This window comes from Poseidonibacter lekithochrous, from assembly GCF_018861145.1.
Taxonomy (GTDB): domain Bacteria; phylum Campylobacterota; class Campylobacteria; order Campylobacterales; family Arcobacteraceae; genus Poseidonibacter; species Poseidonibacter lekithochrous_A.
Genome location: NZ_JAHKQT010000013.1, coordinates 1 through 57,671, shown reverse-complemented (window position 1 = coordinate 57,671; position 57,671 = coordinate 1). Strand labels below are relative to the sequence as shown.

50 protein-coding genes (1 of these 50 running past the window's edge) are annotated in these 57,671 nt (G+C 28.2%); 32 read left to right on the top strand and 18 right to left on the bottom strand.

What is annotated here, in order from left to right:
• On the bottom strand, positions 1-776 hold the 5' portion of the coding sequence (locus tag KO488_RS05160) for a glycosyl transferase (RefSeq protein ID WP_216057724.1). The gene continues 142 nt to the left of window position 1, outside the view; only the first 776 of its 918 coding nucleotides appear in the window; it begins with the start codon at positions 774-776; the stop codon falls past the left edge of the window.
• A gap of 83 nt (positions 777-859) precedes the next feature.
• Here KO488_RS05160 and KO488_RS05155 point away from each other — a divergent pair, with 83 nt between their 5' ends.
• From KO488_RS05155 to KO488_RS05125, 7 genes are all read left to right on the top strand, one after another.
• A complete protein-coding gene (locus KO488_RS05155; RefSeq protein WP_216057723.1) occupies positions 860-1,528 on the top strand; it encodes a Crp/Fnr family transcriptional regulator in 669 nt (222 codons plus the stop codon).
• Positions 1,525-2,541: a type IV pili methyl-accepting chemotaxis transducer N-terminal domain-containing protein gene (locus KO488_RS05150; protein WP_228319018.1), complete on the top strand. Its 1,017-nt coding sequence runs from the start codon at positions 1,525-1,527 to the stop codon at positions 2,539-2,541. The genes KO488_RS05155 and KO488_RS05150 overlap by 4 nt, the downstream gene beginning before the upstream one ends.
• A gap of 128 nt (positions 2,542-2,669) precedes the next feature.
• Complete coding sequence (locus KO488_RS05145; RefSeq protein WP_216057722.1) at positions 2,670-2,999, top strand: hypothetical protein; 330 nt, start codon at positions 2,670-2,672, stop codon at positions 2,997-2,999.
• A gap of 15 nt (positions 3,000-3,014) precedes the next feature.
• Positions 3,015-3,689, top strand: a complete 675-nt coding sequence (locus KO488_RS15375; RefSeq protein ID WP_216057721.1) for a c-type cytochrome — start codon at positions 3,015-3,017, stop codon at positions 3,687-3,689.
• Positions 3,679-5,100, top strand: a complete 1,422-nt coding sequence (locus KO488_RS05135; protein ID WP_216057720.1) for a cbb3-type cytochrome c oxidase subunit I — start codon at positions 3,679-3,681, stop codon at positions 5,098-5,100. The genes KO488_RS15375 and KO488_RS05135 overlap by 11 nt, the downstream gene beginning before the upstream one ends.
• Positions 5,101-5,110: 10 nt before the next feature.
• Positions 5,111-5,269, top strand: coding sequence for a hypothetical protein (locus KO488_RS05130; protein ID WP_216057719.1), 159 nt, complete (start codon positions 5,111-5,113; stop codon positions 5,267-5,269).
• A gap of 61 nt (positions 5,270-5,330) precedes the next feature.
• Positions 5,331-7,049 (top strand): nitrite reductase, encoded by a 1,719-nt coding sequence (locus tag KO488_RS05125; protein WP_216057718.1) that lies wholly within the window; start codon positions 5,331-5,333, stop codon positions 7,047-7,049.
• An 81-nt stretch (positions 7,050-7,130) separates the two neighbouring features.
• Here KO488_RS05125 and KO488_RS05120 read toward each other — a convergent pair whose 3' ends face one another.
• The gene (locus tag KO488_RS05120) at positions 7,131-7,316 is read right to left on the bottom strand and encodes a hypothetical protein (RefSeq protein ID WP_216057717.1); all 186 of its coding nucleotides are present in this window, start codon (positions 7,314-7,316) and stop codon (positions 7,131-7,133) included.
• A 132-nt stretch (positions 7,317-7,448) separates the two neighbouring features.
• Here KO488_RS05120 and KO488_RS05115 point away from each other — a divergent pair, with 132 nt between their 5' ends.
• From KO488_RS05115 to KO488_RS05095, 5 genes are all read left to right on the top strand, one after another.
• Positions 7,449-7,778, top strand: coding sequence for a c-type cytochrome (locus KO488_RS05115; protein ID WP_216057716.1), 330 nt, complete (start codon positions 7,449-7,451; stop codon positions 7,776-7,778).
• A gap of 1 nt (position 7,779) precedes the next feature.
• Positions 7,780-8,901 carry a radical SAM/SPASM domain-containing protein gene (locus KO488_RS05110; RefSeq protein WP_216057715.1) on the top strand — a complete coding sequence of 374 codons (1,122 nt, stop codon included), beginning with the start codon at positions 7,780-7,782 and terminating at the stop codon, positions 8,899-8,901.
• Between the two features lies 1 nt (position 8,902).
• The gene (locus KO488_RS05105) at positions 8,903-9,997 is read left to right on the top strand and encodes a cytochrome D1 domain-containing protein (protein WP_216057714.1); all 1,095 of its coding nucleotides are present in this window, start codon (positions 8,903-8,905) and stop codon (positions 9,995-9,997) included.
• A gap of 2 nt (positions 9,998-9,999) precedes the next feature.
• Positions 10,000-10,731, top strand: coding sequence for a uroporphyrinogen-III C-methyltransferase (gene cobA, locus KO488_RS05100; RefSeq protein WP_216057713.1), 732 nt, complete (start codon positions 10,000-10,002; stop codon positions 10,729-10,731).
• A gap of 137 nt (positions 10,732-10,868) precedes the next feature.
• Entirely contained in the window at positions 10,869-13,787 is a 2,919-nt protein-coding gene (locus KO488_RS05095) for a methyl-accepting chemotaxis protein (protein ID WP_216057712.1), read from the top strand.
• Here the strand turns inward: KO488_RS05095 and KO488_RS05090 are convergent.
• Complete coding sequence (locus KO488_RS05090; protein ID WP_216057711.1) at positions 13,770-14,399, bottom strand: Crp/Fnr family transcriptional regulator; 630 nt, start codon at positions 14,397-14,399, stop codon at positions 13,770-13,772. The genes KO488_RS05095 and KO488_RS05090 overlap by 18 nt on opposite strands.
• Before the next feature lie 87 nt (positions 14,400-14,486).
• The gene (locus KO488_RS05085) at positions 14,487-14,867 is read right to left on the bottom strand and encodes a hypothetical protein (RefSeq protein WP_216057710.1); all 381 of its coding nucleotides are present in this window, start codon (positions 14,865-14,867) and stop codon (positions 14,487-14,489) included.
• 123 nt (positions 14,868-14,990) lie between these two features.
• Here KO488_RS05085 and KO488_RS05080 point away from each other — a divergent pair, with 123 nt between their 5' ends.
• The 8 genes from KO488_RS05080 (at position 14,991) to KO488_RS05045 (ending at position 24,491) form a co-directional block, all read left to right on the top strand.
• Entirely contained in the window at positions 14,991-15,992 is a 1,002-nt protein-coding gene (locus KO488_RS05080; RefSeq protein WP_216057709.1) for an Lrp/AsnC family transcriptional regulator, read from the top strand.
• Positions 15,993-16,001: 9 nt separating this feature from the next.
• Positions 16,002-16,394: a hypothetical protein gene (locus KO488_RS05075; protein WP_216057708.1), complete on the top strand. Its 393-nt coding sequence runs from the start codon at positions 16,002-16,004 to the stop codon at positions 16,392-16,394.
• A gap of 228 nt (positions 16,395-16,622) precedes the next feature.
• Positions 16,623-17,639, top strand: coding sequence for an amino acid ABC transporter substrate-binding protein (locus KO488_RS05070; RefSeq protein WP_216057707.1), 1,017 nt, complete (start codon positions 16,623-16,625; stop codon positions 17,637-17,639).
• Positions 17,640-17,715: 76 nt separating this feature from the next.
• A complete protein-coding gene (locus tag KO488_RS05065) occupies positions 17,716-18,900 on the top strand; it encodes an amino acid ABC transporter permease (protein ID WP_216057706.1) in 1,185 nt (394 codons plus the stop codon).
• A 1-nt stretch (position 18,901) separates the two neighbouring features.
• Positions 18,902-19,981 (top strand): amino acid ABC transporter permease, encoded by a 1,080-nt coding sequence (locus KO488_RS05060; RefSeq protein ID WP_216057705.1) that lies wholly within the window; start codon positions 18,902-18,904, stop codon positions 19,979-19,981.
• Positions 19,982-20,021: 40 nt separating this feature from the next.
• Positions 20,022-20,750, top strand: coding sequence for an amino acid ABC transporter ATP-binding protein (locus KO488_RS05055; protein WP_216057803.1), 729 nt, complete (start codon positions 20,022-20,024; stop codon positions 20,748-20,750).
• A gap of 100 nt (positions 20,751-20,850) precedes the next feature.
• Positions 20,851-22,221, top strand: coding sequence for an L-serine ammonia-lyase (locus KO488_RS05050; RefSeq protein WP_216057704.1), 1,371 nt, complete (start codon positions 20,851-20,853; stop codon positions 22,219-22,221).
• Positions 22,222-22,244: 23 nt separating this feature from the next.
• Positions 22,245-24,491: a methyl-accepting chemotaxis protein gene (locus tag KO488_RS05045; RefSeq protein ID WP_216057703.1), complete on the top strand. Its 2,247-nt coding sequence runs from the start codon at positions 22,245-22,247 to the stop codon at positions 24,489-24,491.
• A 31-nt stretch (positions 24,492-24,522) separates the two neighbouring features.
• On the opposite strand, the gene KO488_RS05040 is transcribed toward KO488_RS05045, so the two are convergent.
• The gene (locus KO488_RS05040; protein ID WP_216057702.1) at positions 24,523-25,086 is read right to left on the bottom strand and encodes a GNAT family acetyltransferase; all 564 of its coding nucleotides are present in this window, start codon (positions 25,084-25,086) and stop codon (positions 24,523-24,525) included.
• A 49-nt stretch (positions 25,087-25,135) separates the two neighbouring features.
• Positions 25,136-25,762 (bottom strand): LysE family translocator, encoded by a 627-nt coding sequence (locus KO488_RS05035; RefSeq protein WP_228319017.1) that lies wholly within the window; start codon positions 25,760-25,762, stop codon positions 25,136-25,138.
• A gap of 115 nt (positions 25,763-25,877) precedes the next feature.
• Between KO488_RS05035 and KO488_RS05030 the strand changes: the two genes are divergently transcribed.
• Positions 25,878-26,450, top strand: coding sequence for a helix-turn-helix domain-containing protein (locus KO488_RS05030; protein ID WP_216057701.1), 573 nt, complete (start codon positions 25,878-25,880; stop codon positions 26,448-26,450).
• On the opposite strand, the gene KO488_RS05025 is transcribed toward KO488_RS05030, so the two are convergent.
• Positions 26,447-27,340 carry a glycosyl transferase gene (locus KO488_RS05025; protein WP_216057700.1) on the bottom strand — a complete coding sequence of 298 codons (894 nt, stop codon included), beginning with the start codon at positions 27,338-27,340 and terminating at the stop codon, positions 26,447-26,449. The two genes, KO488_RS05030 and KO488_RS05025, sit on opposite strands and share 4 nt — an antisense overlap.
• A 274-nt stretch (positions 27,341-27,614) precedes the next feature.
• Here KO488_RS05025 and napA point away from each other — a divergent pair, with 274 nt between their 5' ends.
• The 9 genes from napA to KO488_RS04980 all read left to right on the top strand — a co-directional run bounded on the left by napA (position 27,615) and on the right by KO488_RS04980 (position 35,437).
• A complete protein-coding gene (gene napA, locus KO488_RS05020) occupies positions 27,615-30,419 on the top strand; it encodes a nitrate reductase catalytic subunit NapA (RefSeq protein ID WP_216057699.1) in 2,805 nt (934 codons plus the stop codon).
• Positions 30,420-30,437: 18 nt separating this feature from the next.
• Positions 30,438-31,241 (top strand): ferredoxin-type protein NapG, encoded by an 804-nt coding sequence (gene napG / locus KO488_RS05015; protein ID WP_216057698.1) that lies wholly within the window; start codon positions 30,438-30,440, stop codon positions 31,239-31,241.
• Positions 31,241-32,071, top strand: coding sequence for a quinol dehydrogenase ferredoxin subunit NapH (napH, locus tag KO488_RS05010; protein ID WP_216057697.1), 831 nt, complete (start codon positions 31,241-31,243; stop codon positions 32,069-32,071). Before napG ends, napH begins: the two co-directional genes overlap by 1 nt.
• Positions 32,058-32,657: a nitrate reductase cytochrome c-type subunit gene (locus tag KO488_RS05005; protein WP_216057696.1), complete on the top strand. Its 600-nt coding sequence runs from the start codon at positions 32,058-32,060 to the stop codon at positions 32,655-32,657. The genes napH and KO488_RS05005 overlap by 14 nt, the downstream gene beginning before the upstream one ends.
• 6 nt (positions 32,658-32,663) lie before the next feature.
• Positions 32,664-33,140: a ferredoxin-type protein NapF gene (locus KO488_RS05000; RefSeq protein WP_216057695.1), complete on the top strand. Its 477-nt coding sequence runs from the start codon at positions 32,664-32,666 to the stop codon at positions 33,138-33,140.
• A 12-nt stretch (positions 33,141-33,152) separates the two neighbouring features.
• Entirely contained in the window at positions 33,153-34,109 is a 957-nt protein-coding gene (locus KO488_RS04995) for a WD40 repeat domain-containing protein (RefSeq protein ID WP_216057694.1), read from the top strand.
• 28 nt (positions 34,110-34,137) lie between these two features.
• Positions 34,138-34,524 (top strand): chaperone NapD, encoded by a 387-nt coding sequence (locus tag KO488_RS04990; RefSeq protein WP_216057693.1) that lies wholly within the window; start codon positions 34,138-34,140, stop codon positions 34,522-34,524.
• A gap of 2 nt (positions 34,525-34,526) precedes the next feature.
• On the top strand, positions 34,527-34,985 hold the full coding sequence (locus KO488_RS04985; protein ID WP_216057692.1) for a PAS domain-containing protein: 459 nt from the start codon (positions 34,527-34,529) through the stop codon (positions 34,983-34,985).
• Positions 34,986-35,047: 62 nt separating this feature from the next.
• Entirely contained in the window at positions 35,048-35,437 is a 390-nt protein-coding gene (locus KO488_RS04980) for a hypothetical protein (RefSeq protein ID WP_216057691.1), read from the top strand.
• Positions 35,438-35,911: 474 nt separating this feature from the next.
• Here KO488_RS04980 and KO488_RS04975 read toward each other — a convergent pair whose 3' ends face one another.
• The 3 genes from KO488_RS04975 to KO488_RS04965 form a co-directional block, all read right to left on the bottom strand.
• A complete protein-coding gene (locus tag KO488_RS04975; RefSeq protein ID WP_216057690.1) occupies positions 35,912-36,607 on the bottom strand; it encodes a J domain-containing protein in 696 nt (231 codons plus the stop codon).
• A 47-nt stretch (positions 36,608-36,654) separates the two neighbouring features.
• Positions 36,655-37,893 (bottom strand): serine--tRNA ligase, encoded by a 1,239-nt coding sequence (gene serS / locus KO488_RS04970; RefSeq protein ID WP_216057689.1) that lies wholly within the window; start codon positions 37,891-37,893, stop codon positions 36,655-36,657.
• 73 nt (positions 37,894-37,966) lie between these two features.
• On the bottom strand, positions 37,967-38,173 hold the full coding sequence (locus tag KO488_RS04965; protein WP_216057688.1) for a hypothetical protein: 207 nt from the start codon (positions 38,171-38,173) through the stop codon (positions 37,967-37,969).
• Positions 38,174-38,291: 118 nt separating this feature from the next.
• On the opposite strand from KO488_RS04965, the gene KO488_RS04960 reads away from it, so the two are divergent.
• Together KO488_RS04960 and trpS are read left to right on the top strand one after the other, a co-directional pair.
• On the top strand, positions 38,292-39,575 hold the full coding sequence (locus tag KO488_RS04960; protein ID WP_216057687.1) for a TAXI family TRAP transporter solute-binding subunit: 1,284 nt from the start codon (positions 38,292-38,294) through the stop codon (positions 39,573-39,575).
• 49 nt (positions 39,576-39,624) lie between these two features.
• Positions 39,625-40,590: a tryptophan--tRNA ligase gene (gene trpS / locus KO488_RS04955; RefSeq protein WP_216057686.1), complete on the top strand. Its 966-nt coding sequence runs from the start codon at positions 39,625-39,627 to the stop codon at positions 40,588-40,590.
• Between the two features lie 6 nt (positions 40,591-40,596).
• Here the strand turns inward: trpS and KO488_RS04950 are convergent, their stop codons facing one another.
• The 8 genes from KO488_RS04950 to KO488_RS04915 all read right to left on the bottom strand — a co-directional run.
• Positions 40,597-41,196 (bottom strand): response regulator transcription factor, encoded by a 600-nt coding sequence (locus KO488_RS04950; RefSeq protein ID WP_216057685.1) that lies wholly within the window; start codon positions 41,194-41,196, stop codon positions 40,597-40,599.
• A 1-nt stretch (position 41,197) separates the two neighbouring features.
• Positions 41,198-42,508 carry an HlyD family type I secretion periplasmic adaptor subunit gene (locus KO488_RS04945; protein WP_216057684.1) on the bottom strand — a complete coding sequence of 437 codons (1,311 nt, stop codon included), beginning with the start codon at positions 42,506-42,508 and terminating at the stop codon, positions 41,198-41,200.
• A complete protein-coding gene (locus KO488_RS04940) occupies positions 42,508-44,661 on the bottom strand; it encodes a type I secretion system permease/ATPase (protein ID WP_216057683.1) in 2,154 nt (717 codons plus the stop codon). The genes KO488_RS04945 and KO488_RS04940 overlap by 1 nt, the downstream gene beginning before the upstream one ends.
• Positions 44,661-46,577: a LapD/MoxY N-terminal periplasmic domain-containing protein gene (locus tag KO488_RS04935; protein WP_216057682.1), complete on the bottom strand. Its 1,917-nt coding sequence runs from the start codon at positions 46,575-46,577 to the stop codon at positions 44,661-44,663. Before KO488_RS04935 ends, KO488_RS04940 begins: the two co-directional genes overlap by 1 nt.
• Positions 46,574-47,197: a transglutaminase-like cysteine peptidase gene (locus tag KO488_RS04930; RefSeq protein WP_216057681.1), complete on the bottom strand. Its 624-nt coding sequence runs from the start codon at positions 47,195-47,197 to the stop codon at positions 46,574-46,576. Before KO488_RS04930 ends, KO488_RS04935 begins: the two co-directional genes overlap by 4 nt.
• Before the next feature lie 10 nt (positions 47,198-47,207).
• The gene (locus KO488_RS04925) at positions 47,208-49,112 is read right to left on the bottom strand and encodes a TolC family outer membrane protein (protein ID WP_216057680.1); all 1,905 of its coding nucleotides are present in this window, start codon (positions 49,110-49,112) and stop codon (positions 47,208-47,210) included.
• Positions 49,113-49,272: 160 nt separating this feature from the next.
• A complete protein-coding gene (locus KO488_RS04920) occupies positions 49,273-49,527 on the bottom strand; it encodes a hypothetical protein (protein WP_216057679.1) in 255 nt (84 codons plus the stop codon).
• Positions 49,528-49,537: 10 nt separating this feature from the next.
• The coding region (locus KO488_RS04915) for an Ig-like domain-containing protein (protein WP_216057678.1) at positions 49,538-57,671 on the bottom strand (8,134 nt) is incomplete at its 5' end.

Below are 57,671 nucleotides of genomic sequence, written 5' to 3'. Positions count from 1 at the left end.
TTTTCATAAGTTTTATCATATGAAATTCCAAAATCTTTAAGACAGAAAGCTACCTCTTCAATCTCTCCATTTACTTCTCTCCAATATTTTCCATCTTTAAATACTTCAGGACTTCCTTCACTAGCTTTCACTACAAGTACTTCTTTATAATATTCTTTAAACATTGCCAAGTATTTTTTTACATAAGGTTTATGGAAAGCCGTTGTAACTCCATATTCACTTAATCCTGGATTTAGTAATTTTTCAACTGTATTAAATACAGTTCTTAATCCTAATTCATGTCTTAAAAGAGTAAGATCACTTAATTCTTTAAGATATTCTACCCTATCAAAGAAATATATATGTTGTTTCAAGTCAAGCGAATTAAATATATCTTTTGAAGTTATTCCATTTTTTGCAGGTTGTAAGAAATCTCCCGAAATTACTAGGTTTAATTCTTTTATATCTTTATTTTTTTCAAAAAACTCTTTTAAAATATTTTCATATAATGGGAATAAAAATGGATTATTAGTTCTTCCATCAAATGAATACCCTAATTCTAATGAGTTTTCAACTTTTTTATGCCTTATGTACTTTTTTAAAGCTTTAACCGCTGCTGTTAATTCGTCATTTGTTTCAAGCTTCGTTCTCCATCCAATTAAAAAAGCTCCAATCTGGCTTTGTGTTACTGTATTGTCTAAAATAGAAGTAAGAGCATCTATTACTTCATTCCCTTCTAATTCTCTATTTCCTTTTGGACCTGTTCCTACTGCTTTAATATATTTTTTAAAATTCATTCTTAATTACCTTTTTCTATATTTAATATGCTTTTACGCAAGGATAATATAGAATTGCTTAAACAAAACAATGCCTAAGGATTATGTTGACTCCTCTAAATAAAATAAACAATATAAGTTTCTTTAATACATTAACAAAACAACAAAAACAACAAATAGCTTCAATCTCTATAGTAACAAAATACCAAAAAAACACTATTTTATACTATGAAAGTGATACAAGCAAAAACCTTCTTTTTTTGGTTTCTGGACTACTTAAAATTTTCAAGCTAGATAAGTTTGATAATGAAATTTTTCTTTATCACATACATAAAAATTCAATGATTTCTGAACTTTCATCAATTAAACAAAATGATATTTATTGTTTTTCAAATGCTGAGTTTGTGGAAGATTCTGTAGTTTTATCAATAAACTTTGAGAAATTCCAAGAGTTATTTTTATCTAAAAATATTCTAACTATTGAATTAATGGAAATATTACTTGATAAAACACATCAATTACAATGTATTGTAAATAGAGAATTAGTATTTGATGCAACTGCTAAAGTTGCCTTTATGCTAAGTAACGACCTAGAAATGTTTAATAAACTCAAACGTCAAGAAGTATCTTTTATGCTTCATATCCAGCCTGAAACCTTATCTAGAGTTTTAAAAAAGTTATCAAGAAATGAAAGCATAGAAATAGAGAATAGTGAAGTTAAAATTAAAGATAAGAATGCTTTAGAATATGCATTTAAAGGAGTAGGAATATGAGTATGGAAACAAATACTATAAGTAGAAAAATAAAACTAATAGGTATTTTATTTATTGTATTAATGACATGTATAATTCTAAGTACTATTTATTTAAATGAGAAAAATAAAAAAGATGCACTTGTGATAAATATTGTAGGAAAACAGAGAATGCTAACACAAAAAATCTCTAAAAATATCTTTTATTTATATCAAAACAATGACAATACACTTATAAATGAATTAGATTCTGCAACTATTGAGTTTATATATAATCTAAACTCTTTAAAAGATGGAAATAGTTTAATAGGTATTCAAAAAGCTCCTACTGACTTAATTGCAAAGCAAATATCAAAAGTTGATATTTTATGGAATAGTTTTCATACAAATATCAATAACTTTAGAAGCAATATTATTCATAAGAACTCTAAAGATGAAGCTGCTTTAAAAAATATTGTTAATAATATTCATATTGCAAATAATACATTATTAGAAGAAGTTGATAAATTAGTTTCTATGTATACAATTTATAGTGAACAAAAAGCTGATTATATTAGATATCTTCAATATATCTTTGGTCTAACAATCATCTCACTTATGTTTTATAGCTTTGTGCAATTAAAAGCAATGGAAGATAATGTAAGAAAATTCTTTGAATATACAAAAAAACTAGCCCAAAGTTCACATAATAATCATATAGAACCTATCAAAATAGAAGCAGAAAAAGAGATAGTTGAAGCAAGTGATACTATAAATTGTTTTATTAGTAAAATAAACTCAGCAATGGATTACTCTTCAAAAGCAATTGAGCAATCAAAAAATGCTTCAATAAAACTTGAAGAAATCACTTATGAGTTCGATAAAACAATAAATGATTTAAAATATTCAGAGCAAATCACAAATAAACTTGATAAAACAGAAAATATAATCATTCAATCAAATGAAGACCTAATAAAAACAACTAAAAAACTACAATTACTAAAAAATGAATTAGATAAACTTTTAAAAAGTTGCCATATAGAAGATAACAAATAGTTTTAACTATTAACTATTTGTTAATTTAACTCAAATTTCCTCCCATACTTGATATATATCATTTTTTTATACCCCTCTTTAGTCTAAAATTTTCCTAGTTCTTGCATTAGCAAAAGAGGAGTAGAAATATGCTTAGAGAGATTACGATACTTAGACCAGAAATTGCGCTAAATGATTTCTTACCAATATTTTTATCATCTTCATTTGTATTGATATTTGGACTATTTTATATAGCAATATATGTCTTAGTTAGAATAGAAAGAATAAAGAATATATATATGCCTTTTGCGTATATGTTTTGGGCTTTACAAACATATTGTATGTATTTTGTAGCTGATAAAATTCAAACCAACCCTTTTACATTTAAAGTGTTGATGGTAACAATGGTGTGTTATTTAATCCTTCCACACTTATATTACTACTTGAATATTAGAAGTGAAGAAAGATACGAAAAATAAAACAAGGAGGATAAAGTGTCAAAAAAAGTTGTTTCAGTTTGGACGAGCATACCTTTTTGGAGAAGATCTGCAGGATGGGTAACAGGTTTCGCTTCAATATTATTAATTTGGCTTACATTCGATTCTATGAACCAAATTACAATGGGTACAGATGCTGACTTAAAAGCTGGTGTTACAAAAAGAGTACCAGCACCGACAGTAATTAATTATAAGATTACTTATGAAATGGACACTAGAAGAGGTCATGAGGTGCCAGTTATTGGTGAGAAAGAGAAATTCTTTGGTAGGGATGATTGGAGCGAAGAAGAAGCTGCGGAACTACTTCATTTAGGAAAATTAGGATCTCAAGCTAAGAACTGTATGAATTGTCACACATTATTAGGAAATGGTGCATATTATGCTCCTGATTTAACTAAAGCTTGGTTAGATCCTGCATGGGGACCAAATGGACCTTATTTAGGAATGACAAATTCAAGTACTAAAGAAGAAGCGATGTCTAAGTTTTTACAAGATCCTTCACAGTATCCAACTCATGAGAGAATGATGCCAGATCTTAATATAACAGAAAAAGAAGCTATGGGTCTTGTAGCATTCTTAAAACACATGTCTTCAATTGACACAAATGGTTTCCCAAGAAACTTTGCTAGGATGTCAACTGATGGTGTAACAGGAGCGATTCATGGGAAATAATTTAAAATTTGAATCTCAAAAACTAGCAATTAACTATTTTGTTGTTGCTGCTATTTTATTTGGTGCTCAATTAGTAATGGGGCTTATTGCTGCTACTCAGTTCTTATATCCAAGTTTTCTTTTTGAAATCTTTGATTTCTCTGTAGCTAGAATGGTACATATTAATGCATTAGTAGTTTGGATGTTATACGCAATGATTGGTTCTGTTTACTACTTATTACCAGAAGAAACTGGTATTGAAACAGTTGGAATCAAATTAGCAAAACTAGGATTTTATGTTTTAACAGCTGCGGTTACTGTTGTTGTTTTAGTATACATCATCGTTCAAATTGGACCTGCAACTGAAGCTACTATTTGGTTTATTAATGAAGGTAGAGAATACATTGAAGCACCAAGATGGGCTGATATTGGTATTGTTATCGTTGTTTTAGTATTTGTTTTCAATCTTTTTGCAACTGCATTAAAAGGTAGACAAACAGGTATTGTTACAGTACTTATGGCAGATGTTTTAGCACTTGCTGGTCTTTATCTAGCTGGTATGTTCTGGACAGATAATATTTCTGTTGATCAATACTGGTGGTGGTGGGTAATTCACTTATGGGTTGAAGCAACTTGGGAAGTATTTGTTGGTTGTTTATTATCTTTTGGATTAATCAAAATCATTGGTGCTAGAAGAGAAGTAGTTGAAATGTGGTTATGGATTGAAGTATCTATGCTATTTGGTTCAGGTATTTTAGGTATGGGACATCACTATTTCTGGATAGGAACTCCTGAGTACTGGTGGGAAATTGGAGCTTTATTCTCTGCACTTGAACCTGTACCATTAGTAGCTATGTTTGTTCATGTTATTTATGACTGGGGAAAAGAAACTGGAATTAAAGAAGGTTCTCAATCTGGTGAAAAAGTAATGAATAACTCACCTGCGTTCTCTTGGTTTGTTGCTAATGCATTTGGTAACTTCTTAGGAGCTGGTGTTTGGGGATTCTTCCACACATTACCACAGGTAAATATTTATACACACGGTACGCAGTTTACGTCTGCACATGGTCACTTAGCATTCTTTGGAGCTTATGCAACTATTTTAATAGGTATGTTCTATATGGGTGTTCAAGGTAAAAATGGTATCAAAGTTATGAAATCAACTTTTGATAGTAAAATGGCACTTTTCCTTATTATACTTGGTGTAATGGGAATGACTGTTTCATTAACAGTTGCAGGATACGGTCAAGTACTTGTTGAACGTGCTCAAATGGGTGCAACTTGGGAAGGGTTCTTTGTTTCTCAAGATATGGTTTGGTTTGTTCAAGGTTTAGGTTGGAGATTAGCAACTGGAATTATGACATTCATTGGATTTATATATTTAGTTAAAGATTTATTAACTACTTCTAAAAATCCTATTCACGAAAGATAAGGAGTTTATTATGTGGGAACCTATGACAGATTTGGTACCTAGTTTTTTTGCAACATTAAACCAAGGACCTTTAACATTGACACTTTTTCTTCATACATTTATTGTACTTCCAATGTTTTGGATTTACAAATCTGAAAAGAAAAGATTAGAAGAAGAGTTAGAAGATTAGGAAATAAGGGGAAGTCGTGTTCCCCTCAAAATTATGTTTAATAATTAAAAAGGGAGAAGTTATGAAATTAGGTAAAGTTTTAAGTTTAGTAGCGTGTTCTGTTGTAACAGCAGGTTCTTTATTTGCAGGTACTTCAGAGATGAATTTTCCAGAAGTTTATGAAAAAGAGTGTCAAGGATGTCATGGACCAATTCACCAAGGTGGTGTTGGGTCAGATTTAAGACCAGGAGCTTTAAAAAAACAAGAAAGACATGTTTTAAGAGATGCAATTTTAAATGGTATTCCTAATACTGCAATGCCTAAATGGGATCATTCATTTTCTAAAGATGATGCTGATGGTATGGTTGATTGGTTAATGGATTGGAAAGATAATACTAATTATAAATTAGATTTTGATCAAATTCATTCAACTTGGACTAAATTAGCAGATAGAGAAGCATTAGCTAAGAAATATACAAAATCACATGATACTGAATCTGTTTTAGATATTACATTTGCAACTGAAAGAGATGCCTCTTTAGTTGACTTTATAGATTCAACAAATGGAAAAGTATTATCAAGACATAAAGCTGGATTTGCTGTTCACGTAACTGTAACTAATAAAACAAACCCTAGATATGCATACTCAATCTCAAGATCGGGAAGATTAACTATGTTTGATATTGCAGCACCTGGTCAACCAGCATTAGCAACTGTTCAAGTTGGTTTTGAATCAAGAGGATTGGCAGTATCACCTGATGGTAAATATATTATTGCAGGAAACTACACTCCAGGTGGAGCAGTACTTTGTGATGCAATGACTTTAGAACCATTAAAAGCATATGATACATCTGCTGTAATTAATATGAAAGGTCAAATTGAAGCGTCTAGAGTAGCTTCTTTAGCTGATACTCCTTATGGTCCTTATTTTGCAATGGCATTAAAAGATGCAGGTAGAGTATATATTATTGATTATTCAAAACCTGATTTCCCAATTGTTGGAGATGTTCCAAATATTGGTGAAGTACTTCATGATGCATTCTTAAATGAAGACGAAGGTGAAGATTTTGGTAGATATTACATGATTGCTTCTCAAGGAAGTGATGTTATGGGTATTGTTGATTATAAAGAGAAAAATTTAGCTGCGAAAGTTTATACAGGTAAAAAAACTAAGCCACATCCAGGTCAAGGATCTTCTTGGTTTAACAAAAAAATGGGTAAACAATTACATGCTACTGTTTCTATGAACCTTGGTCTTGTTGTAATTTGGGATTCAAACTGGGAAATTATTAAAAAAGTTGAAACTTCTGGTGGTGGATTATTTATAGGAACGGCACATGATACACCTTATCTTTGGGCAGATACTGTAATTGGAAGTCCTGAAACTTATAATGAAGTTTATTTAATTAATAAAGAGACTTTAGAAACTGATAGAATTGTTAAAGTTGGTAAAAAAGTTGGTCAATTAATTGATGCTAAAACTAAAAAAGTTTTACAAACTTGGGATGCAACGCAATATGAAACACTTTCATTCCCTGAGTCTAATCCTCAAATAGGTAAAGACAAAATTATTAAACATACAGAAAAATTAGGTGATGAGATTAAAAATCCTGTTCAACCAAGATTATTACATGCAGAACCTGCAAATCATGGTAAATGGACAATGATATCTGAGTGGACAACTGGAAGAATTGGTATTTATGAATCTAAGACTGGTAAATTTATTAAATATATTAATAACTTAACTACTCCTACATTTACTTATTCTGTTGAACACAGACAAAATATTCCTGGTGCATAATTAAGAAGAATAAATATTCATCTCTTAGGAGATGAATATTTTATTTATCATATACTTAAAATTCTACTACTTCTACTTATTTTATAAATAATATAATCCCATTCCAATAACAAGAGATAAAACAATAGTAAGAACTACTGTCAAAATATTATACATTTTATTATTAACTTCTGTTTTTGTTTCTATAAACTCTACTATTTTCATAGCTGGATAAATCATAAAAATCAACATTGCTGATGAAAAAACTAAAGTGATTATAACTTCCATATTATGCTCCTAAGTATTTAATCAAAATATATATGTAATTTTATCTAATTATATACATATAATATTGATAGCCGTCAAGTGTAAGATTTCTCATTTATGTTAACATTTAATATAAAAAATAAGGAGTACAGAATGAGAATACAAAGAAAGCTAACTCTGCTTCTATTATTTTTTTGTTCATTTAGTTTTGCTCAAAATATAAGTGGGGAAAAAGTATTTAGAACATATTGTTGGGGATGTCATCATCAAACTTCTGTAGCCTTTGGACCATCATTTCAAGAGATTGCAGATGCTAGAACAAAAGGAGAAATTCAAGGATATATAGTAGCCCCTAAATCTTTATATGAACAATTTGGACATAAAAGATCTGTAATGCCAAGTTTTGAAGGCAAACTTTCACAAGAAGAGATAAATGCAATAACTCATTTTATCTATACTTATAAATCAAAAAAGGATAATTAGAATGTTTAGACTTTCAAACCTTATTAAAACAACACTTGGAAATCAAAAATCAAGAACACTTAATGGTTCCATAATGATTTGGAATTTTACAAATCGTTGTAATTTATTTTGTCATCATTGTTATAGTAAAGCTGATGCAAATGAAAAAGATACACTAACTTTTGAAGAGATTGAAGAAACAATCAAAAGACTAAAAAAAGGTGGCGTAAATTTTGTGATTTTTTCAGGTGGAGAGCCACTTTTAAGAAAAGATATTTTTGATATTGCTCAAAGTATGAAAGATAATGGGATTATGACTTATCTTTCTACAAATGGTATATATATAAATGAAAAGAATGTTGATAAGATTATCGATACATTTAATTATATTGGTATTTCTATTGATGGTATTGAAGAAATTCATGACCAATTTCGTGGACAAAAAGGTGCTTATAAAAAATCTATTGAGGCAATTAAACTAGTTCAAAAACATGGTGGAAATGCTGGTATTAGATTTACTATCACAAAAGAAACTCAAGATAGTTTTTATAAAATGTTTGATTTATGTGAGGAACTTAATGTAGATAAATTATATATTTCACACTTAGTTTATTCAGGACGAGGTGAAGAAAACCTTGAAATTGATATTTCTAAAGAGCAAAGAAGAGAATATGTTGAATTTATAATCGACAAAGCCTTTGAATATTATAAGAATAACAGTAAAATCGACCTAGTTACTGGGAATATGGAAATGGATTCTATTTTATTATTGAATAGATTTAAAAAAGATTATCCTCAAAAAGTAGAAATATTAGAACAAAAACTAAAAGCTTGGGGTGGGAACTCTGCTGGAAATAGACTTGGAAATATGGATTGGGCTGGGAATGTTAAACCAGATCCATTTTTTCCATTTACTGTTGGAAACTATTTACAAACTCCTTTTGATGAGATTTGGACTTCTAAAAAGAATGATATTTTAAATCAATTAAGAAAAAGTCCAAGAGATATAAAAGGAAGATGTCATGATTGTAAATATATTGACATTTGTAATGGTGGTTCTAGATCAAGAGCTTATGCAATAAGTGGAGATTTATGGGAAGAAGATCCATCTTGTTATTTATCAAATGAAGAAATTAGGAATTAATATGAAACTTTTTAAAATAATATTTGTAGCACTTATAGCAATAAGTTCAGTTTATGCAAAAGAGAAATTCTTTGTAGTTGAAAGAGAAAACTCATCATTAGCAACTATCTATAAGGGCTTGAAAAGATCAAATATAGAAGGTATGCACAACATGAATCATGGTGTTGTAAAGTTTGAAGGAAAAGATGGTTATGTGATTTCAAGAGATGGCTATGTGATTAAATTTGATCCTGAAGCTGAGAAAATATTAGCAGAATATAAAACATCAAAATCAGCAATTGGTTTTGTAATTGGAAAGAATTATGTAGCAGTTGCAAACTATGATGATAAAAGTGTTGATATTTTAGATAGAGATTTAAATCCTATTAAAAAAATAAAAACAAACTCTAAAAATGTAGGAATTAAAATCTATAAAGATTATTTAATCTTTTCACAAATGGATAATGACATAATATCTGTGTATAAAGATATTAACCTAGGAGTTGGAACTGCAAATTTTGAAGTTTTTAAAGAGTTTAAAGACGTAGGACAGTTACCTTTTGACGCAATGATAAAAGATAATAACTATATTGTAGGTTTCTTTACATCACCACATTACGGAGTTGTAGATTTAGATACAATGTCATACAAAAAAATCAAAATATTTTTAAGTGATGAAAGAAAGACGGTACTTAAAGTTCCCCACTTTGGTTTTTGGAGTATTGGTGGAGATAAAGTATTTGTTCCAGCAGTTGGTGATAATAAAGTTTTAGTTTATGATAAAGATTTTAAGTTTATTAAAAATATTGAAACACAAGGTTTACCTGTATTTACAAGTTTAAGTCCTGATAAAAAATATTTAGCAGTTACTTATTCAGGAAAGGATTTTCCTACAATTCAGATAATTGATACAACAACATTAGAAATAATTCATACTTTTAATTTTGATGGAAAAGTTTTACACGTAAGATGGTCAAATGTATCTCCACAACTATATGTATCTGTAAATGATACAAATAAAGTAGCAGTAATACATACAAAAGAGTGGTTTTTAAATAGAGAAATATTTAATATCAAAAAACCTTCAGGAATATTTATATATGAGGATGGAAAATAAAAATGGGTAAAGTATACTTAACAGGCGCAGGCCCTGGCGCTATTGATTTGATGACTGTAAAAGCTGCTAGGATAGTAAGCGAAGCAGATATCATTATTTATGATAGATTAGCAAATCCAAAGATTTTAGAAACAGCAAAAGAAGGCTGTGAACTAATCTATGTAGGGAAACAAGATGGTAAGCATTCTGTTCCTCAAGATGAAATAAATGAAATCATTTATCAAGCAGCTTTAAAGCATGAAAAAGTTGTAAGATTAAAAGGTGGAGATCCTTTCGTATTTGGACGAGGTGGTGAAGAAGCTATTTATCTATTTGAAAGAGAGATAAAATTTGAAATCATTCCAGGTATTACATCAGCTATTTCAGTTCCAGCATATGCAGGAATTCCAGTAACTCATAGAGGAGTTACAACATCATTTAGAGTTGTAACGGGTCATGAATCACCAAATAAAAGAATTTCTCAAATAGAATGGGAAAGTTTTTTAAATGATGAAACTTTAATCTTCTTAATGGGATTCCATAATATTGGATTAATTACAAGAAAATTAATGAAATATGGAAAAGATAAAAACTACCCATGTGCTGTAATTTCTAAAGGTTCTACACCTGAACAAGAAGTTGTTGTTTCAACTTTAGAAAATATTGTAGAAGATTCTAAAAATATGCCAACACCTGCAATTATAGTTGTAGGAGAAGTTGTAAAATTAAGAGAAAAGATTAAATGGACTTATTAGTCCATTAATCTAAGTAAAAATAAAAAATAATTAATAAATAACTTCAAAATTACATTTTGGTTACATATTTTAGGTACCTAATCTTATATTCAATCTATTAATAATATATTACGAAAGAACTAACTTTCGAGGTAAAAATGAGTAACTTAAAATTAAAAAATAAAATAAAATTAATATTGACTTTACCAATTATGGCTATATTGATTTTATCTTCACTTTCAGTTTATGACAAGTTCGAAAAAGAACAAAGAATAAGTACAACATCAAGCTATATTGATTTTACAGTAAGAGTTTCAAAGCTTTTAACTAGTCTACAAAAAGAAAGAGCTTTAATAATTTCTTACCTAGATAGTTATGGAGAACTTGGTAAAACAGAAGTAACTGAACAAATAAACATAAGTAATAAAGTCCTAGCTAACCTAGATATCTTTTTAGATGAATTTGAACTTGCAAAAAGAGATAATAATCTACTTAAAAAGATAAATATCTTTAAAAATAATATTTCAAAGATAAAATTTATAAGAGAAAGATCAGAAAAATTAAGAATTGATTCAAGTTCAATAATTAACTATTATAATGATTTAAATAAAAGTCTAATCTCTTTTTTTGATGATTTATTAGTTTATTCAACTGAAAATGATTTATCAAAACTATCACAAGCATACTTATCTTTAGTCAATGTAATTGAAAATGCTTACGATGAAAAAAATATTGTTAAAAATATTTTTAATCGTAACTCAATATCAACTAATGATTACAATAATCTTTTATTTTCTGTTTCTTCACAAAACTCTTATTTAGATATTTTAGTTAAAAACTTATCAATAAAACAATATGATTTTTATAAAAAACAAATCACTTCAAAAGGTTTCTTAGAACTAGAAAGTTTTAGAAAATTAATATATATCAAAATGAAAAAAGACAAGCTTCTTTCTGATATAAAAGAAGCTATTGGATATGGTGGAATTATTCATTCTTACAAAAATTTTGTATTAGAAGGAAGTAATAAACAGTTAAATGAAATTCAAAAAAATCATACAAAAATGCTAAGAAATATAAAGAAGTATAAAAGATTAAAAAATATTACAAGTGAAGAGAGTTTATTATTAAATCAAATTCAAGAAACATTTGATTCTTATATGTCTAAAGCTTATGAAAATTCTAATTTAGAAGAGTCAAGTCTTAAAGATTCAAGAACAATAAAAGCTTTAATCAAATTATCAAAAAATATTTATGGTTCAAATATTGTAAAATGGGAAGAATCATCAAGTAAAAGAATAGCCTCTTTAGAAGAAATAAAAGATAACATAGTTGAAGATATTATTTTAAATATTAATACAAATATTTCTAACTTAAATACTCATATTTATTTATTTGTTTGTTTCATAATAGCTTTACTCTTCATAATTTTTCTAACAATTACAATTTTTACAAATAAAATAAACAAATCTATTTGTAAATTCCAAGATAACTTAGATGCTTTCTTCTCATATTCATTAAGAGAAACAGATTTTATTAAATTAAAAGAGATTAGAGGAAATGATGAATTTGCAAAAATGACAAAAAATATGAATATTCAAATTGCTAAAATTGAAAAGATTATTGAAAAAGATAAAAAAGTTGTTTTAGAAATTACCGATGTTATGGAAAAAGTAAATAATGGATTTTTAGCATATTCTATAAAAGAAGAAGCAGCTACAAAAGAGTTATCTTCTTTAGTTCATATTATAAATAAAATGATTAATAGAACAAAATTAAAAATAGATAATATAAATATTTTATTGAATAATTATGCTAAAGGTAATTATGATTTTAAGTTAGATGAAATACATATAAAAGGTATGTATGGAGATTTTGGAACTTTATATAGTTCTACTATTCTTTTAGGACAATCCTCATCAGAATTAATTGCTATGATTACAAATTCAGGAATGGCTCTTGAAAACAATACAAAAACATTAACACTCTCTTCTAATGAACTGACAATTTCATCAACAGAACAAGCAAGTTCTTTAGAGCAAAGTTCCGCTTCTTTAGAACAAATCACTGCAAATATAAAAAATAACAATACAAATATGTTTCAAATGATGGAAATTGCAGATGAACTAAACAATGCTTCAAGTATTGGGAGTAAAGGGGCTATTCAAACTTCTACTTCAATGGATGAGATAAATGATAAAGTTAAAGCTATTAATGAAGCAATTACAATAATAGACCAGATTTCATTTCAAACAAATATTTTATCACTAAATGCAGCAGTTGAAGCAGCAACTGCTGGAGAAGCAGGAAAAGGCTTTGCAGTTGTTGCACAAGAAGTTAGGAACTTGGCTTCAAAAAGTGCAAATGCAGCACGAGATATAAAAAAATTAGTTCAAAGTGCCAGTATTAAATCTAATGAAGGAAAAATAATAGCAAATGAGATGATAAAAGGTTATGATAACTTGAGTGAAAAAATCACTCAAACTAAAGATATTATTGAGAATGTTACAAAATATAGTAAGGAACAAGAAATAGAAATTATCCAAATAAACGAAACTATCTCAAGACTAGATTCAACAACTCAAAAAAATGCACTGACAGCTTCAAATATTGATATATTATCAAATGAAGTATCAATACTATCTAATAACTTAATCCAAATTACTGAGCAATCAAAGATTGATAAGAAGTATTATAAAATGGTTAGAAATATAGATTTAATTAAAGAAGTATCAAAATATAAAAATGACCATATTGATTTTAAGAAGAAATATTATTCAGAATTAAACAACTTTAAAAACCAACAAGTAAAAGACTGTAAATCTTGTAATATGGGGAAATGGATAAGTTCTAGTGAACAAAAAAATAAAAGTTTTACAAAAATAAAACAATGGGAAGATTTAAAAATAAATCATGAAAAAGTACATAAAAATGTACAAAAATACTTATTGGAAAATTCTTTAAGAACAGATAATAGTACTTTAAGACAAACAGCAGCTGCAATAGAAGATTCAACTATTGCAGTTTTTGATAATCTAAATGACTTATTAAATCAAGATTTAAAAGAAAAGTTTTAACTTTTCTTTATCAACTGTTTTTGCCTTACTATCTATTAAGCCATCATCTTTAAAAACTCTTAACATTCTAGATAGCGTTTCAGGAGAAATATTTAATATTTCAGCAACCATAATATTTTTTGTATTAAAAAAATCTTCTGTATGTTCACACAAATACTTTGCAATTCTTTCTTTTGAATCAAGAACAACATGTAAAGATACTAATTTTTCTAAATTCCTAATTTTTTTAATAAGCGATCTTTGTATTATAAATGATAGTTTTGGATCATCATATATAATCTCTTTTAGTTTTGCAAAATCTATTCTTAAAACTTCACATTCCATAAAACATTGTGCAGTTGCTGGATAAGGTATTTCTTCAAAATTAGCAACCTCAGCAATCAATTCATTGGAATGAAAATATTTCATAATAATTTCTTTATCATTAGAAGCTGTTTTATAAAGTTTTACGATACCTTTTGTAAGAATATATAAATACTCTGATTCGTCACCTTCATAAAAGAGAATATTGTCTTTTGATAATTTAAGTAAGGTTGTAAATTCTTCTATTTGAGATAAGGTATCATCACACAAATCTTTAAATAAAAAAACATCTTTTAACTGTACTTTCATTTACTCTCCTAATTTTTAAAATTATTTAATAGAAAGTATAGTTAAATTTTTGCTTTTTTGTCTTGACTTGTATTAAGTCAAAATATTTTATTTTAATTCAAAATACTCTTTAATCCAAGAAAGCTCAGCGTCATTTTGAAGAATTATTTTTGCTATTTCTTTTTTATCTTTATCAAATATAGATAAAGTCATACCATCAAGTTTTAAAGCCTCTTGTCCCCATTGTTTTTCTAATTGTTCTAATCTTAAAAAAACTTCTTTTGCAGGTGGTTTTTCTTTTATACCTGTAATTTTACTTTTAATAGTTAGTCCACCAGCTCTTTTTTCCAAAATATATGGCATGTGTTGTTGTAAAAGTGGATAAACTCTTTCATCTTTTTTACTAGGCATTCCCTCTTTTAAAGCCATCAATGCTAAAAACATAAATACAGCAAAAAATGCTACTATTAATAATCTACTTAATTTCATTTTTCATCCTTAAAGTTCATAGAAAAATTATAGTTAAATTTATAAATCAAATACTTAATATATATCAAGGCACAAAGAAAAAATAGTTGATATACTTTCTCAAAATTGATTATAGGAATACATATGAAAGATGAAATACTATATAGAGTACAAAAGAGCTTTCCTCTAGTGATTAGACCTTTTTTACAAATTGCAAAAGAGCTAAATACAAGTGAAGATAAAGTAATAAAAATCTTACAAGAAGAGAAAGAAAATAATATCATTAGACAGACATCTGCAATTTTTGATACGAAAAAATTAACTTATAAATCTTCTCTTGTAGCTTTTGAGATTGATGAAGATAAAATAGATGATGCAGTAATCATTTTAAACTCACATCCTGGTATTTCACATAATTATGAAAGAAATCATAAGTATAATATCTGGTTCACAATAGCAATCTCCCCTGAATCTAAATCCAATTTAGAAGATACAGTAAAGCTTTTATCAAAACTTACAAAAGCTAGTGATTATATTTTATTACCTACTTTAAAACTTTTTAAAATATCTGTGAAATTAGATACAACTAATAAACAAGATAAAAAAGAAACTCTTGAAAAAAAGAAATTTAAAGATATAGAATTAACACCTTATCATTATAATATTATCAAAGAAGCTCAAAATGATATTGAAATAGTTTCAGAACCATTTAAAGAAATAGTTGAAAAACTAGGTATTACTTATGATGAGTTTTTCCAAGCATTACAAGACTTTCAAGACTCAGGAGTTATGAGAAGATTTGCATGCATTTTAAATCATAGAAAAGCTGGTTTTGGTGCAAATGCAATGGTAGCTTGGGATATAGAAGAAGGTGAAGAAGGTGAAAGAATTGGTGAGATAGCAGCATCTTTTTCAGCAGTTTCACACTGTTATTTAAGACCTAAGTACCCTACTTGGAACTATAATCTATTTACTATGATTCATGGAAAAACAAAAGAAGATACACAAGCTGTGATTGAAAGTATTCAAAAAGAAATATCATACAAATCAAATATGCCACTTTATTCATCTAGAGAATTTAAAAAGATTAGAATTAAATACTTTAGTGATGAATTCAAACAGTGGGAAGATAAATATATAAAATAAGGAAAAAAGATGGAACTATTTTTTAAACTAGAAGCAGGATACTTAGGAATTGGTTTATTCGCATTAGTAATCACTTTAATTGTAACAAGTAGATCTTTTATGAGTAAAGGTTCAGTAAAAAGAGGATTGATTTTTATGGGTCCTGCTATTGCTATATTTATAGGAATGCACTTTTATGTTACAAGTGATAGGATGAATAATGTAGAAAATGCATTTAAACAGGGAGATAAAGTTATCTGTGAAAGTAGAATGATTAGAAAAGTTGCACAAAGTGTAACGATTGAAAAATCTAATGAATGGACGCTAGAAAACCATATGTTCAGCTCTCCTAACTATTCTAGAAAGTTCTTCTCTGCTAGATGTATAAAATATATCCCTATCGTTTTAGAAACTAAAAAATAATCAAAATTATTATAATTAGTTTAATTTAATTAAATTAATTGTAATAATATCTGCAATTAAATAGAAGAAAAGAAGACATTTTAAGTAATTTATTTAATATTGTTTAAAAAATATACAAATTATGCTATGCAATTGCTACTTAATAATTTTATACTACTTGTGTTAGTTTATTTATAGCTTAATATAAATAAGAAAATTAAAATCAATTAAAAAACATAAGGATAGAAAATGAAATTATTAAAAACTGCCTCATTATCAGTTGCTGCTTTAGCGTTAGCTTCAAGTTTTGCATCTGCAGATACACTAGAAAATGTTAAAAAGAACGGTACACTAAGTTGTGGTGTTTCAACTGGTATTGCTGGATTCTCAGCTACTGATTCTAGTGGAGCTTGGAAAGGTTTAGATGTTGATATGTGTAAAGCTGTTGCATCTGCTGTATTTGGTGACGCATCAAAAGTTAAATATGTTCCATTAACTGCTAAAGAAAGATTTACAGCACTTCAAAGTGGTGAAATTGATATGTTAGCTAGATCAACAACTTGGACAAATACTAGAGATACTTCTTTAGGTTTAAACTTTGCTGGTGTTAACTACTATGATGGTCAAGGTTTCTTAGTTTCTAAAAGTATCGGTGTTAAATCTGCTTTAGAATTAGATGGAGCAACTGTTTGTATTCAAGCAGGAACTACTACTGAGCTAAACTTAACTGATTATTTCAAAGCTAATAAAATGACTTATAAACCAATTACTTATGATACATCTGGTCAAACTATTGAAGGATTTAAATCAGGTCGTTGTGATGTTGTAACTTCTGATGCTTCTCAACTATATGGTTTAGTATTAAAAGTAAAAGATCCTTCATCTGTTGAAGTATTACCTCAAATTATCTCTAAAGAACCATTAGGTCCTGTTGTAAGACAAGGTGATGATAAATGGTTTAATATTGTTAAATGGTCTCATATTGCTATGTTAAATGCTGAAGAATTTGGTATTACACAAGCAAATGTTGATTCAATGTTAAAATCTAAAAACCCTGGAATTAAAAGAATCTTAGGTGAGTCTGGTGAGTCTGGTAAAAACTTAGGTTTAGATGCTAAATGGGCATACAATATTATTAAAAATGTTGGAAACTATGGTGAGTCATTTGAGAAGAACGTTGGAAAAGATTCACCACTTAAAATTTCAAGAGGTTTAAATAAACTTTGGAATGATGGTGGACTTCAATATGGTGCACCTATTAGATAATAGATCACAAAGATATTAATTATTTAGTAGCGAGGGGGAAATTTAATTCCCCCTTTTTTAATGACAAGGCAAAAAAATGAATAAACACAAAAGGGCCAAACAGCCACAGGTTGCTTTTTATAACAACCCTGATAATAGAGCTATTATCTATCAGATAGTAGCATTAGTACTAATATTTCTTTTAACATATTTTGTTATAAATAATATGTTTATAAATATTGAAAAGCGTGGGATTAATACAGGATTCGATTTTTTAGGTTCAGAAGCTGGATTCGGAATACTTCAATCATTAATCGAATATGATGAATCAGATACACATGGAAAAGTTTTCATTGTTGGATTATTAAATACTATACTAGTTTCGGTAATTGGTATTATATTTGCAACAATAATAGGACTTTTAGTTGGTATTGGTAGATTATCAAAAAACTTTATGGTTGCTAAATTATCTCTTATTTATGTAGAGACATTTAGAAATATTCCAATTTTATTACAAATTCTGTTCTGGTATAATGTTGTATTAGCCTCACTACCAAGTCCAAGACAAAGTATCTCTTTCTTTGATTCAATCTTCTTTAATAATCGTGGTTTATATATACCAAGACCAATTCTAGAAAGTGGGTTTACAGCTGTAATTATTGCATTTATTATTGCAATTGCTTCAGTTATTTACCTTTCAAAATGGGCAAATAAAAAACAAGAAGAAACAGGAAAAGTGTTTCCAACTTTTTGGGTTTCACTAGCTATATTAATTGCTGCTCCTCTTCTTGTATTCTTAGTAAGTGGAAGCCCAGCAACTTTAGAAGTAGCTGAACTTAAAGGTTTTAACTTTAAAGGTGGATGGACTTTAATTCCTGAATTACTTGCACTTGCATTTGCTCTTAGTATCTATACAGCTACTTATATAGCAGAAGCAGTTCGAGCAGGTATTGAAGCAGTTCCAAAAGGTCAAAAAGAAGCAGCTAGTGCATTAGGACTAAAAGATTCAGTAATTTTAAAGAAAGTAGTTTTACCACAAGCTTTAAGAGTTATTATTCCACCTGTGATTAATCAATATCTTAACTTAGTAAAAAACTCATCACTTGCAACTGCAATTGGTTATCCTGAGCTTGTAACAATATTCTCAGGAACATCTTTAAATCAGGTTGGACAAGCTATTGAAATTATTTTAATGACCATGGCCGTTTATTTAACATTGAGTATATTAATTTCTATTTTAATGAATTATATAAACTCTAGAATGCAAATAAAGGAGAGATAAGATGGCAACTTATGAAACACTAAAAGCAAGACCAGCTCCTTTAGGTACAAAAGGTATAATTCACTGGGTAAAAGAGAATTTATTCTCTTCAATACTTAGTTCTATATTAACAATAGTATCTTTTTATCTTTTATATGTAACGATTCCACCTTTATTAGATTGGATGATTTTTGATGCTACTTGGAGTGGTACAAAAGAAGAGATTACAAAAGAAGGTGCTAGATGGATTTTCATTTTTGAAAAATTCAATCAATTTATTTATGGTTTCTATCCAGAAGAACTTTATTGGAGACCAAACTTAGCATTATTTATTTTTGTTGCATACGTAATTGCATTTAAAAAAATTCATAGCATAAAAGTAAAAGCATTTATCATTATTTCTTTCCCTATTATCACTTATATTCTTGTAGCAGGTGGTTTTGGATTAGAAGTTGTTGAAACAGAAAAATGGGGAGGATTACTTCTTACTATTATTGTGGCTTCAGTTGGTATTATTGCATCTTTCCCAATTGGTATTTTATTCGCCCTTGGTCGACAATCTAATATGCCAATTATTAAAACACTTAGTGTAATTTATATTGAGTTTATTAGAGGAGTTCCACTAATTACTTTATTATTTATGTCTTCTGTAATTTTACCTTTATTCTTCCCTGAGGGAATGGATTTTGATAAATTACTTCGAGCATTAATTGGTATTACATTATTCCAAGCTGCTTATATTGCAGAAGTTGTGCGTGGTGGATTACAAGCTATTCCAAAAGGTCAATATGAAGCAGCAGATGCTTTAGGATTAACTTATTGGAAAGCTATGGGATTAATTATACTTCCACAAGCACTTAAAATTTCAATACCAAATATTGTTGGGTCATTTATTTCTTTATTTAAAGATACAACACTTATTTTAATTATTGGGTTATTTGATATTTTAGCAATGGTAACACTAACAAACAGTGATACTAACTGGCTTGGTTTTGAAACAGAAGGTTATGTATTTGTAACGATGATTTATTGGGTTATTTGTTTTAGTATGTCTAGATATGCTAAATCAATTGAAGATAAATTTAATACAGATCACAAATAGTAGATAAGAATAGGAAAAAATTATGAGTGAATTAGAACATATGATAGAAATGAACGAAGTTAACAAATGGTATGGAGATTTTCATGTACTTAAAAATGTTAACTTAAAAGTTAAAAAAGGTGAGAGAGTTGTAATTTGTGGACCTTCTGGTTCAGGAAAGTCTACTACTATTAGATGTATTAATAGACTTGAGCCTTTTCAAGAAGGACAAATTATTGTTAATGGATTAGAATTAACGGAAGATGTAAAAAGAATTAGAGAAGTGCGAACTCATGTTGGAATGGTATTTCAACACTTTAATCTTTTCCCTCATCTTTCAATTTTGGAAAATCTAATTTTAGCACCTACTTGGGTTGGTAAAAAACCAAGAAAAGAAGCTATTAAAACTGCAATGCATTATTTAGAAAGAGTTAAAATTGCAGACCAAGCAGATAAGTATCCTAACCAACTATCTGGGGGTCAACAACAACGTGTGGCTATTGCTAGATGTTTATGTTCAGATCCAGATATTATGCTATTTGATGAACCAACAGCAGCTTTAGACCCTGAAATGATTGGAGAAGTTCTAGATGTTATGACAGAACTTGCAGATGATGGGATTACTATGGTTTGTGTTACACATGAAATGGGATTTGCAAAAAAAGTTGCAGATAGAGTAATTTTTATGGATCAAGGTCAAATAGTTGAAGAAAATACTCCTCATGAATTCTTTGACAATCCTCAATCTGATAGATTAAAAATGTTCTTAGAACAAATTTTAGACCACTAAAAATAAAACAAACACAATATTAATATGAATACTCTAATAAGAGTATTCATATCTAACTTTTTATCTAAAACTTTTAAATACTTTATATTAAGGGTATCAAATGACTATACTTAATCTTTTTAAAATAGGAATTGGACCATCAAGTTCTCATACAGTAGGACCCATGATAATTACTAAAAACTTCACTACTTTAATAAAAGAGCAAAATTACTTTCCAAAAATCACGAGAATTAAAATAGAACTCTTTGGATCATTAGGTTCAACAGGAATTGGGCATCAAAGTGATATTGCTGTTTTATTAGGATTAATAGGAGAGCATCCTAAAACTATAGATACTAATAAAATAGAAGAATTGATTAATGATATAAAAAATACATCAACAATCAAACTATTAAATGAAAAAACTATTAAATTTTCAATAAAAAATGATTTAATATTACATCAAAGGAAATCACTTCCTTTTCATCCAAATGGAATAAAAATAGCTATTTATGACTCAAAAGAAGAGTTGTTTTCTAAAATATATTATTCTATTGGTGGTGGAGAAGTTGTAAGTGATGATGAAATTAATAAGAGCAATACCTTAGAAAATGATGAAATAGTTTTACCTTACAATTTTTCTAATGCAAAAGAATTATTAAACCTATGTCAAGAAAACAAACTTACGATTGCTCAATTAATTTTAGAAAATGAAAAAGCTTATAGAAGTGAAAAAGAAACTAAAGAGTCTCTTTTGGATATATGGAAAGTAATGCAAACTTGCGTAAATAATGGATTAAATAGTGATGGTATACTTCCAGGAGGACTTAATGTACCTAAAAGAGCTTATAAAATATATCAAAAATTAAAAGATAAAAGAACAATAGATCCATTAGCTTTTGTTGATTGGATTAATCTATATGCCTTAGCAGTAAATGAAGAAAATGCTTCAGGGAAAAGAGTAGTAACAGCTCCCACAAATGGAGCAGCAGGAATAATCCCTGCTGTATTACATTATATTATTGATTTTTTATTAAGTAAAGAAGATAAGGAAAAAGTAATTATAGATTTTTTACTAACAGCAGGTGCTATTGGTCTTTTATATCAAAGAAATGCATCTATTTCAGGTGCTGATGTAGGATGTCAAGGAGAAGTAGGAGTTGCTTGTTCAATGGCAGCAGGAGCAATGGCTGAGTTTTTAGGTGGAACAATTAAACAAATAGAAAATGCAGCGGAAATTGCAATGGAACATAATTTAGGACTTACTTGTGATCCAATAGGAGGTCTTGTACAGATACCTTGTATTGAAAGAAATGCAATGGCCTCCATGAAAGCTGTAAATGCAGCAAGAATGGCTCTAAATGGCAATGGCATACATTATGTTTCACTAGATTCAGTTATTAAAACTATGTATCAAACAGGGAAAGATATGCAAAATAAATATAAAGAAACATCAAAAGGTGGCTTAGCTGTTCATTATGTTGAATGTTAAGTTACAAATAAAAAGGATATTTTATGACAAAGAATACAATAAATAAGAAATTCTCTGTTTTAATAGGAATTACAATTCTAATTTTAATGACTATTTTTACAACTTTTATAATTTCAAATATAAATAAAAATCTAATAAAAGAACTAGAATCTAATCTACAATTACAAGTACAGAACTATTATCAAACTGCTGAAATATATAATGACTCTTTAGAAGTTAATTCATTAATTCTTATGAATGTTTTTGAAAAATCTTTTTTAAATTTAAGAAAAAAAGGTACGCAAACAACTAAAATTAATGGAGTAGAAACATTAACATTATATGATGGGTTTTCAAGATTAAATAAAAATTTTGATCCTGTTGATCATTTTACTGAATTAACGGGTGCAGTATCTGCAATATATGTAAAAGATAAAAATGAATATATAAGAATTACTTCATCTTTAAGAAATGAAAAAAAAGAAAGAATTCTTCTAGATAAAATAGATAAGAATACTCAAAATTATAAAAATATTGAGAAGAAAGAAAAATTTATAGGATTAGAAAGAATTGAAGGAAAAGACTATATGTCGGTTTATTCTCCTATTATTAAAAATGATGAAATTATTGGTGCTTTATATATTGGATATGATTTTACTAAAGGACTAGAAACTTTAAAAGACAAGTTAAAAGAAGTTGTTATTGGAGAAACTGGATATATTTATATTTTAGATGAAGAAGGTAAGTTATTACTGCATAAAACACTTGAAGGTAAAAATATATCAGATTTAAAAGATGAGAATAATAAATCTTTTATCAAAAATATTTTAAAAAAGAGAAATGGTGTTATTCATTATGAATATAAAGATAAAGATAAAAGTGCAACAAAAGTTGTTGCCTTTGCAAACTATGAAAAATGGAATTGGATTATTGTTGCAGGTTCATATCAAGATGAATTTCTAGAAATATCTACTCAAGTACAAAAAGTATTTATTATTGCTACTATTATTTTAACACTTATATTATTAAGTGTTATCTTTATTTTAATAAATAAAGTAATCTCAAATCCAATAGAAAAATTCCAAGATGGTCTTCTTGACTTTTTCTCATATTTAAATAAATCAAAAGATAATGTAGAAAAAATTAGAGTTACAAGCAATGATGAAATTGGTAGAATGGCCAATATTGTCAATGAAAATATTGAAGATATTAAAAAACATATAACAGAAGACAATAAGTTAATTTCAAATGTAAAAGATGTTGTTAGTGAGGTAAGTTCTGGTCATTTAGAAAAAAGAATTCAACTATCTTGTAGTACAGAGGCATTAAATGAGTTAAAAGATTTAATAAATAAAATGCTAGAAAATTTAGAAAGTTTTGTAGGAAAAGATATAAATATTTTAAGTGATGTCCTAGCTAGTTACGCAAAAAGAGATTTTACAAAAAAATTAGATTCAAATACTTGCGGTAAAATTGGAAATGAAATTTTAGTTATGAATAACATGATTACTCAAATGTTAATCGATAATCAAACTGATGGTATACAACTAGAAGAGAGTTCAACAAAACTATCACAAAATGTAAATACTTTAAACCAGAATGCAAATAACCAAGCTGCTTCTTTAGAAGAAATAGCTGCATCAATAACTGAAATATCAGATAATATAAACCAAACGAGTCAAAAAACACAAGAAATGTTTATAGTATCTTCAAATACAAAAAACTCTTCACAAGAAGGTAAAAACTTAGCAAACAAAACTGTTATATCAATGGATGAAATTAATGAAAAAGTACAAACAATTAATGAAGCTATTTCCGTAATTGACCAAATTGCATTTCAAACAAATATTTTATCATTAAATGCAGCAGTTGAAGCAGCAACAGCTGGAGAAGCTGGAAAAGGTTTTGCAGTTGTTGCACAAGAAGTAAGAAATCTTGCAGCAAGAAGTGCTGAAGCTGCACAAGAGATAAAAAATTTAGTTGAATCCGCAACAATGCAGACCAAAGAAGGTAAAGAAATCAGTTCTAAAATGATTTCTGGGTTTGAAGAATTAGAAGATAAAATAAATGAGACAAATAAACTTATAACTGATGTAACTAATGCAGCAAAAGAACAAACACAAGGTATGAACTTAATTAGTGATAATATTAATGGATTAGATAGATTTACTCAAGAAAATGCAGAAATTGCAAATAAAACAAACTCTATTTCAATGAATACAAATAAGATTGCTCAAGGTGTAGTTGAAAGTGTAAATAAAAATAACTTTGAAGGGAAGAGAAGTCTATAAGACTTTCTCTTCTATAAAATAACTAAAAAAACTAATACTGTACTCTTTTTGAAGTATCATATACCATTTCATAATAATTATTACTATTGAATTCAAACTCTTGAATTACATCAAGACCTAACTTTCTTTTATGAGCTTCATATGATCTTTCATTGATCTTATTTACAAATGTTACAAGAATTGGATATTTTTTTGACATAGATTCTAGTGCAAAATCAAAAAGTTTTTCAAGAAGTCCACTTCCTCTTACACTTTTATCAATACAAACAGGTCCATATTGGTATGAGTTATCTATACTTAAAGTCTGTCCTAAATAGTTTAACTTTGGTAAATCTTTTATCATATGAACAAACATTGGCCATTTAGACCAAAACTGCCAGGAAGCTGACATAACATATCCTAAAACAATATCATCTTCAACAGCTATGAATATCCCCCGCTCTTGCTCTATAATATCTTTTAATTCCTCATAAGAGAATCCAGTTGTAACAAATCCGTCTTTTTTATCTTCTTCTTTTATTGTTGCTAGTTGGTATTTTGCATGTAATTTTAATATATTGTCTATATCTTTTAATTGGGCTATTTTTAATTGCATATCTTTCTCCATAAAGTAATAAGAGAAGTATACATCTATATTCATTACATTAACTAGTTGCTAACCAAATTCCAATTACCATCATTAAAGTACCAGCTACTTTATTTACTAATCTAACATTTGAACTATTTTGTAATAATTTACGTAATGTTTTACCACCTGTTGCATAGATAACTAAACATGCAAACTCTAAGATTAAAATCATAAATATTAAAACTATTAGTTGTGAAGTCATTGGTAAACTATCATCTATAAAAGGAGGAAGAAGAGCTATAAAGAATGCCCAACCTTTTGGATTTGCAATTGCTGTTACAAAACCTTGAATGGCCAAACTTTTTTTAGAAACATTATAATCACACTTTTCTAAATTTAATGCCATTTTTCCACGTGATAACCACATTTGAATTCCAAGATACATTAAATAAGCTCCACCAGCATATTTTAAAACTAAAAATATTGTTGGGTATTGAAGCATTATAGTTGCAACTCCAATAACTGAAGATGTGGCAACTAATCCAACACCTATTAGCTCACCATACATCATATAAAATGTTTTCTTTAAGCCAATACTCATTCCCATACTAAGTGAAAGTGTCATACACATTCCAGGTGTAATTGAAACAACAAAAAAAGTAGGTATAAAAACAGCAAGCAGTGCAAAATTTACAAAATCCAAAATAATCCTTTAAAAGAAAAGATTATATACAAAAGAGGATAAAAGTATTAATATATTAAAATCAAAGAACACTTTTGATAATCTAAAATATAATATTAAGTAAAAAAGGTAAGCTATGACAACAGAATTAAGCCTTGGAAAAAAAATAAAAAATTTAAGAATTCAAAAAGATATGAACGCAAAAGAATTAGCTCATATGGCAAAAATTTCTGTTGGAATGTTATCTCAACTTGAAAATGATTTAACCCAAGGTTCAGTTGAAACCTTACGAAAAATTGCTAAAGTTTTAGATACAACATTAGCAGAATTATTTAAAGAGGATGAAGAAAATCTAATTGTACATAATGAAGCAGAATATATAGTAAGAAAAATGAATAGAAAAAAAATATCTTTTCCAGACTCATCATATAATTGCGAATTATTAGTACCAGATTTACAAGGAGATATAGAATTTACTTTAGTAAGATTATCACCAAATCGGAATTGTGAAGAAGCTGTATCAAATACAAAAGGTGAACATTGTATATATGTACTAGATGGAGAAATAATAATTACTTTAAATAAAAATGAGCATATACTTCAAAAAAGAGATTCTATTAGATTTTCTCTTCAAATTCCACATAAAATTGAAAATAGGAGCCCTAAAAAGGCTTCTTATATTTCTGCAATAACTCCTATAACTATTTAATCAATCATCTCATAAGCTTCTTTAATATCACTAGATTTTTTTGAAGCTATTAAAAACATTGCAGCATTTAACTTTGCAAGTTTTTCAAAATCAGAACTTGGATTTTTTGTCATATTTAAAGAATCTTTTTTACTTATAATAGAAGTAGATTTTTTATACTTTATTCCGAAATATTCAGGATCTATTAAATGTTCGCTAATTTCACCATTGTTATTTAGCCAATATTTACACTTTGAGAAGATTTCAGGTGTACCTTCATTCCCTTTTACAATCACCAAATGGTCATAATTTTCACCAAATAATTCATTATATTTTACAACATATGGTTTATGAAAAGCTGCATTCACTGCGTATTTTGAGTTTCCTGGATTTAATAGTTTTTCTATTGTATTAAAAGCTGTTCTAAGACCTAAAATATTTCTGATTTTTGTAAGATTACTTAATTCTTTAAAATAATCTGCTCTATCGAAATAATGAATATTATCTTCAAATTCAATATTTTCATGTAATTGTTTTAAAGTTAAACCATTTTTTGCAGGTTGTAATTCATCACCACTTACAACTATATTTAAATCAAACTTTTTTAAATATTTTGCAACTAAAGGTAATATATATGGATTATCAGCTTTTCCATCAAAGGGATAACCTAATTCAATTGAATTTTCTATAGTTTTTCTTTTTATATATTTTTCACATACTTCAAATGAAGTTTTTAATTCAGCATTTGTTTCAAGTCTAACTCTCCAACCTAATAAAAATGCAGCAATTTGTTCTGAATGAACACTTTGATTAAGAATGCATTCCATTGCATCTTCCATTTCATTTTTTGTTAACTCTCTATTTGATTTGGGTCCAGTTCCAACTGCCCTAATATATTCATGAAAAGCCATTTTATTTCCTTAGATTATTTATCATTAAATATTATCTTAAATATTTTTCCTCTTACATGATATAAATCAAGTTAAATAATTTATTTAATTAAAAAAATATATTTAATTTTATTTTCTAATAAACTATTATAACAACCAAAATATGGGACTTCTTTTAAATAGGATAATTTTTATCTTAATTAAAACTTAAATTACTTGACGTTAATCAACAGTAACTCTTTCTAAAATTGATATAATTTCAAGGTAAAACATTAACTTGATTAAAGGAGAAAATATGTCGCTATCAAGAAGAGATTTTCTAAAAAGCTCAGCAGCAGCATCAGCAGCAGCAGCAGTTGGTATGACTGTACCAGCAGAATTAGCTGCAAAAGCAAATGCAGCAGAAGGTGGATGGAGATGGGATAAGGCAGCTTGTCGTTTCTGTGGAACTGGATGTGGAATTATGCTTGCTACAAAAGCTGGTAAAATTGTTGCCGTAAAAGGTGATCCTGCAGCCCCTGTAAATAGAGGTCTTAACTGTATTAAGGGTTATTTTAATGCTAAAATTATGTATGGAGCTGATAGATTAAAGCAACCATTATTAAGAGTAGATTCAAAAGGTAACTTTGATAAAAAAGGTAACTTCGCACCTGTTTCTTGGGAAAGAGCTTTTGATGAGATGGAATTAAATATCAAAAAAGCACTTAAGCATTCAGGTCCAGAAGGTGTTGGTGTATTTGCATCAGGACAATATACTGTTATGGAAGGATACGCTGCTCAGAAAATGATGAAAGGTGGATTCAGATCAAATGCTTTTGATCCAAATGCTAGACACTGTATGGCATCTGCAGTTGTTGGTTTCTACCAAACTTTTGGAATTGATGAACCATCTGGATGTTATGATGATATCGAATTAACTGATACTATCGTAACTTGGGGTTCTAACATGGCAGAAATGCATCCTATTTTATGGTCAAGAGTTACTGATAGAAAATTATCAGATCCTAAAAATGTAAAAATTATCAACCTTTCTACATATAGACATAGAACTTCTGATATAGCTGATACTGAAATTATTTTCAAACCTAATTCAGATTTAGCATTATGGAATTATATTGCTAGAGAAATTGTTTATAATCATCCAGAATCAATTGATTGGGATTTTGTTAAAGAACATATCGTATTCGCAGCATCACCTGTTAATATGGGTTATGGAATGAGAAGATCTGATGAAAAATCAATTAAAGATGGTAAATATACTGATCTTGAAATGGAAACAATTTCAAAAGAAATGAAAAAAGTAGTTTCTAAAGATGAAGCCCCTGCACTTGCACCTTATGGTTATAAAGAAGGTGATGTAATGGTTAATAAAAATTCTGGTTTAAAACACTGGGAAATTTCATTTGAAGAGTATAAAAAATTCTTAGAGCCATATACAGCTGAATATACAACTCAAGTTTCAAAAGGTAATCCTGATGAATCAGATGCTGATTTTATGAAAAAAATCAAAGAAATGGCAAGTTTATATATTGAAAAAAATAGAAAAGTAGTATCTTTCTGGACTATGGGTATGAACCAACATACAAGAGGAACTTGGGTTAATACATTAGCATACAATGTTCACTTCTTATTGAATAAACAAGCTAAACCAGGTTCTGGTGCATTCTCATTAACAGGTCAACCATCTGCTTGTGGAACTGCAAGAGAAGTTGGAACATTCTGTCATAGATTACCAGCTGATATGATGGTAGCAAATCCTAAGCATAGAAAAATTACTGAAAATGCATGGAAAATTCCAAATGGAACACTAAATCCTATTGGAAATCAACACATCATGAAAATCCATAGAGATATTGAAGATGGTGTTATTAAATTTGCATGGGTAAATGTATGTAATCCTTACCAAGATACTGCATCAGCATCTCACTGGATTAAAGCAGCAAGAGAAATGGATAACTTTATTGTAACTTCTGATGGATACCCTGGTATTTCAGCAAAAGTTTCTGACCTTATCCTACCATCTGCAATGATTTATGAAAAATGGGGAGCTTATGGAAATGCAGAAAGAAGAACTCAACATTGGAGACAACAAGTATTGCCAGTAGGTGATGCAATGTCTGATACATGGCAATGGGTTGAACTTTCAAAAAGATTTACGGTTAAAGATTTATGGGGTGCATCAACTCTAAGAAACGGTAAAAAATTAGCAGACGTTACAGCTGAAGCTAAAAAAATGGGATACGATGAAAATACAACTATGTATGAAATCTTATTCGCAAATAAAAAAGCTAAATCTTACAAAATTGATTTAGAAGATCCAATTCAAGCTGGATATGACAATACTGATGCAATTGGTGATTCAAGAAATATTATTGGTTCTGATGGAAAAGTATTTAAAGGATATGGATTCTTTATTCAAAAATACTTATTTGAAGAGTATGCAGAATTCGGAAGAGGACATGCACATGATTTAGCTGACTTCGATACTTATCACAAAGTAAGAGGACTTAAATGGCCAGTTGTTGATGGTAAAGAAACTCAATGGAGATTTAATACTAAATACGATCCATATGCTAAAAAATATGGAAAACCTGGAACAGATTTTGCATTCTATGGAACACTTGCTAAAGCATTAGCTCAAGGTGATTTAAAAGGTATTACAGATAAAAATAAAAAATCTTTAAAAAACAAAGCTAAGATTTTTGCTCGTCCTTATATGGATGCACCTGAAATGCCAGATGAAAGATACCCAGTATGGTTAAGTACAGGTAGAGTTTTAGAACACTGGCACTCAGGTACTATGACGATGAGAGTTCCTGAACTTTATAGAGCAGTTCCTGAAGCCTTATGTTATATGCATCCTGAAGATGCTAAGAAATATGGTGTTAAACAAGGTGCTTTAGCATGGGTTGAATCAAGACGTGGAAAAGTTAAAGCAAGAGTTGAAACAAGAGGAAGAAATAGACCTTCAAAAGGTTTAGTATTTGTACCATGGTTTGATGAAAAAGTATTTATCAACAAAGTATGTGCTGATTATACTTGTCCACAATCGTTCCAAACTGACTTTAAAAAATGTGCAGTTAAAATTTATAAAGCGTAATTAAAGAAAGAGTCAAAAATGAATACTGGTAAAAAAAGTCATATAAGTGATAGAAGAAGATTTTTCCTAACTATTGCAAGAGCTACAGGTCTTGCAATTTTAGGAGGTCTAACTTGGAGTGCGTATGTTAGTGAAGTAACAGCTACTAAACTAATACTAAGACCTCCAGGTGCTCTTGAAGAAGAAGACTTTTTGCGTACATGTATAAAATGTGGTATGTGCGTAGAAGCATGTCCTTTTGATACACTAAAACTTGCAAAACCAGGTGATAATAAACCTCTTGGAACTCCATTTTTTGAGCCAAGAGATATTCCTTGTTATATGTGTCCTGATATTCCTTGTGTTCCTGTATGTCCTACAGATGCACTTGATATTTTCTCAGTACAAAATGATAAGAAAGAGTTAGATATAAACAAAGCAGACATGGGTGTCGCAGTTATTGATGATAATAGTTGTATTGCTTTTTGGGGAATTCAATGTGATGCTTGTTATAGAGCTTGTCCTTTATTAGGAGAAGCAATTAGCATTGAATACACTAAGAATGAAAGAACAGGTAAACATGCATTTTTAAAACCAGTTGTACATGCAGACGTATGTACTGGCTGTGGAATGTGTGAAAAAGCTTGTGTAACTGATAAAGCAGCAATCTTCGTACTTCCACGAGAAATAGCAGAAGGTAAAGCCGGTGATTATTATATCAAGGGCTGGGACAAAAATGATGAAAAAAGACTTGAAAACGCAACAAATGAAAAAACAAGAACTGAAATTAGTAAAGATTCTGCATTAGATTCTTTAAATAGTTCAATGGAGGATTTATACTAATGAAAACATTATTAGATAAATATAGATTCTTAATAGCTAGAAGAATCTCACAGGTTTTAATTATGGTTCTATATGTAATAGCAAATGTATATGGAATAAATTTTCTTACAGGAAATTTATCTTCATCACTATTAGCAGGAATTATTCCTCTTAGTGATCCATATGCTGTATTACAAATGTTTGCAGCTGGTGCAGTGATATCAATTGATATTATAATAGGTGCTTTAATCATCACAATTTTTTATATGACTATTGGTGGTCGTGCTTTTTGTTCTTGGGTTTGTCCTGTAAATATAATTACAGATTTAGCAAACTATTTACGAAGAAAATTTGGTTTTAATCAAATTCAAAAAAAACAACCTGCTTCTAGAAATATAAGATATTGGGTAATTGCTATAAGTTTAGTTATCTCTTTTGCAATGGGAATTACAGCATTTGAGTTTATTTCACCTATCTCTATGGTTCATAGAGGGATTATATTTGGCCTAGGTTTTGGATGGGCAGCAATACTAGTAATATTTCTTTTTGATTTATTTGTTTTAAAAAATGGCTGGTGTGGTCATATCTGTCCTCTTGGTGGAGCGTATTCACTAATAGGTAAATTTAGTTTAATTAGAGTTCATCACAATGCACCTAATTGTACAGCGTGCATGAAATGTAAAGAAGTTTGTCCGGAAAGCCATGTTTTACATATGGTTACAAAAACTTCTATTCCTGTTTTAGATGGGGAATGTACAAATTGTGGAAGATGCATAGAAGTGTGTGATGATGATGCTCTTAATTTTTCAATTAAGAATTTAAAAAAAGGAAAAGATAATGAAGTTAGGTAAATTAGCTTTAACAATCGCAACTACAGCGACGATATTAGTTATTGGATGTACTGCGAATAAAACGGTTAGTGAAGAGTCTCTAGGACTAAGAACTACTAATATATATACTGAGAAAGATACAACTGCTGATAAAACTGCATATGGAACAGATGTAGCAGGTACTTCTAAAAAGATTGAAAGAGCATTCCAAGATGCTCCACCTATGATACCTCATGATACGGAAGGAATGTTACCAATTACAATTGATAACAATCAATGTACAATGTGTCATGAACCAGCTGTTGCTGAATCAATGGGTGCAACACCAATTCCAAAGTCACACTTTATGGACTTTAGACCAAAACATAATTATGATGGGAAAATGTTTACAAAATCTATTGATAATATGAAAAATGAAGTTTCTGTAAAACCAATTTCTCAATTAGCCGGTTCTAGATTTAATTGTAGTCAATGTCATGCGCCTCAAACAACTGGTAAATTAGCAGTTGAAAATAATTTTGAAGCAGCTTACACAAAAGAAAATGGTGCATTTAAATCTAGTTGGGATGAAGTAATCCTAGATGATTTAGATACATTAAAAAAGTAGAAAACAATGCAAAGAAGAGAGCTTTTTAGCTCTCTTGCTTCTTCTTTTAAAAAAGATGAAAAGCAAGAGATAATTTTAAGACCACCTTATTTTAATGATGAATCAATTTTTTTGACAAACTGTATAGAGTGTGATGGAATATGTAGTACAGTTTGTGAAGAAAATATTATTATAATACAAGATGATAAAACACCAAAACTTGATTTTTCGATAAATGGATGTACTTATTGTGATGAGTGTGCAAATGCCTGTCCTAATGAAGTTTTAACAATAGAGAATAAAAAGAATATTAATGTTAGAATCCAAATAAATACAAAAGAGTGTTTAGCGTGGAATGATACAATGTGTTTTTCATGTAAAGATCCATGTTTTGATGATGCAATTGATTTTTTTGGAATGTTTAAACCAATAGTAAACGATAACTGTACTTCATGTGGATTTTGTATAAAAGTTTGCCCTACTCAGGCAATAAAAGTTATCTAAAAAAGGAAAAAGATGAAACTATTTAAAGCTATTTTATTTATAACTTTACTTTTAAATATATTAAATGCAAAAGAAATAAATCCATCTTTTACATATAAAGCAAGTGGAAGTGTTACTGATATTGTATTAAAAAATGATAAAATTTATGTAGCAACAGCAGCTTCAAAAGTGGATATTTTTGATATTAAAACTCATGAACTGCTTGAATCTATTGCTATTCCAAGAATAAAAGATTTTATGGGTGATGAAATTGACTCTAAAATTTACAGTGTAGATATTTTAGAAAATATGATTTTAATACTTTCTCAAGGAAGTAAAGGTGGACGGGCAATTCATATATATAAAGATTCAAAACTTACTGAAATAATCTCTGCAAAAGAAAGAATGTTTATAGCACGTGCAAAATTTCTTGATAAAAAAAGAATACTCTTTTCTTTATTATCAAATGAATTATATTTATATGATTTAGAAAATAAAAAAAAGATTCTTCAAACTCAAATATCACAATCTAAGTTTTCATACTTTGCATTAAGTGAAGATAAAAAACGTATTGTAATTGCTGATGAAAGTGGTATATTACAAATGCTTGATACTAATAGTTTAAAAGTATTAGAAGTATTTAAAAAGCAAAATCTTGATAATGTATTTCAGGTTGATTTTAAAAATGATATTATTTTAACTGCAGGACAAGATAGACGTGCTGCTGTTTTTTCAATAAGTAAAAAAAGTGCTTATCATAAAGATGCAAGTTTTTTAATTTATAGTGCAGGATTAAGCCCAAGTGGTGAACTTGCTGGAATTGCTAGTAATGAAGATAATGAAGTAAGTATTTTTAATACAAAAACAAGAGAAGAATTATCATTATTAAAAGGAAATAGAACTACATTAACAAATATAATATTTATTAATGAAAAAGAAGTCTTAGTTTCTAGTGATGATGAGAGAATAAACTATTATAAAATTAATTAAAAATTTAATTAAAACTAAAGGATTATAAATGAACGTTTCAAGTATCGTAGTATCAACATTACCAAAGTATTTAGATGAAGTAGTAGAATCATTAAAAAATTGTGATGTTTGTGATTATCATATGCATGATGAAATAGGTCGAATTATTATAACCATCGAAGGTGCTGGAGTTGAAGAAGAATTAAAAAAACTAAAAGTTATCGAAGGTATTCCTCATGTAGCTGCGGCTGAAATGCAAATGGCTTACAGTGAAGATGAGTTAAGTGCTCATATGGAAGTTTTAGATAATGCAGACCTTGTTCCAAAGGCTTTAAATGACCATGATATGGATCCTAAGGATATTGTTTATAATGGAGATTTAAAGAAAAAAGATTTAGAAGGTTTTGCAAGAACATTTGATAATACAGGAAAGTAATTATGGAATATAACTCAAGTAATTTTTTATTAGAAACAATAGTACCAAAAGAGGAACTAATTGTTTCAAGAACAGATCTAAAAGGGAATATTACTTATGTAAATGACACTTTTGCCCATATTTCTGGTTATGCACCAAACGAGCTTATTGGAAAACCACATAATATTGTAAGACATCCGGATATGCCAAGAGCTGTATTTAGTGACTTATGGAAAGAATTGGAGACAAAAGGCAAATGGTCGGGTTATGTAAAGAATTTACGTAAAGATCAAGGTTATTATTGGGTTTATGCTGAGATTTCAGAAGTACATAAAGATGGGAAATTAGTAGAATATAAATCTATTAGAAGCCCAATGAGCTTTGAAAAGAAAGTTGAATACCAAGTTAAATATGATCAATTAAAACTAACATCAGGTGAATTAGTTCGTCATGTAAACTATACAGAATATAAAAAACAGTAAAGATTCAAGCTTTAATTTACATAACAACAAAAAATACACAAATATATAGTAAAGTTATAATTATGAAAAAAATATATATAAGTATAACTTTACTAGTACTCACATTAACAAACTTAAATGCTTACTCTTCACAAATAAAAACTGCACATGCAATTGGTATCTTTCATCAAAATGGAAATGGTGAAAATATACAGCACTTACGAAAAACAAAAGATGATTATAATGGTACATGTTTCTCAAAAATAGTAGTATTTGGAAGACTAAATAATATCATGCCAGACGTAAAAATAGGTAATTCAAAAGGTAACTTTATAAAATCAATACCTATTTATAATAAGCAAAAAATAAAGATTGCACAAGAAATGACTTTTAAGCATTATAAAGTGACAAAAGGTTATATGGAAGTAAGGGTTAATAATAAATTATATGATTCTAAAGTCTTCATAAAATAGAAGTATTATTGATTTATATCATTAATATAACTTTTCATTCCTAGTATACTTACACCATAATAAGAAGCTTTACCTCTTCCCCTCCTTTTAAAATAAAAAGTCAATATAAGATTTTTCATGGTAAAGTTTCTATTATATTTTTATGAAAATATCAGAAAAAATATTTTAATTTACAAATTTTGAAAAAAAAACATAACGTAGCATTAAAATAGCATTTTTTATGATATACTTTCAGCAATAGAAGTTTTATCTATTATCTCTCCTTAGTAAAAGAATTACGTAGCTGTAAAATTTTTTTCAGGATAAGACTTCTTTTAATTACTCATTATTGTAAAAAATCAAAGTTTTTATAATGTCAAAATGATTTTTATTTTTGAATATATTTGAATATTTTTTATATAAATAAAATCAGAGTGTGCGAACAAAAAAAAGGATAAGTTAAATAACTTATCCTTTTTTTTTAGCTAAAATCTTTTAATTACTTGATTTCACTAAATCTAATAAAAAATTATAAGATAGGTTAATTGATGCAAACTTATCATTATCTGTACCATCATAAACATCAGGGTGATATTTCTTAGCCATTAATCTATATTGTTTTTTTATCTCATTTCTAGTTAATTGCTTCTCATCTATATTTGCTTCAAATAAATTTTCTACATGTTTTTTAACTATATCTTTTGATGAATAATTACCTTCACCAAATTGCTTTTTAAACTCTTCTTGTTCTTTTTGTTTATTAATTTGATTTATAATAAAAACATAAAGTCCATAGTTTATAAAGAATATCGCAATAAACGATAAGGAGAATAAAAATGATACAAATACCCAATTCACAATAAATAGAACTAATGATACTTTTTTAATTAAAGTTATTATTCTTGATTGTAATGGTTTTATTTTTAGCATTTCAGGATTAAAATATCTAATAATAACAACAAACTGAAGAAATAACAGAACATAAAGTAAAGGGTTAAGAGAATATTCTTTTATATGAATATTTAATAAGGATATATATAGAAAAGAAAAAGAAGTAACAATAAAAATAGAATGGAATTTATTAGCAAGAGCATCCATGATTTTATGTGCAACTCTATTTTTTCTAACAAATATTTTTTTGATTAGTAACAGTATTACAGCTAGAAATATTTTCAGTATTTTTTTTATCATATTCTCAATCTTTTATTTTAGAAATTAGCTCAAAAGAGCTAATTTACTTACATATATTTTTTAAGTACTTCTGGAATTCTTACGCTTCCATCTTCATTTTGATAGTTTTCCATAATTGCAACAAGAGTTCTTCCAACTGCAAGTGATGAACCATTTAATGTATGAGTTAATACATTTTTCTTCCCATCTTTATATCTAATTTTTGCACGTCTAGATTGGAACTCTTTTGTATTTGAAATTGAAGAGATTTCTCTATATTTATTTTGACCAGGTAACCAAACTTCTAAGTCAATTGTTGTTGACGCAGAAAAACCTAAATCCCCAGTACATAATTGCATTTTTTGGTGAGCTAATCCTAATGAAGTTAATAAATCACTTGCACAATTTACCATTTTTTCGAATACTTCTTCACTTTGTTCAGGTTTAGTAATAGCAACCATTTCAACTTTATCAAATTGATGTTGTCTAATAAGTCCTCTAGTATCTCTTCCTGCACTTCCAGCTTCTTTTCTAAAACATGGAGTATACGAAGTAAGTAACATAGGAAGTTCTTCAGCAGGTATAATTTCATCATTTACAAGATTTGTTAATGAAACCTCAGCAGTAGGAATAAGATATAAATCTTCACCTTCTATTTTAAATAAATCATCTTCAAACTTTGGTAATTGACCTGTTCCTTGAAGTGTATTAGAGTTTGCCATAAAAGGAACATACCACTCTTCAAAACCTCTTTCTCTGTTGAAGTCAAGCATATAGTTAATAAGAGCTCTTTCCATTCTAGCACCTTCGCCTCTAAGAGCTGCAAATCTAGACTTAGCTATTTTTACACCTCGTTCAAAATCAATCCAACCATTTGTTAAATCCCAATGCTCTTTAGGAGTAAAAGAAAATTCTGGTTTTTCTCCAATAGTGTCTAAAATAACATTTTCATTCTCATCTGCACCATTAGGAACACAATCATCAGGAAGATTTGGAACACCAAGTGCTATTGAAGTAAGCTCTTCTTCTATAACTCTAACCTCATCTTCTAAAGTTTGTTTATTCGCTTTAAGAGCATTAATATTAGCTTGAAGAGGTGCTATATCTAAACCTTCTTTTTTATATCTTCCAAACTCTTTTGATAATTTATTCTGTTCAGCTGTAACATTTTCCATGTCTTGTCTTTTAAGCTTTGCATTTTCTGAGATAGATTTTAAGTTGTCTAAAATTTCTTGAGCCACACCTTTTCTTTTTAAAGCGCTAGCCATAGTATCAAAGTCTTTTTGTAGTAGTTTTATATCAATCATCTTTTCTCTTTGTATTTATATTTTTTGCATTATATCTAAAAATTGCTACAAAGAGATTAGATAGATGAGAAGATTATCCGTTCATTACCATTTTAATTAGTACTTCACCCTCAACATATTCTGTTTTAAATCTATGTTTCTCACAAAATTCTTCATTCATAACTGTACACATTTCATTTGCTTTTTCTAATGCAGCATCAATTGTTTCACATTCAGTAACTTGTTCAAAGTCTGAATTTCTAAAACAACCACATGCTCTTTCAACTCTTACTGTTGCCATAATATCTCCTTTAAATTTTCGCGAATTGTATCATAAACATATTTTAATTAACTTTTACTACTCTCTTATATGTTTTTTTATAAAGTTTTGTATAAGATATAAATAAAAAAGATTCCAAATGAAAAATAAAGTTTTACTTGTCTCACTTTTAATTTTAGCATTTATAATTGCTTCGTTTTATACAACAATCCAATTTATACAACCCGTACCTAAAAAAGAGTTCACAATAGCAACTGGCTCTAAAAATGGCCAATACTATAAAACAGCACTAATTTATAAAGAAATACTTGAAAAACAAAAAGTTAAAGTAAATATACTTACATCAAAAGGTTCAATTGATAATCTTCAATTAATAAAAGAGAAAAAAGCTGATGTAGCATTTATTCAAAATGGAATAGATTATGACCAAAAAGAAACACAAGTAAGTACTCTAGCTTCTACTTACTATGAACCTTTATGGATATTTTATAGAAATGAAAAATATACAATGGATTATATTGTTGAATTAACTTCAAAAAAAATATCAGTAGGACAAGAAGGAAGTGGTACAAATGACCTTGCATCAAAAATATTAAGTGATAATAAGATTGATAATACAAATTCAAGTATTTTAAACTATTCTACAGAAGAAAGTAAGGAAAAACTTTTAAAAGGAGAACTTGATGCTATTTTCTTAGTTAGCTCTCCTGACTCTGCTGTGATAAAAGAGTTATTAGAAAATCCTGATATAAATCTTTTTAGTTTAAAAAGAGCAAAAGCTTATAGCAGAAAATATAATTTCTTAGAACCAATTAAACTTTATGAAGGAACAATAAACTTATATAAAAATGTGCCTTCTGAGAATATTAACCTTTTAGCTACAACAGCTTTACTTGTTGCTAGAGATGATTTTTCAGAAGAGTTAACTAGATTAGTTTTAAAAAGTATTAAAGATATACATAATAAAAAAAATCTTTTTGAAGCAGAAAATCAATTTCCTAATCTGCATAATATAACAATTAAGACAAATGAAGAAGCTCAAAGATATTTTGACTATGGAGATACATGGTTAGAGAAAATCTTTCCTTATTGGATTGCTTCAAATCTTGATAGATTAAAGATTTTAATAATACCTTTAATCACACTCTTAATACCTTTAATTAAAGGTACTTTACCTCTTTACAAGTGGAGTGTTCGTTCAAAAATATATAGATGGTATGATGAACTTCAAGCACTTGATTTAGCTTTAGAAGGTCTAAAAATAGAAGAATTAAAAAGTAAACTTCTTGAAGTTGAAGAATTAAAAAAAGAGATTAAAGAAGAGACAAAAGTCCCACTTTCTTACATGGGTGAATATTATGATTTAATTATGCATTTAGAACTTATAATCTCAAAGTTACATAGTAAAATAAACAATAATTAATTTTAGCTACTTTTGCTATAATTACAAAAAAATTACAAGGAAATAAATTTTGAGAATTTTATCAGGTATTCAACCATCAGGAACTATTCATATTGGAAACTATTTTGGAATGGTTAAGAAGATGATTGAATCTCAAAATGATGGAGAGCTATTTGCATTTATCGCCTCTTATCATGCACTAACAACAGTAAAAGATAAAGCTTTATTAGAGCAAAATACTTTTGAAGCAGCAGTTAACTTTTTAGCACTAGGAATGGATCCAGAAAAATCAACATTTTGGGTACAACATCATGTAAAAGAAGTATTAGAGCTTTACTGGATTTTATCAAACCATACATCTATGGGATTACTTGAACGAGCTCACTCATATAAAGATAAAACATCAAGAGGAATTGGTGCAAATCACGGATTATTTTCTTATCCTGTATTAATGGCTGCAGATATTTTAATATTTGATTCTAATATCGTACCAGTTGGGAAAGATCAAATTCAACATGTTGAAATGGCAAGAGATATAGCAACTTCAATAAATCATTCTTATAAACAAGACCTATTTATATTGCCTCAAGCAAAAGTAGATGAAACAGTTGCTACAGTTCCAGGAACTGATGGAGCTAAAATGTCTAAGTCTTATGGAAATACAATTGATATGTTTAACACTAAAAAGAAAATCAAAAAACAAGTAATGGGAATTGTTACAGATTCAAAAGAACTTGATGATGTTAAACAATGGCAAGATAACAATATCTATAAAATATCTGAATTATTTATGAATGAAGATGAATTAAAAGATTTACAAAAAAGATTTGAAACACCAGGTGAAGGTTATGGACATTTTAAATTAACTTTATTTGATAAAATAAATGAGCACTTTGCACCATATGAAGAAAGAAGAGCACATCTTTTAGAAAATCCTAAAGAAGTACATGAGATATTAGCTTATGGAGCTTCTAAAGCTTCTAAAATTGCTAGTGAAAAAATGAGAATTATTAGAGATGCCGTAGGTTTAATATAATATTTGTTAAGAGTTTAAATACTCTTTCATCATAATTCCTAAAGTTACTCTATCTTTTATTTGTAACTTTTGGAATATAGTTGATATATGAGCCTTTATAGTTCTCTCTGTAATATCAAGCTCTTGAGCTATTTCTTTATTTGTAAATCCTTTTGAAACAAACTTTGAAACATCTAATTCTCTTTGACTTAAACCATCAATTTTATCATCATATTTCACTAATTTTGACAAAGTTGAATTTTCAATAATAAACTTCATTAAATCCGGATTTACCCAAACTTTGTCACTTTTGATAACTTTAATTGCTTCTTTTAAATTCATAGGTGTCATATAGTTATTACCATAACCTTTTACTCCCTGTTTTAAAAGTTTAAAACCATTGATATTATCTAATTTCGAACTTAAGCATAAAACTCTTCCTTTTAAAGCAAAAGACAAAAACTCATTTAAATTGTCATAATCAAAAAGAATAATATCCTCTTCTAAAAAATTGAAGTTTTCTATCTCTTTTTCAAAATAAATATTTGAAATTTTCGTATTATTTTCAATTGCTTTATTCCATTGATCATGCAATAGTCTATTTGGGGAAACGAAAACTATTCTCATTTTAATTCTCTGTAAATGCATATTGTTTTGTTTTTATAACTGGTTTTAAAAGATAAGTTAGAACTGTCTTCTTACCTGTTAAAATATCAGCACTTCCTCTCATTCCAGGCATAATCATTAAAGGTTTTGCATCAGTACCTAAATAATCTTTATTAGCTCGTATATATACTAAATAATATGTATTGTTTTCTTGGTCTGTTGTTGAATCAGGAGATATTTTTTCTATTGTTCCATCTAATGATCCATAAATTGTAAAATCATAAGCAGTAAATTTTAATGTAACATTTTGTTCATTATGTAAAAAAGCAATATCTTCAGGTTTAATTTTTGCTTCAATTAAAAGCTTTTTATTTTTAGGAACAATTTCTATTAAATCCATTCCCGGTTGAACACTTCCACCTATTGTATTTATATGCATTTTTTTTATATAGCCTGTAACAGGAGAAACTACTGATGTTCTATCAACTTGATCCGCTAAACCTTGGTTTTGTTTTGAGAACTGATTAATTTTTCCTATAATTTCATTATATTCTTTGTGTGCATTATTTTTAAACTCACTTTTTGCCTCTTTAAATCTATTTTTTGCTTCATCTACAGAGGAAAGTACTCTTTTTAATGATAATTTCGAAGATTCTAATTCATCTTTTATTGAATTAGCTTCTCTTAATAGTTTTAAATATTCAACCTTAGAAACAATTCCTCTTTTTACTAAGGGATCCATAACTTTTTGTTCTTGTCTAATAAGTTTAAAATTTTGATCTAAATGTTTTATTCTGGATCTTATTTCATTTCTTTCTTTTTCTTTTTGTGAAATTTGATCCTTTAAAATTCTAAGTTTTGAATCAAGTTGAGAAATATCACTTTCATACAAATCAAACTCTTTTTGATAAATATCATTTTTCTCATCAAATATAAAATCCTCATCATTTGCTTCTGCATATAATCTATTTTTCTGTGCTTTTAATACATCAATTTCAAGTATATTTTTTTCATAAGTTGAAGAGGACTGTTTATTTTTAAGTTGTAATAAAATATCACCTTTATTAACTAAATCACCCTCTTCAACTAAAATCTTAGTGATAATACCACCTTCATAATTTTGAACAATTTGATTCTGACCATAAGGAATAACTTTACTCTCTCCTCTAACTAATTGATCAATATTTGCAAAATATGCCCAAATAAAAAAACATATTAGTAATAAAAAGATTAAGTATAAAAGAACTTTAGTACTACTTGGTACTTTTTCAACTAATGCTTGTGATACAGAATTTATATATTCATAGTCATTTGTTTTTTCTTGATCTTTCATTATTTAACCTTATTTGATAATGCATTTAATACATAAGATTTTTCGCCATCTAAAACTATTTTTCCATTATCTACAACAATTAATCTATCAACTAACTCTAGCATTGAACTTTTATGTGTAGTTAAAATCACTGTTTTATCTTTAATCTCATTTTTTAAAGCATTAATTAAATTCTTCTCAGTTGAGATATCCATACTATCAGTTGGTTCATCTAATAATAAAGTAGAATAATTACCAACTAATGCTCTAGCTAAAGATATAGCCTTTTTCTGTCCACCAGATAGAGTATCTCCTCTCTCACCCACACGTAAATCAAAACCTTCAGGATGAGCATTTACAAAATCTAATAATTGTGCAGTTTTTGTAGCATTGATTAGTGTTTCATCACTTTCATAAGGATATTTATACAAAATATTTTCTTTTAGTGTTCCATTAAATAGTAAAGTATCTTGCGATACATAAGCTATATTTTTCCTAACATCTGATGGTTCTATCTGCTTTATTTCAATACCATCAACTATTATTTCACCTTCATTTGCATCATAAAGCTTCATTAATAGTTTCATAATTGTAGATTTTCCTGAGCCTATTTTTCCTACAATTCCTATTTTTTCTCCATGTTTAACAGTGAAGTTTAAAGAATCTAGAACTTTCTTATTTTCATTATAAAAAAATGAAACATCTTTAAATTCAAAAGAACCTGAAATATACTCTTTATGAATTGCTGCTTTATTTTTAGATCTCTCTTCAGGAAGATTCATAATATTATCTAACATATTGTATGAAGTTTTAGCTTGTTCATAATTACTAATAAGTGAAGCAAACTGACCCATAGGTCCAATAGCTCTTGAACCTAAAATTACAGCTGCTATTAAACCACCCAATGTTAATTCGTTTTCAGAAATTGCATAAACACCATAGATTACTATAAAAATAGTTGTAAGTTGTACAAAAAAAGCATTTACATTTGTAATTGAAGTAGTTATCATTTTTGTAAATAATGACTTTGTTGAAATATCAGCAGTACTCTCTTCCCATTTCCATCTAAGATGCCCCGAAGCACCTAAGCTTTTGATTGTTTCAAGTCCACTTAAACTTTCAATTAAAATACCATTTTTATAAGATACTGCTTCATTTGAAGCTTCTATACTTTTATGCAAAGGATTTCGAATAAGTAAAGAATAAATTAAAATCAGTGCAATAAAAATCATAGGAACAATTACGATTGAACCTGATATATAAAAAACTGCAACTAAAAATAAAATAGAAAATGGTAAGTCAACTAATACAGCCATTGTCGAACTTGAAAAAAAGTTTTTTATAAGTTCAAAATCTTTAATATTATTCGCAAAAGATCCAATTGACTTAGGTTTATGTTCTAATTTAATGTTTAGTATTTTATCAAACAATTTTGAAGATACTATAATATCAACTTTTTTAGAACTAATATCTATGTAATAAGCTCTTATGAACTTTGTGACTAAATCAAATACATATATAACACAGATACCTATAGCCATAGCCCATAAAGTCTCTAATGCAAAGTTTGGAACAACTCTATCATATACATTCATTACAAAAAATGGAGTTGTAAGTACAAAAATATTGATTAGAATTGATGCTATTATTACATCTTTATATATTGAAAAATTCTTTTTAATTGTACCCCAAAACCAATGGCTATCATTTTTATCTAATAATGACGGTTTTACTTCACTTTCAAAATGATCTTTTTTTAATAAAAACATTTCTCCTGAATATAAATCTTTTAATTTAGATAAAGAGATTTCTTCTTTAACTTCTGCAAATTCATTAATATGAATAACTGCAGTTTGTTTTTCTTTATCAATTTTTTCTAAAATACAAGAAGTACTATCTTTTAAAATAATAATTGCAGGTAAAACTAATGCTGAAATATTTTTGAATTCTTTTTTTATATATTTAGATTTAAATCCAGCTTTTCTTGCAAGCGAAATAAAAAGAGGCTTACCATTGTATACACTTAACATATCAGGAATTTGTTGTTCTGCTTTTAATGGAAATCCTTCAATAAGGGTATTTGCACTTATTGATTTATGATAATATTTTAGAAAATAAATTAAATTATCAAATAAGGATAAAGATAGTTTTTTATGCTCAAGATTTTTAAACATTAAAGAACCTCTAACTGATCAATATATCTACCTTGTAAATATTTAATTCCAATATTTCTTAAAAATTCAAACTCTTCTTTAGTTTCTACATGCTTAACAATAAGATAAGCACCAATAGTAGAAGTAATATTTAATAAAATACCATCCGTGATACTATTTTTATCTACTAAATATGATTTAGAAATTTTTAAATACTCTGGCTTAAGAGTTTTTAAATAATCTAAATTATCATTATCAAAATTAAAACTTTCAATTGCAAACTTATGATTAGTTTTAGATATCTCTTTTGTGAAATATTTATACTCTTTTAAATATTCTATAATATCAGCATTTGGACATTCAAAATAAAAAGTCGTACTCGAATTAGAAAACTTAATTTTTAATTCATTTATTAACCAATTAACACTTGTTTTGTTTGAAATAAAATCAGATGTTAAATTTATAACAGCTTTATTTTTTTCTTTACTTTCTTCTTTCTCTTTAAATATTTTTCCAATAATTTGTTTCTCTAATTGGATCATCCAATCCATTGAATGAACAATAGATAAAAAATCACCTGGGAAATATACTGTTCCTGATTTATCTTTTAATCTAGTATAATATTCTTTCATAAATATTTTGCTAGATGAGATATCTAAAACGTCTTGTGTATTAAAAATCAAACCATTATTCTCGAATGCCCATTGTAAAAGTTCAATCCATTCTTGTTTTCTAAACTTAACAGGTTTTTCTAAATAGTTAATTTTTAAAGTTTTATTCTGCATAGCAGCAGTTAAAGATTGATCAGTTTTAATTAAAATATCTTTTAATTCAGTATTTTGAACATAATTTGAAATACCAAAGGCAATTTTTACATCAAACAACTCATTTAACTTTGAGGCTTCTATATAATTTTCTATATTTGAATATATATCTTTCCATTTTTTATTAACATCTTCATATAAGGTATGAGGTAAAAGTACTGCAAAACTACCATCAGTTAAGACAGAAAACACTATATCTCTATTATAAGAAAAATTGTTCCTGATTTCATCAATAATAAAAGTTTTTAAAGCAAAATAATTCTTGAAACCCACTTTTTTCTTAAATGAAAGTTCATCTTTTATTTCAATAAAAGTTAATAGTCCATGAGAATTTTTTAAATAAGAGTTTAATTTTAATATTAAATAATTCTTATTTCTTAAATTAGTATCCTCATCTTTATACAATACATTATTGTATTTATTTAATGTTTCCACTTCTTTATTAAATATCATTTCCATTTTTGATATTGTTTTATTCATTGCTTGTACAACATTTTTAAATTCTATTGTATTAGGCAAAGATTTTTCTATAATAAATTCATTATTGTCAATTGCTTTTGCTTGAATACTTAATCTTTTTAAAGGTTTTAATAATCTATCTATAAAAAAGTAAAATAATACAAGCAAGATAAGTGTTGAAACTAAGAATATATTTGAAATAGATTTAAAAGTATTCCACATTTGGTTATTTGCATAACCTCTATGTATTTTAACTTCTATTGTCCCTGCATTTAGCCAGCCTTTCATAATATTAGCCGTAGCAGCAGGAGCATTAATTTGAAATATACTAGAAAACCATGTAGGTGCTTTTTCAATTTCTCTAGGACTAGAAAGTTTAAGTTTTATATTATCATCAGTATCAATAATAGATATATATTCATAAAACCCATTATCAACTGTCGCTCTTAGCATACCTTCCATAGTAGCTGTATCTTCAAAGTCTACAGCTTTACTAATAGATAATCCTAAAAATGAAGCACTATTTTTTGCATTAGAATTCAACTGGTTTTCTATTAAATCTTTATTATAACTTAGTATAAACCAGAGTAAAATTGTAAGCATAAATACTAAAAATATAGTAATTAAGATAGTTAATTGTTTAAATAAACTCATATTTTTTCCTCTCTAATATTCTGTAAAAGTCTTCTAAATTTTAAACTCTGGGAAGCTTTAAATTTACTATTACTTTTTTTATCTAATCCTGCACTTTTTGCACTAAAACTATAAATAGGAATAATATCTTGTCTTTTCGATGCAGGTAAGGCTTTGTAATTTATAGCATCTAAAATAATTGGTATGGATTTTTTTGTTTTATAATATGTTAAAACCATATATGAAACTTTCTTCTTCTTTGATTTTACATATGTAAATGATAGTTTATTACTACTAATATTTAAATCGTTTACTAACGTGAAATATTTAGCAAAAACAAAATCTTCACTATCACCTTTGTCTTTTGCTAAAAATTCGTAAGGAGTTGCCCAATAATCTTTTTTATTCCATACTTTAGAATCAGATGCATATTTTACTTTATTAAAAAAATTATTTACCATATTTATTTTTTCTATATCACTTTTATTTTTTACACTATTTATTTTTTTCTTTAATAAAATAAATCTGTTTTCAGTATATTTACCATATTTTAGATTTATTTTTTTTAATAAATTGTTAGTATACAACTCTTTTGAAGAAAGAGCTGTAAATAAAAAGATAAAAAATAAGTATTTTTTCATTTAAACTCTTTTAATTTTCAACACCCCATAAATTTTGAATCTCTGTAGTATCTAATTGTTCTGTATTATTTTTTATTACTGTATCAAATTTAATTTCTTCTACTTGAACACAATTAATTCCTTGACATCCATAAATATTAACCGTATTAGGTAATACTGAATTATCACATTGATCTTCACAATCTATAATATTATCCTGATCTTGATCCATATAAACAAGATTTGTATCTTTTTTATATTTTTCTTCAAATTTATGTCCAAACGACTGATATAATTCACCCATTGCATCCAATATTCTATATTTTGCAAATAATAAATCATATTGAGTATGTATAACTTTTATTTTAATATTATTAACTTCATCTTGAACATCTAGTAAATCAATTAAAGTTCTTCTTCCAAGTTGAAATTCTTCATCATAAGCAGCTTTAGTTTTTGCTGTTAAATCTCTATATTGAACTTGGTATTTATATTGTTCTGAAATCATTTGATGTGCACTCCAAGATAGACCTAAAGCTTCAAGAACATCTCTTTTTAACTTATTCTTATGTGCATATTCATAATTTAATAAACTAATATATTGTTGTTTTTTTGCTTTATCTGCTCCACCACTATATAAATTATAGTTTAAAACTAACATTGCACTTAAATCATCTTCTCTACCAACAGAAGAACCTGTTAAGTTATTATATCTTGATCTCTCAACTTCTAAATTTAAACTTGGATAATCATTTTTTTCAGCATACTGTAGCGCTTCTTGTGTAGCTTTTATGTCATAGTTTGCTACCATAATAGAAGGATTTTTATGAATTGCTACATCTCCTGCATGTTCTAATGTTTTAGGTAAAGTTCCATTAAAAGTAGGCATTACTAAAAGATTTTCATCAATATTTCGTCCTAATGATTTATGAAAGTTAAATTTTGCATCAAATAAATTATTTGTTTCTGATACATAGTTTGATTTAGATAAAGCTAATCGTCCCTTTACTCTTTCAACTTCACTTAATGTACTAAATCCTTTGTCATATCTATTCTGAATTTTTAAAAGTGTTTCTTCATGTATTTTTACATTATCTTTTGCAATTTTTAATACTTCTTTATATCTTACTACTTTAAGATATGCTTCAATAGCTCTATACATTTTATCTTGTGCAACTTCTATATATTTATTAAATGCAGCTTTTGCTCTTGCTTCATCTCTATTAACAGCAGCTTCTGTTCCAAAACCATCAAATAAATTTTGAACAAGTCTTAAAGTAACTTCAGAAGCATCATATTTATCTTTAGCACTGCCTTCTTTTTCAGTTTCTTTTTTTCCAGTTTCAGCATATAAATCAATCGTTGGATAATAACCAGCTTCTGCAATTTTAACTTCTTCCATTACAGAATTATATTGAAATAATCTTTCTTGAATTTCCGGATCAGTATAAATTAATTCTCTTAGCATATCTTCTAATGTATATTTTCTTTTTAAAAGAATTGGTTTTACTTTTTTAGATACAAGGGCTTTTTTTACTGGAGAAGTAGGAATTGTTTCCACTATTTTTGTTTCATCTTTAATTACAGACGTTTGAGTATTATCTAATGAATCTGAATAGTTACTTATAAATGCAGTAGGGAAATCTGATTTTAATTCTTCTAAAACTTCTTTTGCATTTTCAATATCTTCAAATGGTTCAACTGCAATAATATAGTATTTTCCAATTTTTCTTGTATTAACATTAATTGAATATTTAGCTTTTTTATCTTCTATTTTAGAGTTAATTTTTCCAAGTAATTTATCGTACATTAATTGTGCTTTTGATTCATTTGTATAACTTGCCACAATAACTTTTTTATATTTATCAGCCATTACTATTTGACTTAAAAATACAAGACTTAGCAAAATTTTCAATGAAAGATGATATTTTTTCATTTATTTCCTTTTTTGATATTATTAATAATATCAAAAAGTACTTGAATATATATATAAGAAAGTATTATATTTTATGACTTAGAAAAAATAACATACAATAAGTATGCTATTTTCCTAATATGATTTTGCTATATTTTGTGTCTGAATCTAGAACTACTACTTACTTTTGAACTACTTTTGCTTCTTCTTTAATACAACCTTCACCTTTACAAGGATTTGTTTCTAAACAATTATCTTTACTATCAATTATTCCATCACCATCAACATCTTGGTCAATAATAATTCCTCTTTCTTTTTTACTATCATATTCACTTTTAAGTACATTTGGACCTGTAATTGAAGCAATCATTCCTGCATTTAAACTAAGTGTTGCACCTAATAATATTGTTAAAACTAATAGTTTTCTTAAACTCATTTAATATTCCTTATATTATATTTGTTGTTATATCTGTGTCTATTTTTAATGTAACAGTTGTTCCACTACTATCTTTTGTATACTCTCCTGATCCTGGACTTGATTCTGTCCAACCTGCTTTATCTGAATCTGTTAAATTAACACTATCTCCAGAATCTCCTGATATTTGTAAAATATTATTCGAATCAGTCATATCAATAATATCTTGTAAACTTAATTCTGTAATTGCATGATTTCCATTTTCTGATAAATCAATTTTTTCTATATTATTAATAATATTATTACTATTATCACTTCCTAAAGTACTAAAATCAAGATCTAATCCACTATCAAAAGCCAAAGTATCAGTTCCTACTCCTGAATCAATTATATCAAGACCATCATATTTTATAGTATCATTTCCTGCTCCTGCGTTAATAATATCAGCCCCAGATCCTGCATCAATAATATCATCGTCATCTCCTGTAGTAATATTATCATCGCCTGTACCACCTGTAACACTATTTGCTCCTCCTCCTGCATTTACAGTTACACCTGCATCTGAAGTTGTGATTTTATTATCTTCATCACCTGTAGTAATATTTGTAGAAGTTGCTAAATTTAAATTAAATGTATCAGATGTATTAATCAGTTCATCAGTAACAGAACCTAATTTGTCAACAGTAGTAACAATTACATCAATATCGCCATTATATTCTTTATATAGTAGTTGTATATCATTTAATTTATCAAATGCTATACCAGTTAATGTCCATGTTTTCGTTCCAGAATCGAAACTTGAACTTATTGTACTAGCATCACTACTTTCATCTTTATATTTAAATAACATACTATCATCTAATGAGTCTCCCCCATTAGCAGCAGTAAAACTAATATTAAAAGTTTCACTACCATCCGTATCTGTAACATTTGCATTTAAATTAACATTTGTCCATACATATTCATCTTCAAATGTTTTTGTTGCATTAATATTAATAGCATCTGCTATAGGATTAAAGACAATACTAAAAGAATCAGAAACTTGTGCAGTTTCATTTCCAGGTTCACCACTTGTAACACTTAATGTTACTCCACTGATTTCACCACTAAAGTCTTCTACTCCTATTTTTTTTACTCCTATTTTTTGAAGTTCTTCAACTGATGAAACATCAAAATTGTATTCATAAATATATTCACCATTTTCTTGACCTATTATAGTTCCAGTTACAGGTTCACCATCATAAGAGACTTCATAGCCAAAAGGAATACCCTCTAGTTTTGCACCAATTATTTTCTCTGTTGGGTCAATTAATTCCCCTCCTCCAAAGTTTAATAATGCAATTTCATCTTCATTACCTGATATTGTTGGTGTAAATGGAGTTATTCCATCATTTACTGAAGTGATAGTTATAGTTTTACTTGCTACTGATTCTATTTCAGTCGTTGAGTAAGGGTCTTCATTCTGATCTGTTGCACCATTTACATTTTCCTGTGTTGTCACTTTAGAGTCTATCATTAATGTTCCATAATAATTTGCAGGAGGTGTATACTCAAATGATATATCAGTATCTAAATCATTAATGCCTGTAATTGCATAATATCCGTTAGCATCAGGAGTCAAAGTATTAATATTTACACCATTATAAGTTATAAGACCCATCTCAATATTTGTATCAGTATAATCTTCTGTAAACTTAACATACACTGTTCCATCTTTTATAATTGTTCTTGTTCCATCTGCGTTATTACTTAAATCCAGTGTAATTGTTTGAGCTTTTGGATTTGTGCTTTCTGCAACATCACTTCCAGATATAGCAATATTTGTTTTATCACTCACAGGTGCTATCTCAGCATCTAAAGCTGTTCCATCTACTGTGTAACTAGTTTGATTCGTTTCACTAGTATATGTTATTACTTTAATATCCAAATCAACTTTATCTACATCTAAAGTGTTTTCATTTGTTTTTGGATTTACAGTAATATTTGCAAGTGATGTATTTATATCATCTACATCACCTTTTCCATATAATACATAATAAGTAGTTCCATCTACATTTTTAGTTTCTGTTGTTCCATCTACATTATATCCATCTGGTAAGTTAGAAACTAAAATAGCATAATTACTTTCATCTCCTTGTGTTCCAATATCTGTTGCTGTTACTAGATTATTCAAACTAAATGGTGTATCTTCTGTAAGTTGTACATTTTCTTTTGGTATTAATTCAATTTTATTTTCATCTTCTGTCTCATTCCCTTCTGTTACAGCAGTTCCATCAAAATCCTCTGTAATTTCTAAAGTAAATAACTCTGTATTAGAGAGTTCAGTATCTGGAGAATCTTGATGTTTTGTATCAATAGAAATTGTTCCAAATGTTGTTTCATCATTGAAATTAACTATTTCTCCATGAATTTCAAATTCAATTGTATTTGATGTACCATCTGCATTAAGAATTGCATCAGCATCAGCAACAGGAATAGTCCACTTACCAGAAGTAATAATAGTTCCTGTATTAGATAATATATCTCCCATATAAGTTCCATTAACCACACTAACCCCTTCAGGAACCCCTGAAATTGTAATAGAGGTAATTTGTTCACTTTCATCTTTATCAGAAACTGAATCAAGAGTAAATGGTACTTTTATTATTACATCTGTTTTTTCTGCAGTAACTGTATATCCATCCGTATCATTTCCACTTACTGTTGCTTTATCTGTATCTGTAGTGCTTATAGTGCTAATAGATGATTCAGCATTATCTGTAACAGGAGTTACAGTAACTGTATATGTTTCCATAATATACTCACTTGGGTGATCAGTATAAGCTGTACCACCATCTATTACAACAGTATCAGAAACACTATATCTAATATCAAAGTTATATTCCCCTGATTTGTCATTCCATGAAGAATCAAGTTTAGCTGTAACAGTTTCTACTTCATTATTTGTTACATCTAATTCTATCCATTGAGGACTTCCCTCTGAAGTTTTTTCTAATGTACCTTGAGTAGTTACAAGAGATACACCTGCATCAATTGTTTCTGTATTTATCCAAATACTTTCAAGTTTTTCATCACTATCTATTCGATTAAAACTAAAGTCAAGTACATTATCTCCTGAGTCTTCAATTTGTGAATCACTGATATTTACTGTACTTTCAGCGTGTGGAGTAACTAGTATTTTTAAAGGAATTTCAGGCTGATCTACATCTTCTAACTTATCACCATCATCTTCAATAGTTTGAAGTTTTAAATTAAGATTTATCTCTCCACTATAATTTTTGGGAACTGCAACTTTAATACTGTCAAAGTTTTTTGCTTCAACCACCCAATTATCACCTATTTTAATAATATCTGTTCCAGTAATAGTAAATTCGCTTGGTAAATCAGAAATCGTTACAAAAAGAGTTTCTGAAATATCTCCATTTGTTGATATGTCAGCTGATGAAAAATTCGGTTCACCTTCTGGAAATAATGTATTTAAAGAAATAGAACTTGTATCTTCTGTTACAACAGCATTATATGTATCATCGGGAACACCATCTACACTATTATCATAAACAGGTGTAGCATAAGTTGGTGTATCTGCTACACCTTCAACTTTTATTAGAATATCTAAACCATCTGTAGGAATAAAAGCTGAAGTATCAGTTATTAATGATCCATCTACATTAACAGAATCTGTAGATTTTGCTTGTACATTTAATACGATATTTTCATTTGAATGTTCTTCTGGTACATATCTTAAATCATTATTATTATTATATTCATCAATTATAAGAGTCCAACTCCCTTCTACATCATCAGTTACTGTTATTCCTGGTATAGTACTGGCGCTATCTTTTGTAATTAAATCACGCTCATAATAAATCTGTGCTCCATCTGGAATATCACTAAGTTTTAAAGCATTAGTTTCAGATCCATCTTTATCCGATGAAGAAACACCTATATTTAAAGCAATTCCAGAAACTCCATCATCATCTCTTCCTGCATCTTCATTTCCAAATGATTGTTTAATAGATAATGTTACAGCATCAGCTACTGGATTAACTACAATAGTTAAAGTATCTCCTGGACTTGTTTGAGTATCTGCATCTTCAGGATCTGAACTATCATCATCATAATCTATAGATTTAATTTCAGTTGTTAATACTAGTTTTCCACTGTATTCTGCTGGTGCTTTTACTTGTAAGTTTGCAAGTTCTGAACTTGGAATTTCAATAGCTGTACCATTATATGTAAATACAGTTGTTCCTCCATCATATGTAAAGGTTGTTCCAATTAAATCAGCACCACTTCCATCTTTTGGAGAAAATAATACTGTTGTTGTTTCGACACTATCTTCATTTGTTAAAGAAAGACCAAATCCGCTATCTGCATTATTTAAATCAAAGAATATATCTTCACTTGCATTTGCTGTATATTCATGACTCCCTTGAGTGATAATATCCCAACTATCAACTGTTCCAGCTGTATCACTATCTGTTCTTTCTGCGATTGGGTTTACAATAAGGTCAAATGTTTTTGAATAATCAATTGTACTAGTAGTATCATTTACATCTTGTACTGTTGCAGTTACTGTGATACTCATATCTTTACTACTATGCGCAGGAGGAAGAATAGTTGCGGCTTGTATTGTAGTTATATCTAAATTACTTGTTCCATCACCTATTGTAAAAGTTCCATCAACTCCAATTGTTGTACTAACTTCATTGTAAACAATAACACTTCCTTCATCTAATCCAGTAATTACAAGTTTTGTAATGCTTTCAGTTCCATCTGTATCTTTATCTGTTAAGTCTAAATCACTTAAGAAAGTTGCTGCGGTATCTTCATCTGTAGTTTTTGCACTCATATCTGCAATATCATCTGCTATTGGCTCAACTGTTATATTTAAAGTTACACTATCAGAGGTATCATAGATAATACTATTAGCAACTGTTCCATCATTTGTAGTTGTAGTTCCTGTTGTACCATCCCCATGTGTACTATCAGTATCTGTATCATGTGCAACAAGTTTTATAGTAATTCCTGTAATATCACCACTAAAATTATGTGGTGGAGTCAGTGATAAACTAGGAATTGTATCATTAGCAGACCCAGTTAATGGGATACTATACGTACCATCTGTAATTGTTGTTCCATTTATCATTGTACCATTTGGAATACCACTTATTTCAATACTTCTATTTTCACTTCCATCTAAATCAGCAAATGCTTCTGTACTTAATAAAGCTTGTAAATCTAAAGCTTTATCTTCATTTACTGTAGCCTTATATGATACATCAGAACCATTTATCTTAATATCAACTGGATCTGTAACAGCTAAGACATCAACATCAACTGTTGTTGTTGACGTAGCACCTGCAACTCCAGTTATTTGGACACCACTATCATCTACTTCATACTCTGTAACACTCATAGTTACTGTGAAGTCATTTGCATCTTGTGATATAGGTAGAACTTTTAGAGCTTCAAATTCAGCAATTGTCATTTCTAATATTTCACCACTCACATCACTTACATGACTTCCATTACTAAGTTTAATTGTAATCGCATTACCTATTGAAGTATATGTAGATGAACCATATTGAAGTTCAACACCACTAGGAATTCCACTTAATGTAATAAGACCTAATAACTCAGGATTATCTCCGGCTGTTCCACTGCTATTTTGATCTGTTACATCAGTTACAGTCGGTGCATTAAGACCTAATGCAATAGCTGTATCTTCAAGAGTATATACAATAGAATTATCAGCAGTAACACCAGGAGCATCTGAAATTGGATTAACAGTAACTGTTACAGTTGTAGATTTAGTACTACCATCATCTAAAGTAGTTGTATAAGTAACCGTATCTTCCCCACTATAGTTTGTAGCAATAGAGTTAGTGCCATCATAACTTGGTGTATATGTTAAAGTACCATCACTATTTATAACAGCATGTCCATACGTTCCTTGTGTAGTTATTGTTGTATTTCCTCCTACTCCTCCTGTTGCATCTGCATTAGTATTGATAGTTGTTGACGTATCATGTACTCCGGTATCGCTCTCTTCATTTACAGTAAGAGTTTGTGTATCAGATGGAGTATCATCAATAATAGATACTTTAAAAGTACTTGGATTTGCATCATTATCATCATCAGTTAATAATATATTAAAATCAAATTCTAAATTTCCATTTTCAAGAAGTAAAGTTTCATGGTCAAAGGCTTCAGATAATACTGCCGTATATGTTGGTGTCCCTGATGTTGGGTTATTTATTGTAACAACCATTACATGATTTTGTGTACTATCCATTCCTGTATACATTGTTAAAGTATATCCATCAGAAGAAACTACATATGAAATATCATCACCTGAAGAAGATAAAGTACTACCTGGTACCGCAGTATTTAATAAAGTAGTATCACTTTGCGTTCCAAAAGTAATATCATGAGCACCACTTAAGTTACTAACATCAATATTTATATCACCAGATTTAGTTAATTCACTTGTATTTGGATTTGTACCTGTAGATAAATTTTCTTCATCTAATATTGAAGGTGTTGTAGATGTAATTGAAGCAAGAGTATCATCTACTTGAATAGTTTGAGCTCCAGTTGTTACTTCATCTGTATCTGTATCTGTAACTGTATAACTAAATGTTGTTTCAAAATTATTTACACCATCCCCATTAGCATGAATATAAGTAGCAGGTGGTGTATATTCCCATGTTCCATCATAATTTACAGTAAGTGTTCCTTTATCATCATCTGTTATAGTTGCAGAAACTGTTGATGTTACAGTCTCTGTAATCCCTTCCCAAGTAATAGATGTAATCCCTGCATCATCTGTACCTTTTGTAAAATCAAGTTTATGAGTAGGTGTTAAAGTTGTTGATTTATTTGCATCCGTATTTGATTCATTATAATCATCACTTCCATTAAATGTTGATTTTGCATCACCTTCATAAACTTTTACAAGTGTATTATTTAAATTATCAATTGTAGGATTTGCTCCATCAGTTACATTTATAAGCTGAGTTGCTGTTGAAGTATCACCATCAGTATCAGTAATCAAATATGTAAAACTATCTGCTAAACTTTCAGAATTAGTATGATTTTCTGTGGCATCTGAAGTATAACTCCATGTACCATCACTATTTACTGTTAATGAACCATATTGTGTATCCATAGCAGAACCAAAAATTCCTGAGACAGTATTACCACCCTCATTTTTATAAGTAAAGCTTGTAATTGTTGATAAATTATCCGCACCTTTTACATCATTATCAAGAAGGTTATTCATTACAGTTAGTGCTATATTACCTTCAACAACACTTAATTCAATTTCATCATTTGCTGTTGGCACATCATCTATTATTGTTACATTAAACGGTGTTCCTTCTACTGTTGAATCAATATCTGCAATATTAAAACTAAATGGTAAATTAACATTATTCTCATCACTTCCATTTGGATGATCTATAGTATCTATTAAAGTAAATATGTATTTTTGAGTTAAACCAGTTGAATCTTCTGTATTTCCAAGTATGATAGTAAAAATATTATTTTCGCCATTATTTGCTGTGATTGTATGATTTAAGTTACTTAAAGTATAAGAAATATCTAAACCATTTGATTTTAAATTTAAATTTTCTAATCCTGTTATCGTTGCATCATCAAAATTAATATCACTTATATCATCTTGACTTTTCGTGATATCTAAAGTTTTTTCAACTATTAGATCAGTGGGAGTTGGACTACTTCCATCTGTTAAGTCATCTTCATCAAGTGTACTATCTGGTCCTGTAGCAGATGCATTTGTATCTGTTACTCTTATAGTATTTGTAGCACTATTTGAAATATCACCATCACCATCAATAAGTGTATAACTAAAACTACCTAGAGTTTCATCATCATCATGATCAACAGAAGATATTGGAGTAAATTCCCAAGAACCATCTTGGTTAACTTTTAATGTTCCTGTTGGTGTATCTTTTGTATATGTTGTATTAGCATCACTAAAGATTAGTGTTTCTGTTCCTCCACCTTCTTTATTGTAAGTGAAGCCATTAAGTGCAGCACCATCTGCTCCTTTTGTATCATTTGTAATAACATTTCCACTAATTCCAGAAGTATTACCCTCTTCAACAGTTTTACTATCATTTACTGCTGTTGGTACA

Bases quoted from the DNA above. Each gene is read 5' to 3' on its own strand.
- KO488_RS05155 (WP_216057723.1), top strand. From the start codon at position 860: ATGTTGACTCCTCTAAATAAAATAAACAATATAAGTTTCTTTAATACA.
- KO488_RS05150 (WP_228319018.1), top strand. From the start codon at position 1,525: ATGAGTATGGAAACAAATACTATAAGTAGAAAAATAAAACTAATAGGT.
- KO488_RS05145 (WP_216057722.1), top strand. From the start codon at position 2,670: ATGCTTAGAGAGATTACGATACTTAGACCAGAAATTGCGCTAAATGAT.
- KO488_RS05135 (WP_216057720.1), top strand. From the start codon at position 3,679: ATGGGAAATAATTTAAAATTTGAATCTCAAAAACTAGCAATTAACTAT.
- KO488_RS05130 (WP_216057719.1), top strand. From the start codon at position 5,111: ATGTGGGAACCTATGACAGATTTGGTACCTAGTTTTTTTGCAACATTA.
- KO488_RS05125 (WP_216057718.1), top strand. From the start codon at position 5,331: ATGAAATTAGGTAAAGTTTTAAGTTTAGTAGCGTGTTCTGTTGTAACA.
- KO488_RS05120 (WP_216057717.1), bottom strand. From the start codon at position 7,316: ATGGAAGTTATAATCACTTTAGTTTTTTCATCAGCAATGTTGATTTTT.
- KO488_RS05115 (WP_216057716.1), top strand. From the start codon at position 7,449: ATGAGAATACAAAGAAAGCTAACTCTGCTTCTATTATTTTTTTGTTCA.
- KO488_RS05110 (WP_216057715.1), top strand. From the start codon at position 7,780: ATGTTTAGACTTTCAAACCTTATTAAAACAACACTTGGAAATCAAAAA.
- KO488_RS05105 (WP_216057714.1), top strand. From the start codon at position 8,903: ATGAAACTTTTTAAAATAATATTTGTAGCACTTATAGCAATAAGTTCA.
- cobA (WP_216057713.1), top strand. From the start codon at position 10,000: ATGGGTAAAGTATACTTAACAGGCGCAGGCCCTGGCGCTATTGATTTG.
- KO488_RS05095 (WP_216057712.1), top strand. From the start codon at position 10,869: ATGAGTAACTTAAAATTAAAAAATAAAATAAAATTAATATTGACTTTA.
- KO488_RS05090 (WP_216057711.1), bottom strand. From the start codon at position 14,399: ATGAAAGTACAGTTAAAAGATGTTTTTTTATTTAAAGATTTGTGTGAT.
- KO488_RS05085 (WP_216057710.1), bottom strand. From the start codon at position 14,867: ATGAAATTAAGTAGATTATTAATAGTAGCATTTTTTGCTGTATTTATG.
- KO488_RS05080 (WP_216057709.1), top strand. From the start codon at position 14,991: ATGAAAGATGAAATACTATATAGAGTACAAAAGAGCTTTCCTCTAGTG.
- KO488_RS05075 (WP_216057708.1), top strand. From the start codon at position 16,002: ATGGAACTATTTTTTAAACTAGAAGCAGGATACTTAGGAATTGGTTTA.
- KO488_RS05070 (WP_216057707.1), top strand. From the start codon at position 16,623: ATGAAATTATTAAAAACTGCCTCATTATCAGTTGCTGCTTTAGCGTTA.
- KO488_RS05065 (WP_216057706.1), top strand. From the start codon at position 17,716: ATGAATAAACACAAAAGGGCCAAACAGCCACAGGTTGCTTTTTATAAC.
- KO488_RS05060 (WP_216057705.1), top strand. From the start codon at position 18,902: ATGGCAACTTATGAAACACTAAAAGCAAGACCAGCTCCTTTAGGTACA.
- KO488_RS05055 (WP_216057803.1), top strand. From the start codon at position 20,022: ATGATAGAAATGAACGAAGTTAACAAATGGTATGGAGATTTTCATGTA.
- KO488_RS05050 (WP_216057704.1), top strand. From the start codon at position 20,851: ATGACTATACTTAATCTTTTTAAAATAGGAATTGGACCATCAAGTTCT.
- KO488_RS05045 (WP_216057703.1), top strand. From the start codon at position 22,245: ATGACAAAGAATACAATAAATAAGAAATTCTCTGTTTTAATAGGAATT.
- KO488_RS05040 (WP_216057702.1), bottom strand. From the start codon at position 25,086: ATGCAATTAAAAATAGCCCAATTAAAAGATATAGACAATATATTAAAA.
- KO488_RS05030 (WP_216057701.1), top strand. From the start codon at position 25,878: ATGACAACAGAATTAAGCCTTGGAAAAAAAATAAAAAATTTAAGAATT.
- KO488_RS05025 (WP_216057700.1), bottom strand. From the start codon at position 27,340: ATGGCTTTTCATGAATATATTAGGGCAGTTGGAACTGGACCCAAATCA.
- napA (WP_216057699.1), top strand. From the start codon at position 27,615: ATGTCGCTATCAAGAAGAGATTTTCTAAAAAGCTCAGCAGCAGCATCA.
- napG (WP_216057698.1), top strand. From the start codon at position 30,438: ATGAATACTGGTAAAAAAAGTCATATAAGTGATAGAAGAAGATTTTTC.
- napH (WP_216057697.1), top strand. From the start codon at position 31,241: ATGAAAACATTATTAGATAAATATAGATTCTTAATAGCTAGAAGAATC.
- KO488_RS05005 (WP_216057696.1), top strand. From the start codon at position 32,058: ATGAAGTTAGGTAAATTAGCTTTAACAATCGCAACTACAGCGACGATA.
- KO488_RS05000 (WP_216057695.1), top strand. From the start codon at position 32,664: ATGCAAAGAAGAGAGCTTTTTAGCTCTCTTGCTTCTTCTTTTAAAAAA.
- KO488_RS04995 (WP_216057694.1), top strand. From the start codon at position 33,153: ATGAAACTATTTAAAGCTATTTTATTTATAACTTTACTTTTAAATATA.
- KO488_RS04990 (WP_216057693.1), top strand. From the start codon at position 34,138: ATGAACGTTTCAAGTATCGTAGTATCAACATTACCAAAGTATTTAGAT.
- KO488_RS04985 (WP_216057692.1), top strand. From the start codon at position 34,527: ATGGAATATAACTCAAGTAATTTTTTATTAGAAACAATAGTACCAAAA.
- KO488_RS04980 (WP_216057691.1), top strand. From the start codon at position 35,048: ATGAAAAAAATATATATAAGTATAACTTTACTAGTACTCACATTAACA.
- KO488_RS04975 (WP_216057690.1), bottom strand. From the start codon at position 36,607: ATGATAAAAAAAATACTGAAAATATTTCTAGCTGTAATACTGTTACTA.
- serS (WP_216057689.1), bottom strand. From the start codon at position 37,893: ATGATTGATATAAAACTACTACAAAAAGACTTTGATACTATGGCTAGC.
- KO488_RS04965 (WP_216057688.1), bottom strand. From the start codon at position 38,173: ATGGCAACAGTAAGAGTTGAAAGAGCATGTGGTTGTTTTAGAAATTCA.
- KO488_RS04960 (WP_216057687.1), top strand. From the start codon at position 38,292: ATGAAAAATAAAGTTTTACTTGTCTCACTTTTAATTTTAGCATTTATA.
- KO488_RS04950 (WP_216057685.1), bottom strand. From the start codon at position 41,196: ATGAGAATAGTTTTCGTTTCCCCAAATAGACTATTGCATGATCAATGG.
- KO488_RS04945 (WP_216057684.1), bottom strand. From the start codon at position 42,508: ATGAAAGATCAAGAAAAAACAAATGACTATGAATATATAAATTCTGTA.
- KO488_RS04940 (WP_216057683.1), bottom strand. From the start codon at position 44,661: ATGTTTAAAAATCTTGAGCATAAAAAACTATCTTTATCCTTATTTGAT.
- KO488_RS04935 (WP_216057682.1), bottom strand. From the start codon at position 46,577: ATGAGTTTATTTAAACAATTAACTATCTTAATTACTATATTTTTAGTA.
- KO488_RS04930 (WP_216057681.1), bottom strand. From the start codon at position 47,197: ATGAAAAAATACTTATTTTTTATCTTTTTATTTACAGCTCTTTCTTCA.
- KO488_RS04925 (WP_216057680.1), bottom strand. From the start codon at position 49,112: ATGAAAAAATATCATCTTTCATTGAAAATTTTGCTAAGTCTTGTATTT.
- KO488_RS04920 (WP_216057679.1), bottom strand. From the start codon at position 49,527: ATGAGTTTAAGAAAACTATTAGTTTTAACAATATTATTAGGTGCAACA.